General features: G+C 72.9%; 52 protein-coding genes. 40 read left to right on the top strand and 12 right to left on the bottom strand.

Annotation, left to right across the window (positions count from 1 at the left end; translation table 11 throughout):
• The first annotated feature begins 126 nt into the window (after window positions 1–126).
• Window positions 127–1,782, top strand: coding sequence for an ABC1 kinase family protein (locus ACI3ET_RS02290; RefSeq protein ID WP_405031336.1), 1,656 nt, complete (start codon window positions 127–129; stop codon window positions 1,780–1,782).
• On the opposite strand, the gene ACI3ET_RS02285 is transcribed toward ACI3ET_RS02290, so the two are convergent.
• The gene (locus tag ACI3ET_RS02285) at window positions 1,769–2,476 is read right to left on the bottom strand and encodes an HAD family hydrolase (RefSeq protein WP_405031335.1); all 708 of its coding nucleotides are present in this window, start codon (window positions 2,474–2,476) and stop codon (window positions 1,769–1,771) included. The two genes, ACI3ET_RS02290 and ACI3ET_RS02285, sit on opposite strands and share 14 nt — an antisense overlap.
• 81 nt (window positions 2,477–2,557) lie before the next feature.
• Between ACI3ET_RS02285 and ACI3ET_RS02280 the strand changes: the two genes are divergently transcribed.
• On the top strand, window positions 2,558–3,415 hold the full coding sequence (locus tag ACI3ET_RS02280) for a PAC2 family protein (protein ID WP_405031334.1): 858 nt from the start codon (window positions 2,558–2,560) through the stop codon (window positions 3,413–3,415).
• A 50-nt stretch (window positions 3,416–3,465) separates the two neighbouring features.
• Here the strand turns inward: ACI3ET_RS02280 and ACI3ET_RS02275 are convergent, their stop codons facing one another.
• Both ACI3ET_RS02275 and ACI3ET_RS02270 read right to left on the bottom strand, forming a co-directional pair.
• A complete protein-coding gene (locus ACI3ET_RS02275) occupies window positions 3,466–4,011 on the bottom strand; it encodes a DUF7010 family protein (RefSeq protein WP_405031333.1) in 546 nt (181 codons plus the stop codon).
• Between the two features lie 26 nt (window positions 4,012–4,037).
• Window positions 4,038–4,931, bottom strand: a complete 894-nt coding sequence (locus ACI3ET_RS02270) for a RecB family exonuclease (RefSeq protein WP_405031332.1) — start codon at window positions 4,929–4,931, stop codon at window positions 4,038–4,040.
• A gap of 96 nt (window positions 4,932–5,027) precedes the next feature.
• Here ACI3ET_RS02270 and ACI3ET_RS02265 point away from each other — a divergent pair, with 96 nt between their 5' ends.
• From ACI3ET_RS02265 to ACI3ET_RS02215, 11 genes are all read left to right on the top strand, one after another.
• Window positions 5,028–6,143 (top strand): site-2 protease family protein, encoded by a 1,116-nt coding sequence (locus tag ACI3ET_RS02265; RefSeq protein ID WP_405031331.1) that lies wholly within the window; start codon window positions 5,028–5,030, stop codon window positions 6,141–6,143.
• Between the two features lie 9 nt (window positions 6,144–6,152).
• Complete coding sequence (locus ACI3ET_RS02260) at window positions 6,153–7,187, top strand: tRNA (adenine-N1)-methyltransferase (protein ID WP_405031330.1); 1,035 nt, start codon at window positions 6,153–6,155, stop codon at window positions 7,185–7,187.
• Between the two features lie 3 nt (window positions 7,188–7,190).
• The gene (arc, locus tag ACI3ET_RS02255; RefSeq protein WP_405031329.1) at window positions 7,191–8,822 is read left to right on the top strand and encodes a proteasome ATPase; all 1,632 of its coding nucleotides are present in this window, start codon (window positions 7,191–7,193) and stop codon (window positions 8,820–8,822) included.
• 5 nt (window positions 8,823–8,827) lie between these two features.
• The gene (locus ACI3ET_RS02250; RefSeq protein WP_405031328.1) at window positions 8,828–9,202 is read left to right on the top strand and encodes a DUF3054 domain-containing protein; all 375 of its coding nucleotides are present in this window, start codon (window positions 8,828–8,830) and stop codon (window positions 9,200–9,202) included.
• Between the two features lie 64 nt (window positions 9,203–9,266).
• A complete protein-coding gene (locus ACI3ET_RS02245; protein ID WP_405031327.1) occupies window positions 9,267–11,303 on the top strand; it encodes an MFS transporter in 2,037 nt (678 codons plus the stop codon).
• Complete coding sequence (locus tag ACI3ET_RS02240) at window positions 11,300–11,851, top strand: helix-turn-helix domain-containing protein (protein ID WP_405031326.1); 552 nt, start codon at window positions 11,300–11,302, stop codon at window positions 11,849–11,851. Before ACI3ET_RS02245 ends, ACI3ET_RS02240 begins: the two co-directional genes overlap by 4 nt.
• 21 nt (window positions 11,852–11,872) lie before the next feature.
• Window positions 11,873–13,414, top strand: coding sequence for a depupylase/deamidase Dop (dop, locus tag ACI3ET_RS02235; protein ID WP_405031325.1), 1,542 nt, complete (start codon window positions 11,873–11,875; stop codon window positions 13,412–13,414).
• Window positions 13,415–13,426: 12 nt separating this feature from the next.
• Window positions 13,427–13,627, top strand: a complete 201-nt coding sequence (locus tag ACI3ET_RS02230) for a ubiquitin-like protein Pup (protein WP_405031324.1) — start codon at window positions 13,427–13,429, stop codon at window positions 13,625–13,627.
• Complete coding sequence (pafA, locus tag ACI3ET_RS02225) at window positions 13,624–15,018, top strand: Pup--protein ligase (RefSeq protein WP_405031323.1); 1,395 nt, start codon at window positions 13,624–13,626, stop codon at window positions 15,016–15,018. The genes ACI3ET_RS02230 and pafA overlap by 4 nt, the downstream gene beginning before the upstream one ends.
• 97 nt (window positions 15,019–15,115) lie before the next feature.
• The gene (locus ACI3ET_RS02220; protein ID WP_405031322.1) at window positions 15,116–16,117 is read left to right on the top strand and encodes an FKBP-type peptidyl-prolyl cis-trans isomerase; all 1,002 of its coding nucleotides are present in this window, start codon (window positions 15,116–15,118) and stop codon (window positions 16,115–16,117) included.
• A 51-nt stretch (window positions 16,118–16,168) separates the two neighbouring features.
• On the top strand, window positions 16,169–16,567 hold the full coding sequence (locus ACI3ET_RS02215) for an FKBP-type peptidyl-prolyl cis-trans isomerase (RefSeq protein ID WP_405031321.1): 399 nt from the start codon (window positions 16,169–16,171) through the stop codon (window positions 16,565–16,567).
• 49 nt (window positions 16,568–16,616) lie between these two features.
• Here the strand turns inward: ACI3ET_RS02215 and glsA are convergent, their stop codons facing one another.
• Window positions 16,617–17,552 carry a glutaminase A gene (gene glsA / locus ACI3ET_RS02210; protein WP_405031320.1) on the bottom strand — a complete coding sequence of 312 codons (936 nt, stop codon included), beginning with the start codon at window positions 17,550–17,552 and terminating at the stop codon, window positions 16,617–16,619.
• A gap of 9 nt (window positions 17,553–17,561) precedes the next feature.
• Window positions 17,562–18,710 (bottom strand): DUF3866 family protein, encoded by a 1,149-nt coding sequence (locus ACI3ET_RS02205; protein WP_405031319.1) that lies wholly within the window; start codon window positions 18,708–18,710, stop codon window positions 17,562–17,564.
• A 40-nt stretch (window positions 18,711–18,750) separates the two neighbouring features.
• On the opposite strand from ACI3ET_RS02205, the gene ACI3ET_RS02200 reads away from it, so the two are divergent.
• Genes ACI3ET_RS02200 through ACI3ET_RS02170 form a run of 7 tightly spaced genes read left to right on the top strand, consistent with a single transcriptional unit; the run spans window position 18,751 to window position 26,974 of the window.
• Window positions 18,751–19,746 carry a helix-turn-helix transcriptional regulator gene (locus ACI3ET_RS02200; RefSeq protein WP_405031318.1) on the top strand — a complete coding sequence of 332 codons (996 nt, stop codon included), beginning with the start codon at window positions 18,751–18,753 and terminating at the stop codon, window positions 19,744–19,746.
• On the top strand, window positions 19,746–20,726 hold the full coding sequence (locus tag ACI3ET_RS02195) for a helix-turn-helix transcriptional regulator (RefSeq protein ID WP_405031317.1): 981 nt from the start codon (window positions 19,746–19,748) through the stop codon (window positions 20,724–20,726). Before ACI3ET_RS02200 ends, ACI3ET_RS02195 begins: the two co-directional genes overlap by 1 nt.
• Window positions 20,727–20,777: 51 nt before the next feature.
• Window positions 20,778–21,077, top strand: a complete 300-nt coding sequence (tatA, locus tag ACI3ET_RS02190; protein ID WP_405031316.1) for a Sec-independent protein translocase subunit TatA — start codon at window positions 20,778–20,780, stop codon at window positions 21,075–21,077.
• Window positions 21,078–21,101: 24 nt separating this feature from the next.
• Complete coding sequence (tatC, locus tag ACI3ET_RS02185) at window positions 21,102–21,929, top strand: twin-arginine translocase subunit TatC (protein ID WP_405031315.1); 828 nt, start codon at window positions 21,102–21,104, stop codon at window positions 21,927–21,929.
• A complete protein-coding gene (locus ACI3ET_RS02180; protein WP_405031314.1) occupies window positions 21,926–22,819 on the top strand; it encodes a diacylglycerol/lipid kinase family protein in 894 nt (297 codons plus the stop codon). Before tatC ends, ACI3ET_RS02180 begins: the two co-directional genes overlap by 4 nt.
• 10 nt (window positions 22,820–22,829) lie before the next feature.
• The gene (locus ACI3ET_RS02175; RefSeq protein ID WP_405031313.1) at window positions 22,830–25,715 is read left to right on the top strand and encodes a DEAD/DEAH box helicase; all 2,886 of its coding nucleotides are present in this window, start codon (window positions 22,830–22,832) and stop codon (window positions 25,713–25,715) included.
• 50 nt (window positions 25,716–25,765) lie between these two features.
• Window positions 25,766–26,974, top strand: coding sequence for an acetyl-CoA C-acetyltransferase (locus ACI3ET_RS02170; protein ID WP_405031312.1), 1,209 nt, complete (start codon window positions 25,766–25,768; stop codon window positions 26,972–26,974).
• A gap of 213 nt (window positions 26,975–27,187) precedes the next feature.
• Here ACI3ET_RS02170 and ACI3ET_RS02165 read toward each other — a convergent pair whose 3' ends face one another.
• Entirely contained in the window at window positions 27,188–28,141 is a 954-nt protein-coding gene (locus ACI3ET_RS02165) for a 5'-3' exonuclease (protein WP_405031311.1), read from the bottom strand.
• 34 nt (window positions 28,142–28,175) lie between these two features.
• Here ACI3ET_RS02165 and ACI3ET_RS02160 point away from each other — a divergent pair, with 34 nt between their 5' ends.
• Together ACI3ET_RS02160 and ACI3ET_RS02155 are read left to right on the top strand one after the other, a co-directional pair.
• A complete protein-coding gene (locus tag ACI3ET_RS02160; RefSeq protein ID WP_405031310.1) occupies window positions 28,176–28,406 on the top strand; it encodes a hypothetical protein in 231 nt (76 codons plus the stop codon).
• 5 nt (window positions 28,407–28,411) lie between these two features.
• Entirely contained in the window at window positions 28,412–28,876 is a 465-nt protein-coding gene (locus tag ACI3ET_RS02155; protein WP_405031337.1) for an Lrp/AsnC family transcriptional regulator, read from the top strand.
• A 15-nt stretch (window positions 28,877–28,891) separates the two neighbouring features.
• Here the strand turns inward: ACI3ET_RS02155 and ybaK are convergent, their stop codons facing one another.
• On the bottom strand, window positions 28,892–29,389 hold the full coding sequence (gene ybaK / locus ACI3ET_RS02150) for a Cys-tRNA(Pro) deacylase (protein ID WP_405031309.1): 498 nt from the start codon (window positions 29,387–29,389) through the stop codon (window positions 28,892–28,894).
• Window positions 29,390–29,437: 48 nt separating this feature from the next.
• Window positions 29,438–30,898 carry a KamA family radical SAM protein gene (locus ACI3ET_RS02145; RefSeq protein WP_405031308.1) on the bottom strand — a complete coding sequence of 487 codons (1,461 nt, stop codon included), beginning with the start codon at window positions 30,896–30,898 and terminating at the stop codon, window positions 29,438–29,440.
• 82 nt (window positions 30,899–30,980) lie between these two features.
• Here ACI3ET_RS02145 and kdd point away from each other — a divergent pair, with 82 nt between their 5' ends.
• The 9 genes from kdd (at window position 30,981) to ACI3ET_RS02100 (ending at window position 40,337) form a co-directional block, all read left to right on the top strand.
• A complete protein-coding gene (kdd, locus tag ACI3ET_RS02140; protein WP_405031307.1) occupies window positions 30,981–32,072 on the top strand; it encodes an L-erythro-3,5-diaminohexanoate dehydrogenase in 1,092 nt (363 codons plus the stop codon).
• Window positions 32,069–33,670, top strand: a complete 1,602-nt coding sequence (locus ACI3ET_RS02135; protein ID WP_405031306.1) for an amidohydrolase — start codon at window positions 32,069–32,071, stop codon at window positions 33,668–33,670. Before kdd ends, ACI3ET_RS02135 begins: the two co-directional genes overlap by 4 nt.
• Entirely contained in the window at window positions 33,671–35,278 is a 1,608-nt protein-coding gene (kamD, locus tag ACI3ET_RS02130) for a lysine 5,6-aminomutase subunit alpha (protein ID WP_405031305.1), read from the top strand. It abuts the gene before it with no gap.
• Complete coding sequence (gene kamE, locus ACI3ET_RS02125) at window positions 35,275–36,105, top strand: lysine 5,6-aminomutase subunit beta (protein ID WP_405031304.1); 831 nt, start codon at window positions 35,275–35,277, stop codon at window positions 36,103–36,105. The genes kamD and kamE overlap by 4 nt, the downstream gene beginning before the upstream one ends.
• A complete protein-coding gene (kal, locus tag ACI3ET_RS02120) occupies window positions 36,102–36,614 on the top strand; it encodes a 3-aminobutyryl-CoA ammonia lyase (protein WP_405031303.1) in 513 nt (170 codons plus the stop codon). The genes kamE and kal overlap by 4 nt, the downstream gene beginning before the upstream one ends.
• Window positions 36,615–36,876: 262 nt before the next feature.
• Window positions 36,877–38,409: an apolipoprotein N-acyltransferase gene (gene lnt / locus ACI3ET_RS02115; RefSeq protein WP_405031302.1), complete on the top strand. Its 1,533-nt coding sequence runs from the start codon at window positions 36,877–36,879 to the stop codon at window positions 38,407–38,409.
• Window positions 38,410–38,418: 9 nt separating this feature from the next.
• Window positions 38,419–39,219: a polyprenol monophosphomannose synthase gene (locus tag ACI3ET_RS02110; RefSeq protein WP_405031301.1), complete on the top strand. Its 801-nt coding sequence runs from the start codon at window positions 38,419–38,421 to the stop codon at window positions 39,217–39,219.
• A complete protein-coding gene (locus ACI3ET_RS02105) occupies window positions 39,216–39,770 on the top strand; it encodes an FxsA family protein (protein ID WP_405031300.1) in 555 nt (184 codons plus the stop codon). The genes ACI3ET_RS02110 and ACI3ET_RS02105 overlap by 4 nt, the downstream gene beginning before the upstream one ends.
• A gap of 207 nt (window positions 39,771–39,977) precedes the next feature.
• Window positions 39,978–40,337, top strand: coding sequence for an RNA polymerase-binding protein RbpA (locus ACI3ET_RS02100; RefSeq protein ID WP_405031299.1), 360 nt, complete (start codon window positions 39,978–39,980; stop codon window positions 40,335–40,337).
• Between the two features lie 85 nt (window positions 40,338–40,422).
• On the opposite strand, the gene ACI3ET_RS02095 is transcribed toward ACI3ET_RS02100, so the two are convergent.
• Window positions 40,423–41,814 carry an MFS transporter gene (locus tag ACI3ET_RS02095; protein ID WP_405031298.1) on the bottom strand — a complete coding sequence of 464 codons (1,392 nt, stop codon included), beginning with the start codon at window positions 41,812–41,814 and terminating at the stop codon, window positions 40,423–40,425.
• 98 nt (window positions 41,815–41,912) lie between these two features.
• On the opposite strand from ACI3ET_RS02095, the gene ACI3ET_RS02090 reads away from it, so the two are divergent.
• On the top strand, window positions 41,913–42,098 hold the full coding sequence (locus ACI3ET_RS02090) for a CsbD family protein (protein ID WP_405031297.1): 186 nt from the start codon (window positions 41,913–41,915) through the stop codon (window positions 42,096–42,098).
• A gap of 106 nt (window positions 42,099–42,204) precedes the next feature.
• Here the strand turns inward: ACI3ET_RS02090 and ACI3ET_RS02085 are convergent, their stop codons facing one another.
• Both ACI3ET_RS02085 and ACI3ET_RS02080 read right to left on the bottom strand, forming a co-directional pair.
• Window positions 42,205–43,683, bottom strand: coding sequence for an AI-2E family transporter (locus tag ACI3ET_RS02085; protein WP_405031296.1), 1,479 nt, complete (start codon window positions 43,681–43,683; stop codon window positions 42,205–42,207).
• Window positions 43,684–43,757: 74 nt separating this feature from the next.
• A complete protein-coding gene (locus ACI3ET_RS02080) occupies window positions 43,758–44,609 on the bottom strand; it encodes a D-hexose-6-phosphate mutarotase (RefSeq protein WP_405031295.1) in 852 nt (283 codons plus the stop codon).
• 38 nt (window positions 44,610–44,647) lie between these two features.
• On the opposite strand from ACI3ET_RS02080, the gene ACI3ET_RS02075 reads away from it, so the two are divergent.
• The 5 genes from ACI3ET_RS02075 to ACI3ET_RS02055 all read left to right on the top strand — a co-directional run bounded on the left by ACI3ET_RS02075 (window position 44,648) and on the right by ACI3ET_RS02055 (window position 51,062).
• Complete coding sequence (locus ACI3ET_RS02075) at window positions 44,648–45,388, top strand: acyltransferase (RefSeq protein WP_405031294.1); 741 nt, start codon at window positions 44,648–44,650, stop codon at window positions 45,386–45,388.
• Window positions 45,389–45,726: 338 nt separating this feature from the next.
• Window positions 45,727–46,572, top strand: a complete 846-nt coding sequence (gene fdhD, locus ACI3ET_RS02070) for a formate dehydrogenase accessory sulfurtransferase FdhD (protein WP_405031293.1) — start codon at window positions 45,727–45,729, stop codon at window positions 46,570–46,572.
• A gap of 47 nt (window positions 46,573–46,619) precedes the next feature.
• Complete coding sequence (locus ACI3ET_RS02065) at window positions 46,620–48,227, top strand: molybdopterin-dependent oxidoreductase (RefSeq protein WP_405031292.1); 1,608 nt, start codon at window positions 46,620–46,622, stop codon at window positions 48,225–48,227.
• 119 nt (window positions 48,228–48,346) lie between these two features.
• On the top strand, window positions 48,347–48,778 hold the full coding sequence (locus ACI3ET_RS02060) for a DUF1801 domain-containing protein (RefSeq protein ID WP_405031291.1): 432 nt from the start codon (window positions 48,347–48,349) through the stop codon (window positions 48,776–48,778).
• Between the two features lie 76 nt (window positions 48,779–48,854).
• Window positions 48,855–51,062, top strand: coding sequence for an ATP-dependent DNA helicase (locus ACI3ET_RS02055; protein ID WP_405031290.1), 2,208 nt, complete (start codon window positions 48,855–48,857; stop codon window positions 51,060–51,062).
• Window positions 51,063–51,080: 18 nt separating this feature from the next.
• Here the strand turns inward: ACI3ET_RS02055 and ACI3ET_RS02050 are convergent, their stop codons facing one another.
• Complete coding sequence (locus ACI3ET_RS02050; protein WP_405031289.1) at window positions 51,081–51,443, bottom strand: hypothetical protein; 363 nt, start codon at window positions 51,441–51,443, stop codon at window positions 51,081–51,083.
• 135 nt (window positions 51,444–51,578) lie between these two features.
• Here ACI3ET_RS02050 and holA point away from each other — a divergent pair, with 135 nt between their 5' ends.
• The 3 genes from holA to rpsT all read left to right on the top strand — a co-directional run bounded on the left by holA (window position 51,579) and on the right by rpsT (window position 53,404).
• On the top strand, window positions 51,579–52,559 hold the full coding sequence (gene holA / locus ACI3ET_RS02045) for a DNA polymerase III subunit delta (protein ID WP_405031288.1): 981 nt from the start codon (window positions 51,579–51,581) through the stop codon (window positions 52,557–52,559).
• Window positions 52,556–52,984: a DUF952 domain-containing protein gene (locus ACI3ET_RS02040; RefSeq protein WP_405031287.1), complete on the top strand. Its 429-nt coding sequence runs from the start codon at window positions 52,556–52,558 to the stop codon at window positions 52,982–52,984. The genes holA and ACI3ET_RS02040 overlap by 4 nt, the downstream gene beginning before the upstream one ends.
• Before the next feature lie 153 nt (window positions 52,985–53,137).
• Window positions 53,138–53,404, top strand: coding sequence for a 30S ribosomal protein S20 (rpsT, locus tag ACI3ET_RS02035; protein WP_405031286.1), 267 nt, complete (start codon window positions 53,138–53,140; stop codon window positions 53,402–53,404).
• Window positions 53,405–53,448: the final 44 nt, after the last annotated feature.

Genomic DNA, 53,448 nt, shown 5'->3' with positions numbered 1-53,448 from the left:
GGGGCTGTAGCTGTTGGGACATCCGTGGTCCTGCCCGTGCCCCCTCCCTCGGCCCTGGTGCCCACCGCCGTGGACGCCCTGCTGGGGGTCGCGCTGGGCTGAACGCCTCGGGGGTAGCGTGGAGCCATGGCCGGGCACCTGCAGCGCTACCGGGAGATCGCCCACGTCCTGACCCGCAACGGCCTCTACGCCAGCGCGGTCCGAGCCGGGCTGGGGCGGTGGCTGCCGGCGCTCGGCGACGGCGTCGACCCCCACGTCGACGACGACGTGCGGCCCGAGCTGCTGGTACGGACCTTCGAGGAGCTCGGGACCACGTTCATCAAGCTCGGCCAGCTCATCTCCTCGCGGCCCGACGTCTTCCCGCAGGCCTACTGCGACGCCTTCGCCAAGCTCACCGACGCCGCGAGCCCGGTGCCCTTCCCCGAGCTGGGGACGGTGGTGCACGAGGACCTCGGACTGGGGGTGGAGGAGATCTACGCGTGGTTCGACCCCGCACCGCTCGCGACCGCCTCGATCGGGCAGGCCCACCGGGCGCGGCTGCACGACGGGCGCGCGGTGGTCGTCAAGATCCGCAAGCCAGGCGTCGTGGAGCAGGTCCGCGACGACCTGGACATCCTGCGCAACCTCGCCGGCCACCTGGCCCGCAACTCCCGGGTGCTGGCCGACCTCGACCTCGTCGGCCTGGTGGACGAGTTCGCCCGGTCGCTGCGGACCGAGCTCGACTACCTCACCGAGGCGAGGGCCATCGACGAGTTCGCCGGCAACCTGCGCGAGGAGGCGGGGGTGCACGTCCCGTGGGTCGACTGGGCCACGACGACCCCCCGGGTGCTCACGATGGAAGAGCTGTCCGGGACCCGGATCGACGACGTGGCCGAGCTCGACCGGGTCGGGATCGACCGGCCCGAGCTTGCGCACCGCGCGGTGTCGGTCCTGATGCGGATGGTCTTCGAGGACGGTGTCTTCCACGCCGACCCCCACGCCGGAAACCTCTTCGTCGAGGCCGACGGCACCATCGGGATCATCGACTTCGGGATGGTCGGCCGGGTGGGCCCGACCATGCGGCGCCAGTTCGCCCGGATGATCGTGGCGCTCTACCGCCAGGACACGGAGAGCCTGGTGTCGGCCCTTCTGCAGATCGCCCCGCCGCGCGGAACCCTGGACCGGCGCGCACTGCGGAGGGAGGTCGGCCGGATCACCGGTTGGCTCGACGGCCGCGCGCTCGCCGACATCCAGGTCGACGTCCTCGCGAACCAGATCTTCACCGTCGTCCGCCACCACCGGCTGGCGCTCCCGCCCGAGGTCGTCCAGCTCTTCCGGATGCTCGTCATCGTGGACGGGCTGGGCAGGCGGGTCGACCCCGGCTTCGACCTCACGGACGCGCTGTTCCCCTTCGCCCGCCGGCTCATCGAGGAGCGACTGGGGGCGAGGCAGGTCGCCGCCCGGGTGCGTGACGCGACGGTCGCGGCGGCCGAGCTCGGTCTGGACCTGCCTGCCTACGCCCGCTCGCTCATGGAGCGGGTGGAGGACGGTGGCGTCGACGTCACCATCCGAGCCGGGGAGCTCGACCCGCTGGTGGAGCGCCTGGAGCGGACGGGGGACAGGATGGTCGCCGCGATGGTGGTGGCGGCGATGATCACCGGCGGCACGAACGTGGTGGTGGCCTACAAGGACCGGATGGGTCCCCTCTTCGGCCCCCTTGTCGCGGGCGGCGGGGTCGCGCTCGCCGCCGGGAGCGCCTACCTGGCGTGGACCGGACGGCCCCGCGCGATCAGACCTCGCTGACGCCTCGGAGGGCCGGCAGGAGGTCGTGGGGGGCAAGCCCCTCGAGCGTCGCGAGCCGCACGGCCAGGGGCAGGTCCGCCACCGGCACGATGTGCGGGACCACCAGGGTGGGAATGCCGGCCGAGGTGGCCGAGGTGGCGCCTGTGGGGGAGTCCTCGACGGCCACGCACCGGGCCGGGTCGACACCGAGCCGTCGCGCGGCCTCGAGATAGGGCTCGGGGTGCGGCTTGCCGTGCGACACCTGGTCGCCGGTGACCACGGCGGCGAAGGTGTCCGCGGGGAGGTGCTCGACGAGCACGTCGGCCAGGGCCGTCCACGACATCGTGACCAGCGCGCTCGGGACGCCGAGGTCGCCGAGCGCGGCGAGCAGCTGCGCGGCCCCCGGACGCCAGGGCAGGTGCTCGCGCATCCTGCGGACCACTCCCCCGAGCAGGGCGTCCACGACCTCCTCCGGCGTGCCGTTGACGGGCGTGCGCGCCAGGATGATCCTGGCCGAGACGAGCAGGTCATTGCCCACGAGCTCGACCGCGTCCGCGTGGCTCCATACCCCGCCTGCGCCCTCCACGAGGGCCCTCTCCTCGGCCATCCAGTAGGGCTCGGTGTCCACGATCGTCCCGTCCATGTCCCACAGCACCGCGTCGGGAAGGACCTCGGGGAGGGGGTCGCTCACGGGGGTCGGGGAGGGGAAGGTCACGGCCCCCACCGTAGTCGGCGGGGACGTAGGGTGAGGGTCTGGCCACCTCCCGACCGAGGGGTGGCCGACAGGAAGGTGAGCATGATCGAGCTGCGTGAGACCGGCGAGCTGCGGGACCCCATCTTGATCGCCGCCTTCGAAGGGTGGAACGACGCGGGGGAGAGCGCCTCGGCGGTCATCGAGCACCTCGCCACCGTCTGGGAGGCGCAGGTCGTCGCAGCCGTCGACCCGGAGGACTACTACGACTTCCAGGTCAACCGTCCGCAGATCGTCACGGTCGACGGACGTCGCAGCATCCGCTGGCCCACGACCCGGATCCTGCTGGCCCGCAACACCCCCATGGGTCGAGACGTCATCCTGGTCATGGGGATCGAGCCGTCGGTGCGGTGGCGTTCGTTCGCCTCCGACATCCTGGGCTACGCCACCCACCAGGGCGTGCAGATGATCGTCGTGCTCGGCGCGCTGCTGGCGGACGTGCCGCACACCCGACCGATCCCGGTCAGCGTGTCGACGGACGACCCCGTGCTCCTGGACAGCAGTGAGGACATCGAGCAGAGCACCTACGAGGGACCGACGGGCATCGTCGGGGTGATCACCGACGAGGCACGCCAGCTGGACGTGCCGACGCTCTCCTGCTGGGCCGCCGTGCCGCACTACGCCGGCGGAGCACCGTCGCCGAAGGCCTCGCACGCACTTCTGGGGCAGGTCGAGGAGCTGCTCGACTGCGTCATCGACGACACGGTCCTGGCGGAGGCCGCCCGGGCATGGGAGCGCGGCGTGGACGAGCTCGCCTCGACCGACGAGGAGATCGCCGACTACGTCCGCCAGCTCGAGGAGGCCCAGGACACGGCCGAGCTGCCGGAGGCCTCCGGCGACGCGATCGCCCGCGAGTTCGAGCGCTACCTGCGGCGACGCGACGACGGCGGCTCCACCGGCTAGCTGTACCCGGCCATCACGTGGGTGACAGTCGGCTGGTCGGAGGGAGGTCGCTAGAGCGACCAGGCCGTGGCCGCACTCACCAGGAGCACCACACCGGCGGTCAGGCAGACACGACCGGCCCCGACCGCGGACCCGTCTGCGTCCGACCGGTGCGAGCTCGCTGTCGCGACGACTGCTCCGAGGGAGACGACCGCGCCCATGACGAGGTAGAGCGGGGTTCCGTACAGCCACGAGTACGACGCGAAGTGCACGACGAGGACGATGACCATCGCGAACGGTACGAGCGTGTACCGCCCACGGGCGACGAGATAGATCACCAGGGGAAGGGCGAGCAGCTGACCGCTGGACAGGAGGATCGCCAACGAGTCCATGCCCGGCAGGCTCGGCCGCTCCGGGCCAGGCGTCAGGGCGGTGAAGCCGAGCGCCAGCGGGAAGGCGACCATGCCCTGGAAGAGCGTCGCGTAGGCGGCCACCCGCGGGCTCGAGCGGAGCCAGAGGGCCGCGCAGACGAGCCACGTCAGGCCGTACGCGCCCAGGAATCCCCACCCGTGACCGGTCGCCTCGCCGAGGGCGTCGACGTAGTCCGAGATACTCATCGTCTCTCCTTGCTCACGTGCTGGGTCTACTCCGTGTCGGCGGCCCGCGGGTCGGTGTGTCCGGCGCGGCGAGGGTCGACCGCCCGGACGTAGGCGTCCGCGGGCAGGGGGGGAGGAGTGCCTCCCCAGGCCGGGCAGAGCGTCCGGTGCGCGCACCAGGTGCAGGCGTGCGAGCGGCGCGGACGCCAGTCGCCCTCGCGGGCGGCCAGGTCGATGGCGGACCACAGGGCGCGGATCTTGCGCTCGGTGGCCAGGAGGTCGCACTCGGTGGGGTCGATCCACAGCTTCTGACCGTCCCGCAGGTAGACGAGCTGGAGCCGCGAGGGCAGGACGCCGCGGCTGCGCCAGAGTGCCAGCGCGTAGAACCGGAGCTGGAAGAGGGCCCGACTCTCGAACGTCTCGGACGGGGCGCGCCCGGTCTTGTAGTCGACGATACGCAGCCGTCCGTCCGGGGCCTCGTCCAGCCGGTCGACGTAGCCGCGGATGGTGAGGTCTCCGACCTTGGCCTCGACATAGAGCTCGCGCTCCACCGGCTCCAGGAGGGTGGGGTCCTCGAGGGTGAACCAGCGCTCGACCAGCGCGGAGGCTGCGGCGAACCAGTCGTCGTGGGGCGTCGCGACCGGCGTCCGCGGCACGGCGGTGGCGGGCTCCGGGTCGAGCGTGACGGCGAGGACCTCGGCCAGGTGAGGCTCCTCCTCGACCATGCGCGCCCACTCCTGCGGGACGAGGCCCGTCGCGGCCAACAGGGTGCGCTCGGCCGCGGGCAGGTCGAAGAGCCGTTCGAGGACCGCGTGCACGAGCGACCCGCGTGCGGCGGCGGCGCTGGTGGGCTCGGGCAGCCGGTCCACGACCCGGAACCGGTAGAGCAACGGGCACTGCAGGAAGTCGGCCGCCCGGGAGGGGGAGAGGGCGGGTTGCATGGTCGCTCACTGTACGTGGGGGCACCGACAGCGCAGAGGCACCGGCGTGCCGCACGGCCGGTGGGGGTGGGGGGTCCCGTCGCATAGCCTTGCCCGATGACGAGCACCAGCAGGGGATGGCGCATCGGGACGCTGTCGGGCATCCCGATCTACCTCGGGCGCAGCTGGGTGCTGGTCGCGGTGCTGATGATGGTGCTCTTCGGGCCCACCGTGGAGGTGGCCGAGCCCCGGCTTGGCCCCTGGTCCTACCTCGTCGCGCTGGTCTTCGCGGTGCTGCTGCTCGTCTCGGTGCTCGCGCACGAGGCGGCCCATGCTCTCGTGGCTCAGCGGGTGGGCTACCAGGTGTCGCGGATGGTCGCGGACTTCTGGGGCGGGCACACCGCCCACGACGGCGCCGGTGGCACCCCGGGGCGCAGCGCCGCGGTCGCCGTCGTGGGACCGCTGGCCAACGGCGCGCTGGCCCTGCTGGGCTGGTGGCTGATGGGCGTCGTCCCGGACGGGGTGCCCTCCCTCCTGGCCTTCGCCTTCATGTGGGCCAACGCCTTCGTGGCGGTCTTCAACCTGGTGCCCGGCCTGCCGCTGGACGGTGGCTTCCTGCTCGAGGCGCTCGTCTGGCGGCTCTCCGGCAACCGGCACCTCGGCACGCTCGTGGCCGGGTGGATGGGCCGGCTGCTCGTCGTCCTGCTCGCGCTCTGGGCGGTCGCACCGACCGTCCTCGAGGGGGAGCAGGTCAGCATCAGCCGCGTCCTGTGGGTGGGGCTGATCGGGATGTTCCTGTGGCAGGGAGCCAGCCAGGCCGTGGTCGCCGGGCGGCACGGGCTGACCGTCTCGCGCCGTCGCCTCGGCGACGCCGTCACCGAGGTGGGCGTCGTCCCTGCTGCGGCCTTCGTGTCCTCGGTGGCCTGGGGGTCGCGCCCGCTGTGGGTGGTCCTGGACGAGAGCGGTCGCCTCGACGGCATCGTCGACCCGAAGAGCCTCCAGGGGGTGCCGGCGCCCGCCTGGATGACGACGCAGGTCTCGGCCGTGGCCGTCCGGCTGCCCAGCGGGTGGGTGCTGCAGGCGCAGGCCGACGACCCTCTCGAGGACGCCCTGGCCGTCATGCGCAGCACCGGGTCGGGCGTGGTCGGGCTCGTCGACGAGCAGGGACGGCCGTGGGGCGCGGTGCTGGTGGGGGACATGCTGGCGTCGGGTCCGCGGTCGGCGCGCTCGTAGACTGACCCGGTGACGACCCCCGCGACCGGCGCCGACCTGCGCCGCGGCCCCTTCCGGCCCGGTGACCGCGTGCAGCTGACCGGCCCCAAGGGCCGTCTGCACACGATCACCCTCGAGCCGGGCAAGGACTTCCACACCCACCGTGGCCACCTGCGCCACGACGACATCATCGGCGCCCCCGACGGCAGCGTGGTCCGCCACAGCTCCGGCGTCGACTATCTCGCGCTGCGGCCCCTGCTGTCGGACTACGTCCTGTCGATGCCGCGGGGAGCCCAGGTCGTCTACCCCAAGGACGCCGGCCAGATCGTCACCTGGGCCGACATCTACCCCGGGGCCACCGTCGTCGAGGCCGGCGTCGGCTCCGGCGCCCTGTCCCTGTCGCTGCTGCGCGCCGTCGGCGACACCGGCCACCTCTACAGCTTCGAGCGGCGCGAGGACTTCGCCGAAATCGCCAGGGCCAACGCCCGCGCCTTCTTCGGCCAGGACCACCCGGCCTGGACCGTCACCGTCGGTGACCTCGTGGAGGCGCTGCCGCGGACCCTCGATCCGGGGACCGTCGACCGCGTCGTCCTCGACATGCTCGCGCCCTGGGAGTGCCTGGGCGTCGTCGGGGACGCGCTCGCGCCCGGAGGCGTCCTCATCTGCTACGTCGCGACCGCCACCCAGCTCTCGCGGGTCGCCGAGGCCGCCCGGACCCACGGCGGCTGGACCGAGCCGCAGGCGTGGGAGACGCTCCTGCGCGGCTGGCACCTGGAGGGCCTGGCCGTGCGCCCCGAGCACCGCATGCACGGGCACACCGGCTTCCTGCTGACCGTCCGCCGGCTGGCCCCCGACACCACGGCGCCCCTGGTCAGGCGCCGACCGGCCAAGGGGTCCTACGGCGAGGACTACGTCGCCCACGACGAGGGCGAGTGGAGCGCCGAGGAGCTGGGCGAACGGTCCGTGTCCGACAAGCGCCTGAGGCGCACGGTGCGCGACGCACGCGCCACGGCATACCCGCGCGGGGTTCCCGACCAGACGATCTCTGCCGACGAGGAGGAGTAGCCGGTGACCGACCAGACCTTCCGCGAGCGCCACCTGCAGCAGCAGGTGCACACCCTGACCTCACGACTGAGCGAGGTCAAGGCCACGAGCGATCAGCTGGCCGAGACGCTAAAGCACGCCAGGACCCAGATCATGGGCCTTCGCGAGGACGTCGACGCCCTCGCGAGCCCGCCGCTCACCTTCGGCCAGGTGCTGCACATCGTCGGGGACGGCACGGTCGACGTGTCGGTCGCGGGGCGGCGGCTGCGCACGCACATCTCCTCCGAGATCGACACCGACGAGCTGCGCCCCGGGCGCGAGGTGCTGCTCAACGAGGCGCAGTCGGTCGTGGCGCTGGGGGGCTACGAGCGGTCGGGCGAGGTCGTGATCTGCAAGGACCTGCTCGGGGACGACCGCGTGGTCGTCATCGTGCGCGGGGAGGACGAGCGGGTGTGCCGACGCGCCGGGTCACTGCGCGACGCGCCGGTCAAGCTCGGGGACGGGCTGCTCATGGACTCGCGGAGCGGGTTCGTCACCGAGCGGATCCCGCGCCCCGAGGTGGCCGAGCTGGTGCTCGAGGAGGTGCCCGACATCTCCTACGACGACATCGGCGGGCTGGCCGGGCAGATCGAGCAGATCCGCGACGCGGTCGAGCTGCCGTTCCTGCACGCCGACCTCTACGAGGCGCACCAGCTGCGGGCACCCAAGGGCGTGCTGCTCTACGGTCCGCCCGGGTGCGGCAAGACGCTCATCGCGAAGGCGGTGGCGGCGTCGCTGGCCCGGCAGACGGCGCGGGTCCGCGGGCAGGAGTACGAGTCGAGCTACTTCCTCAACATCAAGGGCCCGGAGCTGCTCAACAAGTACGTCGGCGAGACCGAGCGCCACATCCGCTCGATCTTCCAGCGCGCGCGGGAGAAGTCCGCGGACGGCGTACCCGTGGTGGTCTTCTTCGACGAGATGGAGTCGCTGTTCCGCACCCGTGGGTCTGGCGTGTCCTCCGACGTGGAGACCACGATCGTGCCGCAGCTGCTCGCTGAGATCGACGGGGTGGAGCGGCTCGACAACGTGATCGTCATCGGGGCGTCGAACCGTGAGGACATGATCGACCCGGCGATCCTGCGGCCAGGGCGGCTGGACGTCAAGATCAAGATCGAGCGGCCGGACGCCCGGGGAGCCCGGGACATCTTCACGAAGTACCTGACGACGGAGGTGCCGCTCCACCCCGACGAGGTGGCGGCGCACGGCGGCGACCGGCAGGCCACGGTGGACGCGCTCATCGACGCGGTCGTGGGGCACATGTACGACGTGTCGCCCACCAACGCCTTCCTCGAGGTCACCTACGCGGGCGGCGATCGGGAGGTCCTCTACTTCAAGGACTTCGCGTCGGGGGCGATGGTGCACAACATCGTCGACCGCGCCAAGAAGCGGGCGATCAAGGACCTGCTGACCCGGGGCGAGGAGGGGCTGCGGATGGCCCACCTCGAGGGGGCCTACCTCGACGAGTTCCGCGAGAACGAGGACCTGCCGAACACGACCAACCCCGACGACTGGGCGCGGATCTCGGGCAAGAAGGGCGAGCGGATCACCTACATCCGCACGCTGGTGGGCGACGCCAGCGGCACCCACCCCGGCCGCTCCGTCGACCCGGACCGCTGACGGGAATGGCCAGGGGCGCGTTCTTCCTCGACCTGCTCGTCGTGCTGGTCTTCGCTGCCGCGGGCCGCCGCAGCCACGACCTCGACGGCTCGGTGCTCGGGGTCCTCCAGACCGCGTGGCCGTTCGTCGTCGGTCTCGTCGTCGGGTGGACGGCGGTCGGCCGCCAGCCCGCGGAGCGTCGGGTCTGGTGGCTGGACGGGGCCGTCATCACCGTGACGACCCTGGTGATGGGGATGCTGCTGAGGCTGATGAGCGGCGAGGGGGCGGCACTGCCGTTCGTGCTGGTCGCCACGACGGTCCTGGCTCTCGGGCTGGTCGGGTGGCGGGCGGTCCACGCGTTCGTCCGCGACCGCCGTTCCGGGACGACCGCCTCGACCTGAGTCGCGCCACGGGGCACGTCCGGAGCGACAGCACGGCGCGTCCGGTCGTGGGAAGATGGTGAACATGCGTTCACCCGAGTCGGCGGTCTCCCGCCCCGCCCCGTCGACCGGGCTGATCATCACAGTGCTGGCGCTGTGCGGGACGCTGGTGTCCCTGCAGCAGACGCTGGTCCTGCCGCTGCTGCCGGACTTCCCGGAGATCCTGGGCACCACGAGCGACAACGCCTCGTGGCTGGTGACCGTCACCCTGCTGACCGCCGCCGTCGGAACCCCGATCGTCTCGCGGCTCGCTGACATGTTCGGCAAGCGGCTGATGCTCATCCTGTGCATGTGGGCCGTCATCGTCGGGTCGATCGTCGCGGCGCTGAGCACCAGCCTGGAAGTGGTTCTCGTCGGCCGGGGCCTGACCGGGCTGGGCGCCTGCCTCGTGCCGGTCGGCATCAGCATCATGCGGGACCACCTCCCCGCCGACCGGGTCGGTTCCGGCGTGGCGCTGATGTCGGCGACCCTCGGCATCGGGGGAGCGATCGGGATGCCGCTCGCGGGCGTCATCTACCAGAGCTTCGACTGGCACACGCTCTTCTACGTCTCCGGCGGGTTCGCGGTCGTGATGCTCGTCGCCGTCCACCTCGTCGTCCCCGAGTCGACCGTCAAGACACGCGGACGGTTCGACTACGTCGGGGCGCTGCTGCTCTCGGTCGCGCTGACCTGCTTCCTGCTCGCGGTGAGCAAGGCCGGGTCCTGGGGCTGGCTCGACCCGCTCACCCTCAGCCTGCTCTCCGTCGCCCTGATCGTCCTGGCTGCCTGGGTGCCGTGGGAGCTGCGCACCGGTCAGCCCCTCGTCGACATCCGCACCTCCATGCGACGGACCGTGCTGCTGACCAACAGCGCGTCGGTCCTCGTCGGCTTCGCGATGTTCGCCAACTTCCTCACCTCGGTGCAGCAGGTGCAGATGCCCAGCGACACCGGCTACGGCTTCGGGCTCTCGGTCGTCTCGACCGGCCTGTTCATGCTGCCCAGCGGCATCCTCATGGTCGCCATGGCCCCGGTCGCGGCCACGCTGATCCGGCGGCACGGCCCGCGTGCCGTCCTCATCACCGGCTCCCTGGTGATGGCCGTCGGCTTCATCGGCCGCTCTCTGCTGCACGGCTCGGTGCTCGAGGTGATGGTGACCTCCGGCCTCGCCTCGCTCGGCACCGCCCTCGCCTTCGCCGCGATGCCGACGCTCATCATGCGCGCCGTGCCGATCACCGAGACCGCGTCCGCCAACGGCCTCAACACCCTGCTGCGCTCGATCGGGACCTCGTCGGCCTCGGCCATGGTCGCGGCCGTCTTCGCGGCGTCCATGGTCACGACGGCCTCCGGCGAGGACGCCCCGACGTTCACGGCCTACCAGGTGGTTTTCTGGGCCGGCGCCGGCGCGGCCCTCGGGGCGGCGCTCATCACCGCGTTCGTCCGCCGCCCGGCCCGCGTCGTCGAGCCGGTGGACGCCCACGTCGGCCGCGGGACGGCCGGCGAGCGCACCCAGGTCCAGCCCGAGGGCGAGCTGCCGGAGCTGCTCGTCCGCGGTCGCGTCCTCTCCCCGCAGGGGCGGCCGATGCGGCAGGCCGTCGCGACCGTGCTGCACCCTGACGGTCGCCACGTCGACTGGGGCCGCACCGACAACGACGGCCGCTTCGCCCTCGCCCTGCCCGAGGCGGGCCGCTACCTGCTGATCGTCTCGGCCGAGGGGTGGGCTCCGCAGTCCGGCCTGGTCGAGCTCGGCGCCGACGAGCCGCAGGCCATCACGATGACCCGCCGGCTGCTGCTCTCCGGTCACGTCACCGACGCGGGCCGACCCCTGGGCGACGTGCTGATCTCGCTCATCAAGCACTCGGGGGAGTACGTCGCCACGACGCAGGCCGACGCGACCGGCACGTACGAGATCGGCCTGCCGCCCAGCGGTCGCTACGTCATCACGGTCGTCGACCACGCGACCGGCCGCACGCGCTCCCGGGCGCTCACCGTGCTGTCGACCTCGACCACGCTCGACATCGACATCGAGACCGGCATCCCCCGGCTGCTCGAGCGGGCCGGTCCGACGCCGGCGGCGCTGCCGTGACCACCACGGCCCACGACAACCGCGAGGCGGTCCTACGCACCGCCCGCCGGCTCTTCGGCGAGCGGGGGTTTGCCGCGGTGACGATCCGCGAGGTCGCCGCCGGGGCCGGCGTGTCCCCGGCGCTCGTGATGAAGATCGCCGGCTCCAAGGACCAGCTCTACGCGCTCGCCACGCCTGCCGAGCCCCCACCCCTCCTGCCGGACACGCCGCTCGACGGCCTGGGCGAGCTCCTCGTGCGCCGCCTGCTGCGCCGCCGCGACGAGGACGTCGCCGAGCCCTGGCTGCGCGCGATCTACCTCCTCCATGACGCGCCGGACCCCGACGCCGCCCGCGCGGAGTTCCGCGAGCGCTTCCTGCACCGCTTCCCCGACGAGGGGGAGGGGCGCAGGTATGCCGACCAGCTCGCCTGCCTCCTGCTCGGGCTGGCCGCAGGGGTGCGCTCGTTCCGCCTCCTCGACCCGGGCACGACCGACACCGAGTCGGTCGTGCGGGAGTACGGCGGGCTGGTGCAGCAGGTGCTCGACCGGATGCCGCCGTCCGTAGGGTGAGGACATGAGGAGACGACTGCGGTGAGCGTCCGTCGGGTGATGGGCATCGAGACCGAGCTGGGCATCACCAGCACCCAGGTCACGGCGCAGGGCCAGCCGGTGTCGCCGATGGTGCTCTCCGGCCAGGTCGTGCGGGCCTACGCAGCGGGCGCCGGTCCCGAGGCGGCCATGTGGACCGGGGCCGGCTGGGACTACGCCGACGAGACGCCGCTGCGCGACGCGCGCGGCTACGAGATGGCACGGGCCCTGGCGCACGTCTCCCAGCTCACCGACCTCGAGGACCCCACGATCGCGACGTCGGTCCTGTCCAACGGAGCCCGCTTCTACGTCGACCACGCCCACCCGGAGTACTCCTCCCCGGAGGTCACCTCGCCGCGCGAGGCGGTCCGCTACGACCGGGCCGGCGAGCTCGTGGCCCGGCTGGCCGTCGAGACGCTCGGGGAGGACGGGCGCGAGGTGCGTCTCTACAAGAACAACGTCGACGGCAAGGGCGCCTCCTACGGCACCCACGAGAACTTCCTGGTGCCGCGGACCGTCCCCTTCGACCGGCTCGCCCAGCAGCTGATCCCCTTCCTCGTCGCCCGCCCGGTGATCGCCGGCGCCGGGCGCGTCGGCATCGGGCAGGCGAGCGAGCGGCCAGGCTTCCAGCTCAGCCAGCGGGCGGACTACCTCGAGGCCGAGGTCGGGCTGGAGACCACGCTGCGGCGCCCCATCGTCAACACCCGCGACGAGCCGCACGCGACCCCGCACGTGCACCGGCGGCTGCACGTCATCGTGGGCGACGCGACGATGGCGGACGTCACGACCCTGCTGGCGGTCGGGTCGCTCAGCGGGGTCCTCCGGGTCGTCGAGACCCACCCGGAGCTCGTCCCGGACGTGCGGCTTGCCGACCCGGTCGGGGCCGCCCACACGATCTCCCACGACCCCACCCTGAGGGCCACCGTCCCCACGGCCGACGGTCGCACGCTCAGCGGCATCGACCTGCTGGAGGCCTACCTCGAGGCGGTCGAGCAGGCCGCGGGCTCCGGCCACGAGGCGTGGCCCGGGGACGAGGACACGATGGAGGTGCTCACCCGGTGGCGCGGAGTGCTGGACGCGCTGCGCCGCGACCCGGCGCAGGCGGTCGAGCAGGTCGAGTGGGTCGCCAAGCTGTCGCTCCTCGAGCGCTTCCGGGAGCGTGCCAGCGTCGGCTGGGACGACCCGCGGCTGGCCGCGATGGACATCCAGTGGCACGACCTCGACCCGGCTCGCGGCCTCGCACAGAAGCTGCGCGCCGCCGGTCGGCTCGAGCGGCTCGTGCCGGACGACACGATCGCCACCGCGGTCACGCAGCCGCCGGAGGACACCCGCGCCTGGTTCCGCGGCGAGTGCGTGCGGCGCTTCGGCACCGACGTCCGGGCCGCGTCCTGGGACTCGGTCGTCATGGTCGACGACCGTGGCCGGCTGCGCCGCGTGCGTGTGCCCGAGCCGACCCACGCCACCCGCGAGCGGGTCGAGGCCCTCCTCGCACGCCATACCCGCACCGCCTCCCTGCTCACCGAGCTGGCGAGCGAGGACGTCTGAGAGGATCGACCCATGTCCGAGCAGCAGCAGTTCTCCCGCCGTCGCGACGACGCCCCGGAGCCCGAGGCGCCGGAACCTCCGCCCCCCGCGGCGCAGGCGCAGAACTCCGAGCGCGACGCCGCGCTCGACTCGATCCTCGACGAGATCGACGGCGTCCTGGAGCGCAACGCCACGGAGTTCGTGCACGGTTTCGTGCAGAAGGGCGGGCAGTGACCCCTCCCGTCCGCCGGATCATCGGGATCGAGACCGAGTTCGGGGTCAACGCGACCTTCCGCGACGGTCCCCGCCTGTCCCCGGAGGAGGTGGCGCGCTACCTGTTCCGCAAGGTCGTCGCGTGGGGCCGCTCGAGCAACGTCTTCCTGTCCAACGGCTCGCGGCTCTACCTCGACGTCGGCTCCCACCCGGAGTACGCCACCGCCGAGTGCACGGACCTGCTCGACGTGGTCGCCCACGACAAGGCGGGCGAGCTCATCGTCCAGGACCTCGCCGAGGACGCCGAGCGCCGGCTGGCCGAGGAGGGCATGGACGCGACCGTCTACATCCTCAAGAACAACGTCGACTCGCGCGGCAACTCCTACGGCTCGCACGAGAACTACCTCATCCAGCGCGACGGCCGCCTCGAACGGGTCACCGACACCCTCGTGCCGTTCCTGGTCACCCGGCAGCTGGTCAGCGGCGCGGGACGGCTGCACGTCGTGGGGGAGCGGGCCACCTACCTCGTCTCCCAGCGGGCCGACCACATGTGGGAGGGCCTGTCGTCGGCGACCACCCGCTCGCGCCCGATCATCAACACCCGCGACGAGCCGCACGCCGACCCGGAGCGCTACCGCCGGCTGCACGTCATCGTCGGCGACTCGACGATGAGCCAGACCACGACGCTCATGCGCATCGGCACGACCGACCTCGTCCTGCGGATGCTCGAGTCGGGCACCATCCTTCCCTCCTTCGCCCTCGCCAACCCGGTCCAGGCCATCCGTGACATCAGCCGCGACCCGACCGGTCGCCGGCCCGTGCCGCTCGCCGCCGGTGGGACGATCACGGCGCTGGACATGCAGAGCGAGCTCCTCTCCCTGGCCCAGCGCCACGCGGAGGCGGTCGGGATCGCGGACGTCTCGCCGTACCGCGAGGTGCTGGAGCTGTGGGAGCGGGCGCTGCACGCGATCGAGACCGACAACCTCGGGCTCGTCGACACCGAGATCGAGTGGGTGATGAAGAGGAAGCTCCTGGACGGGTATGCCGCGCGCCACGGGCTGGAACCGCACGACGAGCGCCTGCAGCAGCTCGACCTCGCCTGGCACGACGTCCACCCCACGCGTGGGCTCGTCCACATCCTGCAGCGATCCGGCGCCGCCCGGATCCTCGTCGACGACGCCCGGGTGGCGCGCGCCATGGTCGAGCCTCCGCAGACGCGGGCCCGGCTGCGCGGTGACTTCGTCCGTGCGGCCCAGGAGCACGGACGCGACTTCACCTGCGACTGGGTCCACCTCAAGCTCAACGACTCGGCGCAGCGCACGGTCGTGCTCAAGGACCCGTTCGCCAGCGTCGACGAGCGGGTCGAGGAGCTGGTCGCGATGATCCACCGGGACGGTGGGCCCGGTCGCTGAGCCACTCGGCACGACCGTCCTCCCACCGAACACCCAGGTTGGTGCGGTTAGGCTGTCCCGGTTCTTCCCCCACCCTCGACGATCAAGGAAACTGCGCGTGCGCTCTCCCCGACTGCGGCTGGCTGCCCTCGCTGTGGCCCCGATCCTCTTCCTCGGTGCCTGCAGCACCGAGGGCGGCGCCGACGGCGCCGCCACCTCGGACGACGCGGCTGCCACGTCGATGGCACCGACCGGCGACGTCTCCGAGCTCTCCGTCGACACCGACGGCGACGCACCGGCCATCACCTGGAACGACGAGCCGTTCGCCGACGGCGAGCTGCCGTTCGCGGTCGCGAGCACCCAGGCCGAGACGGTCGAGGAGGGCGACGGCGACGAGGTGGCCGAGGGCCAGGAGGTCCAGGCACGCTACATCGCCTTCAACGGCGCCACCGGCGAGCAGGTCCTGTCGACCTTCGAGGCCGACGAGTCCGTGACGCTAGACCTGAGCAACGAGAACCTCTTCCCCGCCTTCCTCGACAACCTGCCGGGCCGCAGGGTCGGCGAGTCGGTGCTCATGGCCATCCCGGCGGCCGAGGCGTTCGGGACCGCCGGCAACCAGCAGCTGGGCATCGGCGCGGAGGACACCCTGGTCTTCTACCTCGAGCTCGTCGAGGCCCGCGACCCGCTGACCAAGGCCACGGGCGCCGAGGTGGAGCCCGAGGAGGGCCTGCCCCAGGTCGAGGCCGACGGCGAGTCGGTGGCGCAGATCACGATCCCCGAGGACGCCGAGGAGCCCACCGAGCTCGTCGTCCAGCCGCTCGTCGAGGGCGAGGGCGCCGAGGTCAAGGCCGGTCAGACCATCAAGGTCCACTACACCGGCGTGACCTTCGCCGACGGCGAGGGCTTCGACAACTCCTACGACCGGGGCACCCCGGCCGAGTTCCCCATCGGTGTCGGTCAGGTCATCCCCGGCTGGGACGAGGGCCTCGTCGGGCAGACCGTCGGCTCGCGCGTGCTGCTGGTGATCCCGGCCGAGCTGGCCTACGGCACCGACGCGGAGGCGCACGAGCTGGGCGGCCAGACGCTCGTCTTCGTCGTCGACATCCTCGGCGCCTACTGATCCTCCGCGCGCACACCACACCCCGTCACCCTCTCGACGAAGGAGAACCCCATGACCGACTCGCCCTTCGGCCAGGTCAAGAAGGCCAAGCCCGAGATCGACTTCCCCGGCGACACCCCGCCCTCCGAGCTCGTGCTCGATGACCTCGAGGTCGGCACCGGCACCGAGGCGACGGCCGGCAGGACCGTGTCCGCGCACTACGTCGGCGTCGCATGGTCCACCGGCGAGGAGTTCGACGCGTCCTGGAACCGCGGCGAGCCGCTCGACTTCACCGTCGGCGTCGGCCAGGTCATCCAGGGCTGGGACCAGGGTCTGCTGGGCATGAAGGTCGGCGGCCGCCGCAAGATCACCATCCCGCCGCACCTGGGCTACGGCGACCGCGGCGCAGGCGGCGCGATCAAGGGCGGCGAGACCCTGATCTTCGTCGTCGACCTCGTCGACGTGCGCTGACCCCCACCCGCTCCTGCGTGCGGGGGTCGCCAGGGTCGGCGACCCCCGGTCAGATCTTCGCCAGCCCGGGGCGCAGCAGGTGCAGCGAGAGCTCCCCGGAGAGCTTCTCGAGCGCGAGGATCCCGCGCACCGAGCTGCCGTGGGTGTCGAGGCGGGGGGAGTAGGCAGCGATCCCGCACCGGCCGGGCACGGCCGCGATGATGCCGCCGGCGATGCCGCTCTTGCCGGGCAGGCCCACCGACGTGACCCACTCGCCGGCGTCGTCGTACATCCCGCAGGTCATCATCACCGACAGCACCTGCCGGGCCGCCAGCGGGCTGAGCACCTGCTCGTCGGTGCCCGGCACCACCCCGTCATGGGCCAGGGTCGCGGCCATCCGCGCGAACTCGACGGTGGTCGCCTCGATCGCGCACTGCCGCGTGTAGCCCTGCACGACGTCGTGCGGGTCGCCGGGGAGCACACCCAGGGCCTTGAGCAGGTGGGCGATCCCCAGGTTGCGGTGCGCGTCCGCCAGCTCCTGCTCGACGAGGTCCTCGTTGACGGCCAGGTGGCGGCCCGCCATCCGCGACAGCAGGTCGTGCACAGCACGGAAGCGCTCCTCCCCGGTGCGCCCCGGCAGCAGCGCGTGCACCGTCAACGCCCCGGCGTTGATCATCGGGTTGTCGGGCCGGTCGCCGGCCTCGAGCGAGATGCGGTTGAAGGCGTCTCCGGACGGCTCGACGTCCACGTGCTCGAAGACCGTGTCGAGGCCGACGGTGTCGATCGCCAGTCCGTAGGCGAAGGCCTTGGACATCGACTGCACGGGGAAGGCGACGTCTGAGTCCCCGGACGCCATCCGGTCGTCCTCGCTGTCGACGAGCGCCAGCGCGGTCAGGTCGCGGTCCGCCTCCCGGTGGACCGGCAGCTCGTGCGGCTCACCGTCGTCGACCTCGCGGACGCTCTCGACGATCCGGTCCATCAGCGCCTGCAGGTCCGCGGTGTCCACGCCTGCAGCCTAGGGGGACGCGGGGGTGGACCCGGGTGCGCCTGGTCCCGCGCCGAGCATCCTGGCGGCCGCCCGTCCGGCCGCGGCCGCCGCGACGAAGGAGGCGGCGTCCTCCTCCAGGTCGCGGCCCATCGTGGACAGGCGGACGGGGGAGTCCGCGAGCGCGTCGAGCAGTCCGTCGACCGGGACGTCCACAGGGCGCAGGTGCGGGGCGACGAGGACGAGCTCGGCGACCGCGGAGCGCACGGCCGCCAGGCACTCGTCCGTGGCCGGGAGACCCGTCTGCCCGAGGGGCAGCGGGACGTCGGCGGGATGGGCCAGGACCCGGGCGTATGCCGTGGCGCTGTGGTGGGAGAGGCCACGGTGGCGGGGGCGGGGGTCGGCCTGCGAGACGCGCAGCGAGGCGACCGGCGAGCCGCCGAGCACCGCCGCGGCGTTGAGGGTTTCGCCGGCGGACACCCCGGAGAACCCCCACCGGGTGCCGGTGCCCAGGTTGCCGGGTCCTTGCGCGACCACGACGACGTCGGCGCCGGCGACGAGGTGGGCGGCGAGCAGGGCGCTGTGGACGGTGACGGCCTCGAGGTCGCCGCCGTAGGCCTGCCCGGCCGTCACCACGCACTGCAGCCACCCGGCGGCGCGCAGCTCCGCGCAGGTCCGGGAGAACGCCGACGGCAGCGCCCCACCGTCGGTCATCACGTAGGCGACCCGGGCGTCCGCGCGCTCCTGCCGCACCCCCGCCAGCACTGCGGGGAGGGAGGAGTGCAGGTCGGCCGCGACCACCGGCATGCCCCCCAGGTCGTCCGCCCCGGCCAGCACCCGGTGGTGCTCGCCCTCGGGGTCGTCCACCCCCAGGACCATCGTCTGCAGGGGGGTGTAGCGGGCCTTGACCAGATGGCCGGGGTGGTCGTGGTCCCGGCGGGGCCAGGCCGCCGGTCGGTCGGGGACCGCGACGACCACGGCATACCCGCCGGTGCCCAGCCCGCGCTCCTGGGCGGTGACGTTGAGCAGCACCCGGTCGCCCGGCTCGGGCGTGCCGACGAGGTCGGGGTAGGCGAGGGCTCGCACGACGCCGAGGTCCTCGACCTCGACCGTCATCAGCAGCACCCCGTCCCACGCCGGCAGCAGCTCGCGCACCGTGCCCTGCCGCCACTGGATCACCGGGGCAGCCTATGCCGGGCGCCGGGGTAGCGTGTGCCCCATGGCCCGACCCACCCCCGCCGCTGCCAAGACGGAGCGGCTGCTCAACCTGGTGATCGCGCTGCTGTCCACCCGTCAGCCGCTGACCAAGGCGCGGATCCGTGAGGCGGTGCCGGACTACCAGGAGGGCAACGACGAGGCCTTCGAGAGGATGTTCGAGCGCGACAAGGACGAGCTGCGGGCGCTGGGGATCCCGCTGCGCACCGAGGCCGTGGACCCGTTCTTCGACGACGAGCAGGGCTACCGCATCGACCAGCGGGAGTACGCCCTGCCCCAGATCGAGCTCGAGCCCGACGAGGTCGCCGTCATCACCCTGGCCAGCCGGGCGTGGTCGCAGGCGAGCCTCGCGGGGCCGGCGGCGCAGGCGCTGCGCAAGCTGGACGCGGCCGGCCTGCTGCGCGACGACGCGTCGGTCGCCGGGATCGAGCCGCTGCTGCACACCACGGAGGCGGCCTTCGAGCCGGTCCGGAACGCCGTGCTCTCCCGGACCGTGCTCGCCTTCGACTACCGCAAGGCCGGCGAGGGCGGGTCGACGCCGCGGCGGGTGCAGCCCTGGGGGCTGACCAGCTGGCACGGCCGCTGGTACCTCACCGGTCACGACCTCGACCGCGGGGCTCCGAGGGTGTTCCGGCTCGACCGCATGGTCGGGCGGCCCCGGGCCAGCGGCCGGCCGGGCGCCTTCCAGGTGCCGGCCGCCCACGACGCGACCTCGATGATCCGCACCTCCCACGGGGACGACGCCGGGGCCACGACGACGGTCCGGCTGCTGGTCCGGGACGGCGCGGCGTCCTCGCTGCGCCGCCGCGGCACGGTCGTCGGCGGCCGGGACGGCTGGGACGAGCTGCAGCTGGAGGTGACCGGCGTGTCCTCGACGGTGCAGGAGGTCTGCGCCGCCGGGCCGGAGGTCCGGGTCCTCGAGCCGGAGCACGTCCGCGAGGCCGTCGTCGCCGCGCTCACCGCTGTCGTCGAGGTGCACGAGGGCGGGGGAGAGGGCTGATGGCCACCTACGAGAGCGCGACCTCCCGGCTGGGCCGGCTGCTGACGATGGTGCCCTGGCTGCTGAACCGCCAGGGGATCGACCTCGCGCGCGCCGCCCAGGAGCTCGGCGTCAGCGAGGAGCAGGTGGTGGACGACCTGCAGCTGCTCTTCGTCTGCGGGCTGCCGGGCCACTACCCCGACGACCTCATCGACGCCTCGTGGGAGGACGGCCGCGTCTTCGTCTCCAACGCCGACACCATCGCCCGGCCGCTGCGGCTCGGTCGCGACGAGGCGCTGGCCCTCATCGTCGCGCTCCGCGCGCTGGCCGGCACGCCCGGTCTCGGCGACCACGACGCCATCGACCGGGCGCTGGCCAAGCTCGAGGCGGCCGCCGGGGACGCGGCGGCCACCGCCGACCAGGTCAGGGTCGACCTCGAGCCCCCGCTGGACGACGAGCTCGCGGTGCGGCTGCGACGCGGGCTGTCGCAGAACCGGCGTCTGCACCTGCGCTACACCGTCGCCAGCCGCGACGAGACGACCGAGCGCGACGTCGACCCGATCCGCGTCGCGAGCGTGGACGGCCGCTGGTACCTCGAGGCCTGGTGCCACCGGGCGCAGGGCGTGCGGCTGTTCCGCCTCGACCGCATCGAGGACGTGACCGTGCTGGACGAGGACGGGACCCCGCCCGCGGACCTGCCTGCCCGCGACCTCGGGGCCGGGGTCTACCGCGCGGCGCGCACCGACGAGCGGGTGACGCTCGAGCTCGCCCCCAGCTCGGCCTGGATCGCCGAGAGCTTCCCGGTGGAGCGGACGGAGCGACGCGACGACGGGAGCCTGGAGGTCGTGCTCCGGGTCGCCGACCCCCGGTGGCTCCACCGTCTGGTCTGGCGCGCGGGCGGTGCCGTGCGCGTCCTCGCCCCGGCCGGGACGGCTCGGTCGGTGGTCGAGCAGGCCCGTGCTGCGCTCGAAGGGCACCTGCAGCCGGCGGGGATAGACTGACGACCTCCAGCACGGCCCCCGTGCGCCCGACAGCCGAAGAGGATCGTCCCCATGCGCCTGCAGGCCTGGCACGTCATCGTCCTGATCATCGCGTTCATCCTGCTGTTCGGCTGGAAGAACCTGCCCAACGCCGCGCGCAGCCTCGGTGAGTCGATGCGGGTGTTCAAGTCCGAGGTCGACCAGATGAAGGACGAGAACGCCGCGCGCAAGGACAAGGACGTCCCTGAGCTGCCCGAGTCGGGCGAGGCGACGGGCGGGGACCCCCGCACCGACCCGCGCGAGCCCCGCGACGTCCGGGACGTGCGTGACGTCCGCGACCCCGGTACCGACCCCCGCGACCCGCGCGCGTAGGGCAGCGGCACGGCATACCCGCTCGTGGCCCGCGCCCCACGCACCAAGGACCCCGAGGGACGGATGTCCCTGGGGGACCACTTCCGTGAGCTCCGCAACCGCGTCCTGGTCGCCTCGCTCGCGGTCGCCGCGCTGTCCGTCGTCGGCTGGGTGTTCTACGACCAGATCATCGCCTTCTTCGTCGCCCCCATCGAGGCCGTCTCGGCCGAGCGTGGCGACGACGAGCTCGTCACGCTGCGCTTCCAGAACATCACCGAGGCCTTCGCGATGCAGCTCAAGGTCGCGATCTTCTCCGGCATCCTGCTGGCCAGCCCGGTCTGGCTCTGGCAGCTGTGGGGCTTCCTGCTGCCCGGGCTGCGCCGGCAGGAGAAGAAGCTGGCGCTGACCTACTTCTTCGTCAGCGTGCCCCTGTTCCTGGCCGGGGCAGCGCTGGCCGCCTTCACCTTCCCGCGACTGGTCGCGGTCCTGCTGAGCTTCACGCCGGAGGGGATCGCGAACTTCCCGGGCGCCACCGAGTTCCTGTCGCTGTGGCTCTACTTCATGCTCGCCTTCGGCCTGGCCTTCCTGCTCCCGGTCGTGCTCGTCGGGCTCAACCAGGTCGGGATCCTGTCGGCCCGCGCCATGCTCAAGAGCTGGCGGGTGGTCCTCTTCGGCATCCTCGTGTTCTCCGCGTTCATGACGCCCGACCCCTCCGCCTGGACCATGCTCGCGATGGCAGCCCCGGTCTTCTTCCTCTACTGGTGCGCGGTCGGCGTCGCCTTCGCTCTCGAGCGCCGTCGCAAGCGCCGCGGCGACGACCCGCGCGACCGCTACGCCGGGCTCTCGCCCGACGAGGCGACCCCCCTGCCATGAGGTATGCCGTCGCGCACGGACGGCGGTCCGGGCGCGGCGGGGCCGCGGCGCTGGGGGCCGCGGCGGTCCGGCGGCTGCGCGCCGCGGGCCACGGGGTCGTCGAGATCGAGGCCTCGTCGCTGGAGGAGGCCCGGGCGGCCTGCGAGTCCGTCGTGGCCGACGGCGTCGACGTGCTCGCGGTGGCCGGCGGCGACGGGGTCGTGAGCATGGCGACCGATCTGTGCGCAGGGACGGACACCGCCGTCGGGATCCTGCCCGCCGGCACGGGCAACGACAACGCCCGCTCGCTCGGCATCCCCCTGGACGCGGACGGTGCGCTCGGGGTCCTGCTCAGCGGGCACGCCCGCCGCGTCGACGCCCTCCACCTGCCCGACCTCGACCGTCACGTGCTGGGATCGGTGAACGCCGCCCTGGACGCCCGGATCGCGCACCGGGCCACCCGCCTCCCGCGGGTGCTCGGCGCCGCGTCCTACACGGTCGCCGCGCTGGCGGAGATCGCGCTGCTGCCCTGGCGCGACGCGCCGACCTACCGGATCACCGCGGACGGGTCGACGGAGGAGGTGGAGGCGCTGGTCGTCACGGTCACCAACATGGCCTACCTCGGCGGCGGGCTGCGTCTCTCGCCGCGCTCCGATCCCGCCGACGGGCTGCTCGACCTCGTCGTGATCGGTCAGGTCGGCCCGGTCGAGGCACTGGGGCTGCTGCGGGACGTGCGCGCGGGGCGCGCCAGCGCCCACCCGGCCGTCACCGTGACACCGGTGCGCTCGGTGCGGGTCGAGGGGCCGGTCGACGTGCTCGTCCACGGCGACGGCGAGGCGATCGCACCGCTGCCGCTGTCGGTCCGCGTGGCCCCGTCGGCCCTGCGGGTGGTGGCACCCCCGCTGGCATAGCCTGAGGGGCATGGCCAGTCCCGCAGAGCGCTACGCCCGGTCCCGCGAGCAGGCCACCTGGGCCGCCAGCCCGGCCGGCCGCTTCGCCGCCTCGCTCGACTTCGACCTCGACCCCTTCCAGCTCGAGGCCATCGCCGCCGTGCAGGAGGGCTCGGGGGTCCTCGTGGCCGCGCCGACAGGGTCGGGCAAGACGGTCGTGGGGGAGTTCGCCGTCGCCCAGGCGCTGGAGACCGGGCGCAAGGCGTTCTACACGACCCCGATCAAGGCGCTGTCGAACCAGAAGTACCACGACCTCGTGGCCCGGCACGGTGCCGCCACGGTCGGCCTGCTCACCGGCGACGCCTCCATCAACGGCGACGCACCCGTGGTCGTGATGACCACCGAGGTGCTCCGCAACATGATGTACGCCTCCTCCTCCACCCTGACCGGGCTCGGGTACGTGGTGATGGACGAGGTGCACTACCTGGCCGACCGGTGGCGCGGAGCCGTCTGGGAGGAGGTCATCATCCACCTGCCCCCCTCGGTGCAGGTGGTGTCGCTGTCCGCGACGGTGAGCAACGCGGAGGAGTTCGGCGACTGGCTGCGGACCGTGCGCGGTGGCACGCCGGAGAGCATGCGGGTCATCGTCGCCGAGCACCGGCCGGTGCCGCTGTGGCAGCACATGATGGTCGGCACCACGTTGTTCGACCTGTTCGTCAACGAGGGCGGGGGAGAGGGCAGCACCAGGGTCAACCCCGAGCTGCTGCAGCGCATCTCGCAGGCCGAGCGCAGTACCGGCTGGGCCCGCGAGGACGCCGGTGCGCCGCGCGGCCGCAGGGGCGCGGTCCAGGGCCGCTACGTCTCGCACCGTGGGCGGGACGACCGGAGGCGGGACGACCGGGGTCGTCGACCGCGGGACGTGACGCCGGTGCCCGAGCGGGGGGCGCTGCCCGGCGGCGCCGCCAGCCGGGCCCAGGTCATCGACCGGCTCGAGCGGCAGGGGCTGCTGCCGGCCATCACCTTCATCTTCAGCAGGGCGGGCTGCGACGGGGCCGTCCAGCAGCTGCTCGGACGCGGCACCCGGCTGATCCCGGAGGGGGACGGGCGCGAGATCCGCAACCTCGTCGAGCGGCGGGTGGCCGAGGTGGACCCTTCCGACCTCGGCGTGCTCGGCTACCACGACTTCGTCGAGGGGCTCTCGCGCGGCTTCGCGGCGCACCACGCGGGCATGCTCCCCCTCTTCCGGGAGGTGGTCGAGGAGCTGTTCACCGTCGGTCGCGTCCGAGCGGTCTTCGCCACCGAGACGCTCGCCCTGGGCATCAACATGCCGGCCCGCACCGTGGTGCTGGAGAAGCTCATGAAGTTCAACGGGGAGAGCCACGTGCCGGTCACCCCGGCGGAGTACACGCAGCTCACCGGCCGTGCCGGGCGGCGCGGGATCGACGTCGAGGGCCACGCCGTCGTGCTGTGGCGCCGGGGCGTCGACCCGGTGGAGATCGCCGGCCTCGCCTCCACCCGGACCTACCCCCTGCGCTCCTCCTTCCGGCCCAGCTCCAACATGGCGGTCAACCTCGTCGCTCAGTACGGCCGCGCCCGTGCCCACGAGCTGCTCCAGAGCAGCTTCGCCCAGTTCCAGGCCGACCGCTCCGTGGTCGGGCTGACCACGAGGGTGCGCGAGAACCAGACGGCGCTGGAGGGGTATGCCGAGGCGATGGAGTGCGACCGCGGCGACTTCGGCGAGTACGGCCGCATGCGGCACCAGCTGGGCGAGCCGGAGAAGAAGATGGCCCGGGTGCGCCAGGTGGAGCGGCGGGCCGACATCGCCCAGGGCCTGGAGGACCTCGAGCCCGGCCAGGTCATCCAGCTCGACGGCGGTCGCAAGGGCACGATGGCCGTCGTGCTGCGCAGCCCGCGGACCCCGACCGCCTCGCCCGAGCCGTCGGTCCTGACGTCCAACGGCAGCCTGCAGCGGCTCACCGTCGCCGGCTTCAAGGACGTGCCGGAGGTGATCGGCACGCTGCGGATCCCGCAGCACTTCAACCCACGCAGTCCCAGGTCGCGCAAGGACCTCGCGTCGGCGCTGCGCGACACCGTGCGCGAGCCACCACCCTCCAGGAAGGGGCGGCAGCGGGGGGCCCAGCCCGACGACGGGGCGACGGAGACCGCATACTCCTCGGTGCGGGGCGGGGAGGACCGGGTCGACGAGCTGCGGAGCCGGCTCAAGGCCCACCCGTGCCACGCCTGTCCTGAGCGTGAGGAGCACGCCCGGTGGGCGGCCCGCTGGTGGAAGCTGCGGCGCGAGACCGACGACCTGCAGCGGCGGGTGTCGAACCGCACGAACACGGTCGCCACCACCTTCGAACGGATCTGCGACCTGCTGTCCGGGCTCGGCTACCTCACGCCGGACGGCCAGGCGGTCACGCCGGAGGGGGGGCGGCTGCGGCGGATCTACACCGAGCTCGACCTCGTCGTCGCCGAGGCCCTGCGGCGCGGGACCTGGGCCCGGCTGACGGCGCCCGACCTCGCAGCCGTCGTGTCCGCGCTGGTGCACGAGGCGCGCGGAGACGCCGTCGGCGTCCCGCGGATCCCGACCGTCGAGGTCGAGGAGGCGCTCGGGGAGATGGCCGTCATCTGGCGCGAGGTCGCCACGCTGAAGAGCGAGCACCACCTCGACGGCGACCGAGAGCTGGACGCGGGCGTGGCGTGGATGATGCACCGGTGGACCGCCGGGCGCAGCCTCGACGAGGTGCTGCGCGACGGTGACCTGTCGGCGGGTGACTTCGTGCGCCGCTGCAAGCAGGTCGTGGACCTGCTGGGCCAGATCGCGCAGGCCGCCGACCCGCACGTCGCCCGCACCGCTCGGCAGGCCAACGACACGATCCTGCGCGGGGTCGTGGCCGCCGACCGGCTCGACTGAGGCGGAGCGAGCGTTAGGCTCGCCGGAACCCGTCATCGAAGAGGAGAACCATGTCCGAGATCGTCGTCTGCTCCCCCCTGCGCACGCCGGTCGGCGGCTTCCTGGGCAGCCTGTCGTCGCTGTCGGCGGCGGACCTGGGCACGCAGCTGCTGACGGCCCTGCTGGAGCGGACCGGCCTGCAGGACGGTGACGTCGACGACGTGATCGTCGGCAACGCCAACCCCAGCGGCGAGATCCCGGCGCTCGGGCGCGTCCTGGCGCTCAACGTCGGTCTCGACTCCGCCCCGGGCATGCAGCTGGACCGGCGGTGCGGGTCCGGGCTGCAGGCGGTGCTCACCGCGGCGTCGCACGTCGCGGGGGGCGGCGCCGACCTGATCGTGGCCGGGGGAGCGGAGTCGATGAGCCAGGTGGAGCACTACGCGCTGCTGCGGCAGGGGGTCAAGGGTGCGGGCGTCGAGCTGGCCGACCGGCTGGCGCGTGCGCGGTCGACGGCCGGTGGGGAACGGCACCCGATCGCCGGTGGGATGATCGAGACCGCGGAGAACCTGCGGCGTCAGTACTCCATCTCGCGCGAGGCCCAGGACGCCCTGGCGCTGCGCTCCCACCAGGCGGCGGCCGCGGCTGCGGCGGCGGGCCGGTTCGCCGATGAGCTGGTGCCGGTAGAGGTGGCCGGGCGCGGGGGAACGGCGGTGGTGGACGCCGACGAGCACATCCGGCCGGACACGTCGATGGAGGTGCTCGCCGGGCTGCGGCCGATCCTGGGACGGCAGGACGCGGAGGCGACGGTGACCGCCGGCAACGCGAGCGGTCAGAACGACGCGGCCGCGCTGTGCGTGGTGACCACGCGGGAGACCGCCGAGGCCAGGGGGCTGACGCCGCTGCTGGCGCTGCGGTCGTGGGCGGTGGCCGGCGTGGCACCCGAGACGATGGGCATCGGCCCGGTCCCGGCCTCGGCGAAGGCGCTGGAGCGTGCCGGCCTGACGATGGAGGACCTGGACCTCATCGAGCTCAACGAGGCCTTCGCCGCGCAGGCGCTGGCCGTGCTCACCGAGTGGGGGATGAGCGACCCCTCGACGTGGGACCGGTTGAACCCCAACGGTTCCGGCATCTCGCTGGGTCACCCGGTCGGGGCGACGGGGGCCCGGATCCTCGCCACGTTGGCCCACGAGCTGCACCGCCGCGAGGGTCGCTACGCCCTGGAGACGATGTGCATCGGCGGCGGCCAGGGGTTGGCCGCCGTGTTCGAGCGCGTGGTCTGAGGCGGGGCCACGCTGACGGTTCCCCCGGGGCCACGCCCCGCCGACTACCCGGCACATGTCGTTCTTCCCGGCGGATGCATCCGACGGGAAGCACGATTTCCGCCGGGTAGTGGGGCGGGGCAAGGAGTGGGCGGTGCAGGAGTGGGTGGTGCAGGAGTGGGCGGTGCGGCGGCGAGGGGAGGGGGCCAACGTGAGGGGAGTGCGGGGCGGGCGCTACTCGGGGCGCAACTTCAGGGCCCGCATGAGCCGGCCCACCGGGCTGCCGAGGTCGTAGGCCTCGACCAGCTGCTGCAGCGTCGCCGGGTCGGCGAGCTCCCGCGGGACGGTGAGCGGCACGTCGGGCAGGGGGGCGTCGTGGGCCACGTGGACGACGAGCGGCGCGACGTCGAGGTAGTCCGCGGCCGCCTCGAGGTTGGTCCGCCTCGCGCCCTTGATCGCCGGGTCGCCGTCGGCCACCGCCTGGCGCAGGCCGGCCAGCGACCCGTAGGTGGTGATGAGGTGCGCGGCCGTCTTGTCCCCGATGCCCTTGACCCCCGGCAGGCCGTCGCTGGTGTCCCCCCGGAGCATCGCCATGTCCGCGTAGGCGGCCCCGGTCGCCACGCCATACCTCGCCTGCAGGTCCGCCTGGCGGAGGACCTCGGCGTCGCGGACCCCGCCGCGCGCGGTGTAGACGACCGTCACGTCGGCCTCGTCGTCGACGAGCTGGAAGAGGTCGCGGTCCCCGGTGACGACGGCGACCGGTCCTCGGCCGCGGTGCCGGACGGTGAGCGTGCCGATGACGTCGTCCGCCTCGTAGCCGTCCGAGCCCAGGACGGGGATGCCGAACGACTCGAGCGCACGCCGGATGATCGGCACCTGCGCCTCGAGCTCGGCCGGCGCCTCCTCCTTGTCCTGCGTGCCCGGGACGAGCCGGTGCGCCTTGTAGGTCGGGATCGCCCGGACCCGGAAGTCGGGTCGCCAGTCGTTGTCCCAGCACGCGACGAGGTGGGTGGGGGAGAAGCGGGTGACCAGCGTGCTGGTCATGTCGAGCATCCCGCGCACGGCGTTGGTCGGGGTGCCGTCCGGAGCCTGGCGCAAATCCTTGACGCCGAAGTAGGCGCGGAAGTAGAGCGAAGCGGTGTCCAGAAGGAGCAGGCGCGCGGCGGGCGCGGCGGAGTGCGTGCTCATGGGGCCCCAGGGTAGGCCCTGCTAGCGTGGCGTGGTGCTCCGAGACCGCCTGCCGTGGATCGTCGTGCTGCTGACGCTCGCGACCTCCGTCGTGCTGCTGCTGGGGCCGCTGTGGACGACTGCCGAGGGCGAGAACCCGCTGGAGCGTCCGCCCGGCGTGGACTACGACGCGGTGCTGCGCCTGGGGCTGCCGACGATCGCCGTGGCCCTGGCCGTCGTGGTCGCGTTCGCCGTCGGGCGACGGCCCGCGGGAGGACGACCGTGACCGGTATCGAGCCGCTCGACCGGCACATCGTCGAGGTCCTGTCGCAGGACGGACGCGTCTCGTTCGCGGACCTCGGCCGCCAGGTCGGGCTGTCCACGTCGGCCACCCACCAGCGGGTCAAGCGGCTGGAGGAGAAGGGCATCATCCAGGGCTACCGGGCCGTCGTCGACTACGCCGCGGTCGGGCTGCCGCTGACCGCGCTCATGTCCGTCACCCCCTTCGACCCCGCCGCGGACGACGACATCCCCGAGCGCCTTGCGAACATCGAGGAGATCGTCGCCTGCTGGTCGGTGGCGGGCGACGAGAACTACATCCTGCTCATCCGCGTCGGTCGGCCGCAGGACCTGGAGGAGCTGCTCGGCCGGATCCGCCAGCAGGGCTCGTGCTCCACCAACACCACGATCGTGCTGTCCACCCCGTGGGAGGACCGGCTGGGCCGGCTGCCCGAGGAGCGGCCCGAGCCGACCTGACCGAGCCAGGCGCCCTCAGCCGCGGCGGGCGATCGCCGCGCAGCGGCCCTCGACGAGCTGCAGGAGCGCGCCGGGCGCGAGCTCGAGGTCCAGACCCCGCTTGCCACCGCTGACGAGGATCGTGGCGTGCCCGGTGGCGGAGGAGTCGAGCACCGTCGGCAGCCGCTTCTTCTGCCCCAGCGGGCTGATGCCGCCGACGACGTAGCCGGTCGTCCGCTCCGCCACCGCAGGGTCGGCCATCGTGGCCCGTTTGGCACCGAGCGCTGCGGCCGCGGCCTTGAGGTCGACCGTCGTGTCGACCGGGACGATCGTCACGCCGAGACCGTGGTCGGTGTCCACGAGCAGCGTCTTGAAGACGCGCCCGGGCTCCACGCCCAGGGCCTCGGCCGCCTCGAGCCCGTAGCTCGCCGCCCGCGGGTCGTGCGCGTAGGCCCGCACCGCGTAGGTGACCCCGGCCCGGTCGAGGGCGACGGTCGCGGGCGTGCCGCCGCCCTGGTGCTTCTTCTTGGCCACCGGGTCAGGGTATGCCGTTCGGGCGGGGTGGGGGCAGACGCGTCTGGCTCAGGCGAGCTGGTCCACCGAGGCCTGGCGGGAGGCGGCGGCCTGCTCCTGGGCGTGGGCGAGCACGAGCTCGGCCGCGTCGTCGGTGTGCTGACGCCACCAGTCCTGGCCCGAGGGCGGGAGGGTGTCGATCGGGTCGTAGTAGACATACTCGGCGCTGGTGACGTCGAGGTCCTCGCCCTCGATCGAGGTGCGGTAGTTCTTGCGCCAGTAGGACACGCCGCGCTCGGTGTCGTAGGTGTCGACCTGGTGCACCCAGCGCTTGCCGACGAACGGCACGTCGCAGACGATCCGCGGGGTGGCGAAGCCCGGCAGGTAGCCCAGGAGCGAGTGCTGCAGGTGCTGGGCGTGGGCCAGCGGGACCCGCCAGTGCTCGCTGAACGGGATCATGTCGCACATGTAGAAGTAGTAGGGCGTGATCATCGCCTCGTCGGCGAGCGCGAAGCACAGGTCGAGCAGCTGCACCGAGGTGTCGTTGACGCCCCGCATGAGGACGCCCTGGTTGCGGACGTCGCGGACGCCGGCGTCCAGCATCGTGCGCGAGGCCTTGGCCACCAGCGGCGTCACCGACTGGGCGGCGTTGACGTGGGTGTGGATGGCCAGCCCGACGCCGCGCTCGCGGGCCTTGGCCGCCACCCGCGACACGCCCTCGACGGTCTCGGGTGCCAACCAGTGCTGCGGCATACCCATCAGGGCCTTGGTCGCCAGGCGGACGTCGCGGATGTTCTCGATGTCGAGGAGCTCGTCGAGCCAGGCCTCGAGGTTCTTCCACGGCATGTTGGCGACATCGCCGCCGGAGACGACGACGTCGCGCACGCTCGGCGTGGCGCGCAGGTAGTCGAGGATCGCCGTGTGCCGGTCGACCGGCTTCCCGGCCAGCTTCAGCTTGGTGACCGTGGGGGTGGAGTTCCCGACCAGGTCCATGCGGGTGCAGTGGCCGCAGTACTGCGGGCACGTGGGCAGCATCTCCGCCAGCACCTTGGTGGGGTAGCGGTGCGTGAGGCCCTCGGCGACCCACATGTCGTGCTCGTGCAGGGAGTCGCGGGTGGCGTAGGGGTGCGAGCTCCAGTCGGTGCGGCGGTCGGAGAAGACCGGCAGCATGTAGCGGCGCACGGAGTCGGCGTACCAGGCCGCGGTGAACTCCTCACCCGCGTCCGGCGCGTGCCCGTCGACCCAGGTCGGCTCGCTGACCATCGTGCTGAGCATCTGCGGGGTGACGAGCATCGACATCGTGGCGCGCTCGGCCTGGTCGCGCTCCAGGTCGGCGTAGAAGTCGTCGGTCAGCAGGTCGCCCATCACCCTCTTGAGCTGGCGGGTGTTCTTGACGCAGTTGACCCGCTGCCACTGGACGTCCTCCCACTGATCGGTCGTGACCTCGCGCCAGCCCGGGAACCGGGTCCAGTCGGGTTCGACGAGGTGACGGCGCCGGTAGGCGTAGGGCTGCTCGGTCTGTGCGCTCATGCGTGCCATGATAAGGACATCTTCCTGGGAAACGCAGCATTGTCGGGAAGATTCATCGTTACGACGGCATGTAGGAGGAAATATGACGGCGGTGCCTCACTCACCGTTCGGGGTCCACCGGGTGCTGGACCCGGCCGGCGACGCCGTCACCCTCCCGCAGTCGGCGCGTCGTCTGGACGCGTCGCCCCAGCTCGGCCCCGACGAGGTGCGGGTCGACGTCGAGGTCCTCAACCTCGACGCGGCGTCCTACCGCCAGCTGCGGGAGAAGCACACCGGGCCCACCGGCCACGTCCACGGCCACTCGATCCGCTCCGAGGTGCTCGAGATCGTCGAGGACCGCGGCAAGATGCAGAACCCGGTCACGGGGTCGGGCGGCATGCTCATCGGCACGGTCGCCGAGGTCGGGCCGCAGAGCCCGCTCGGCCTGCGGGTGGGGGACCGGGTCGCCACCCTCGTCTCCCTGTCCCTGACACCGTTGGCCATCACCGACCGCCTCGCGTCGTGGGACGGCCTGTCCGAGCGTGTCCCGACGCGCGGTCACGCGATCCTCTTCGGCCGCTCGATCGCCGCGGTGCTGCCCGAGGACCTCGAGCCCGACCTGGCGCTCATGGTGATGGACGTGTGCGGCGCACCGGCGCTGGTGCGCCGGGTCGTGCAGGGGTATGTCGTACGCGGGCACGTCCCGTCCGTCGCCGTCCTCGGGGGCGCGGGCAAGTCCGGGTCGCTGTCGCTGGCCGCCGCCCGGGACGCCGGGGCCGTCCACCGCGTCGCCGTGGTGCCCTTCGAGCGCGAGGCCGACCTGCTGCGCGGCACGGGACTGGCCGAGGAGGTCGTGGTCGCCGACGCACGCGCCCCGCTGGCGCTGGAGCGGGCCGTGCGCGCCGCCGGGGGCCCGGTCGACGTGACGGTCGTGTGCGTCGACGTGCCGGGCTGCGAGCAGCCGGCCCTGATGATCACCGCGCAGGGCGGCACCGTCGTCTACTTCTCGATGGCCACCAGCTTCGCGGCGGCAGCCCTCGGCGCCGAGGGCCTGGCCGCCGACGTGACGATGCTCGTCGGCAACGGCTACACCCCCGGGCACGCCGACTACGCGCTGTCCCTGCTGCGCGGGGACGCCGCCGTGCGCGGCCTGTTCGAGTCCCGGCTCGCGGCAGAGCAGACTGGGCACGCATGAGGACCCTTCTGCGTCGCGGTGTCGTGGTCGTGACGCCCCGCCCCCCGGCCACGGCCATGCTGGTGGACGGCGACGTCGTGGCCTGGATCGGCGACGAGGCAGGGGCGGACGCCCTGGCCGAGCGGCTGGCGGCGGGCCTGGGTGAGGGTGCGGACGGTGTCGACGAGGTGGTGGACCTGCGCGGGGCGCTCGTCACGCCGGGCTTCAGCGACTCCCACGTCCACCTCACGATGACCGGCCAGGCGCTGGACGGCGTGGACCTGTCCGGCACGACGTCGGTGGCCCAGGCGCTGCGCCTCGTCGAGGACGCGGCGCGCCGGGGGCGTGGCCGGCCGGTCTACGCCCACTCCTGGGACGAGACGCGCTGGGCCGAGCAGCGTCCCGTCACCTCCGCCGAGCTGGACCGCGCGTCCTACGGCGGTGTGGTCTACATGCCCCGCGTCGACGCGCACTCGGCGAGCGTGTCCACCGCGATGGCCACGATCGCCCGCGTGCGCGACCTCGACGGCTGGGACGGTGTCGGCGTGGCGCGGCGCGACGCCTTCGCCGCGGTGACGAACGCCTTCACCTCCACGATGACCCCGCCCGACCGCGAGCTGCACCTGGAGCTGGCGCTCGCCACCGCCGCGCGGCAGGGCCTGACGCTCATCCACGAGACCGGGGCCTCGCACCTCACGAGCCACGACGACATCCGCGCGGTCCTCGAGGCCGGTCAGCGGCCCGGCGTGCCGGACGTCGTCACCTACTGGGGGGAGCTCGCCACGGACGCCGGCGCGGCGGACGAGCTCGCGGAGTTCCTCGGTGTCCTCGGCCTGGCCGGCGACCTGTGCGCCGACGGGTCCTTCGGGTCGTCCACCGCGCACCTGCAGCAGGCGTACAGCGACGGCGGCACGTGCGGCTACGGCTACCTCAGCGTCGAGGAGGTGCGCGACCACGCCGTGGCCTGCACGCGCGCCGGTCTGCAGGCGGGCGGCCACGTGATCGGCGATGCCGCCCTGCGCACGATGGCCGACGGCTTCCGGGCCGCCGCCGACGTGCTCGGAGCCGACGCCGTCCGTGCCGCCCGGCACCGCTGGGAGCACGTCGAGCTGCCGGACGAGCACGTGCTGGCGACGATGGCGGACCTCGGGATCTGGGCCAGCGTCCAGCCGATGTTCGACGGCCTCTGGGGTGGGGCGGACGGGATGTATGCCGCGCGGCTGGGTGCCGTGCGTGCGCTCTCCGTGGTGCCCCTGCGCTCGATGCTCGACGCGGGCGTCCGGGTCGCGTTCGGGTCGGACAGCCCGGTCACGCGGCTGGGCCCGTGGTCGGCGGTCCGCGCGGCGGTCTGGCACCACAACCCCGACCAGCGCCTCACCGTCGAGGAGGCGGTCACCGCCCACACCCGTGCGGGCTACGAGCTGGCGGGCCTGGACGGCGGCGAGCTGCGGGTCGGGGCACCCGCCACCTACGTCGTGTGGGACGACGGTGCCGGTCGACCGGTCGGCACCGACCCCGGCACGGGCCTGCCCGCCCTCGACGCGCCCGACCACCCCCTGCCCGTGGCGCGCCTGACCGTCGTCGCCGGGCGTACGGCATACCAGCGAGAAGGAGCCTGAGTGAGCCCCACCACCGTCGCCCCACCCCCGCGGCTGGATCTGGACCCTCGAGTGGTGCGCCGCGCGCGGCGGCTGGCCGAGCGTCTCGGCCAGCCTGTCGTCGATATCGCGCGGAGCCACACGACCGTGTCGGTCGAGCGTGCCACGCTGCGCCTGGCGGGGCTGTCCGGCGCGGACCACGAGCGCGTGCCGTGGGTCAACCACCTCGTCGACGCGGTCCGCGACCAGGTCGGGATCGAGCACGGTGTCACGACGCCGGTGTGGGACGCGCTGCGCCGCGAGGAGGCGCCCGACCTGCTGACGCTGGCGCAGAAGGCCTCGGCGGGCGCCGTGACCTTCCGCCTGCCCGAGAGGCGGGGCGAGGTCAGCGGTGCGCGGCGCGCGGCGCGGGCCGCGGTGCGCCCGGGCCTGCAGCGCATCGACCGGCAGCGGGCGGCGCGCGACCGGCTGGTCGCCCGGCTCGGAGACCCGGAGCGCCGACCGTGGATCTACCTCATCGTGGCGACCGGGGACATCTACGAGGACATCCCGCAGGCGCAGGCGGCGGCGCGCGAGGGCGCGGACGTGATCGCGGTGATCCGCTCCACCGGGCAGTCGCTTCTCGACTACGTCCCCGAGGGGGCGACGCGGGAGGGCTTCGCGGGCACCTACGCCACGCAGGAGAACTTCCGGCTCATGCGGGCGGCGCTCGACGAGGTGGGCAAGGAGCTCGGGCGCTACATCCGGCTGACCAACTACGCCTCCGGGCTGTGCATGCCCGAGATCGCGACGCTGGCCGGCCTCGAGCGCCTGGACATGATGCTCAACGACTCGATGTACGGCATCCTCTTCCGCGACATCAACCCGATCCGGACCTTCGTCGACCAGCGGTTCTCGCGCCAGATCCACGCCCGCGCGGGGATCATCATCAACACCGGCGAGGACAACTACCTCACGACCGCGGACGCGATCGAGGCGGCCCACACGGTGACGGTGAGCCAGCTGATGAACGAGTTCTTCGGCCGGGAGGCGGGGCTGGAGGACTGGCAGCTCGGGCTGGGTCACGCGTTCGAGATCAACCCCGAGGTCGAGGACTCGTTCCGGCTGGAGCTGGCGCACGCGCTGCTGGCCCGCCAGCTCTTCCCGGACGCACCGCTGAAGTGGATGCCCCCGACCAAGCACATGACGGGCGACATCTTCCGGGGCTATCTGCTCGACGGGTTCTTCAACCTCGTCGGTGCCATGACCGGCCAGTCGATCCTGCTCGTCGGGATGATGACCGAGGCCGTCGTGACGCCGTTCCTGTCCGACCGCGACCTGGCCCTGCAGAACGTGCGCTACGTCCAGCGGGCGGCCGGGGGCCTCACCGAGGACTTCCACCCGCCGCGCGACGGCTTCATCCAGAACCGGGCCCGGCAGGTGCTCTCCGAGGCCGTGGACCTGCTCGAGGAGATCACCCGGGAGAAGGCGCCGGAGGGCTCCACACCCCTGCTCGAGGCGATCGGCGACGGCACCTTCGGGCTGATGAAGCGTCCGGTGGACCGTGGCAAGGGCCGCGAGGGTGTCGCCCGGCGTGCCGACGACTACGACAACCCGGCCACCACGATGCTGGAAGAGGGCGCACGATGAACGAGGCGGACCCGAGGGAGCCCGAGACGGGGCGAGCGGCGACGGGTGGGCCGAGCGTGGTCCGGCCCTACGGCGACATGACCGGCGACGGGATGGTGCAGATCTCCTTCACCCTCCCCGTCGGCCACGACAAGCGGGCCGAGGGCGCCGCCCTGCAGCTGGCAGCCAAGATGGGCCTGGCCCCGGCGCTGCTGGTGCACGCCAGGGCGATGGGTCCGGACCACACCTTCTTCGTCGTCTACGGCAGTGTCACCCACCTCGTCGAGCTCGACAAGGTGCAGGTGGTCGAGCGCGACTTCCCGCTGCTGTCGGCCAAGGAGGTCAACACGGCCATCAGGAAGGCGCTGCGCCGCCCGCTCGTGGTCGTCGGCGCCTGCATCGGCACGGACGCCCACACGGTCGGCATCGACGCGATCCTCAACATCAAGGGGTTCGCGGGGGAGAAGGGCCTGGAATACTACTCCGAGATCAAGGTGGTCAACCTCGGCGCCCAGGTGCTCGTCCCGGAGCTCGTCGAACGGGCGCAGGAGGAGAAGGCCGACGCCGTGCTCGTCTCCCAGGTCGTCACCCAGCGCGACGCCCACATCCACAACACCACCCAGATGTCTGCGGCCTTCCGCGAGGCCTACCCGGCGGGTCAGGTGCCGCTGCTCATCGCCGGCGGCCCGCGGTTCGAGGAGGGCACGGCGGCGGCGCTGGGGGTGGACAAGATCTTCGGCAAGGGCACCACCCCCGGTGAGGTGGCGTCCTACCTCGTGCACGTCCTGGGCGACCCGGGGCGCGGACGCCGTCAGCAGGGCAGCACCGGGGAGAGGATGAGCGCATGAGCACCGACCAGGGACCCGGCCAGCAGACGAGCCGCACGGCGCAGCCGGCGACCGCCCCCGCCGCCGTCGGGATGGGGGTGACCCACTCCCGCTACGTCCCCTACTCGCACGCCCACTACGCCGGCAACCTCGTCGACGGTGCCTACAGCCTGGCGCTCTTCGGGGACGTCGCCACCGAGCTGTGCGTCCGCACGGACGGCGACGAGGGACTGTTCGCCTCCTACAGCGACGTGCAGTTCCGTGCGCCGGTCCGCGCAGGTGACTGCCTGGAGGTGACTGCCCTCCTCGTGCGGGTCGGCACCCGCAGCCGTGAGATGGACTTCGCGGTACGGGTGGTCGCTCGCGGCACCCCGGAGGCAGGGGTGTCGGGCGCTGCCGTGCTCGACCCTCCGGTCCTGGCCACGACCGCCCGTGGGACGGTGATCGTGCCACCGCAGGCCGTCCGGTCGGGCAGCTCCGAGGGGCCTCGGCGTGTCGAGAGCGACACGCCGGGGGCACGGGAAATGTGACTGTGGACTCCGTCCGGAGAGGCTGCCGCTGACCTGCGGTGTTGTGCGTCGGTGCAGGTCAGGACGCTGTTGACAGGCCTGCTGGTCGCGCCTACGTTCGTCAGGTCCCCACATCCCGGCACCACGCCGCACGGGGGAGCCACGGCCCCGAGCACCGAGTAGACAACGGTCGCGGGATGGCGTCCAGCCACCCCGGGATCGGCCCCAAAGGTGCGTCGGGGCCTGGCCGTGCCCGGGGGAGGGTTGACCTAGTCTGGTCCGCGTGCCGCCTCTTCGCCTGATCCTCGCCACGCTCGGCGGGGTGGCGTTGTGGCTCGCCTTCCCCGGGCACGACGTCTGGCCGCTGGCCCTCGTCGGCGTCGCCGCGCTCGCCGTCGCCACCGCTGGTGCGCGGCCGTGGGTCGGCGCGGTCGCTGGTCTCCTGCTGGGGTTCACCTGGTTCACCCCCATGTTCGTCTGGGCCAGCACCTACGCCGGGTCGCCGCCGTGGATCGCGATGAGCGTCGCGTCGGCGCTCTACCCCGCTGCCCTCGGACTGGTGCTCGCCTGGGTCCAGCGCGGCGGGACGGTCCGGCCGGTCGTCGGCGCAGCCGCGTGGGTCCTGATGGAGTGGGGCCGCGCGGTCACGCCGTTCGGCGGGTTCCCCTGGGCCCGGCTCGGCTTCAGCCAGGCCGACTCCCCGCTCCTCGGCGTCGCGACCCTACTCGGCGTGCCCGGCCTCGGCTTCGCCGTGGCCCTGGTCGGCGGTCTGCTCGCGCTCGCGGCCCAACGGCTGCTCGACCCGGCCCGGCGCGACGCGCGCAGGGCGGGCCTCGCGGTCCTCGCCGCCGGCCTCGTCGCCCTGACACCGCTGCTCGTCCCGCGCCCCACGGACGGCCAGGAGGTCACCGTGGCCGCGGTGCAGGGGGACATCCCGCCCGGGTTCAGCCGCACCCTCACCGCCGAGCGGGGCGCGATGCTGCAGCGCTACGTCGACCGCACGCTCACCCTCGCCGAGCAGGTCGAGTCCGGCAGCACGCCATACCCGGACCTCGTGGTGTGGCCCGAGGGCGCCTCCGACCTGGACCCCCTGGGCCCCCGCACCGGGGAGGACACGACGGCAGAGATCATGCGGGCCGTCGACGCCGTCGACGCGCCGGTGCTGGTCGGCGCCACCTCCCGGCGGGGCGGCGAGGACCCCTACAACATGATGTTCAGCTACCTGCCGGGCGAGGGCCTCGACGCCTCCTACGCGAAGGTCTACCTCGCACCGTTCGGCGAGTTCATGCCGCTACGCCCGCTGATGCGCCAGCTCAGCCCGTGGGTGGACCGGGTGTCCGACCTGTCCGCGGGGCAGGACCCCGGTGTGATGACGGTGCCGCTGGCCGACGGCCGTGAGGTCCGGCTCGGCCTGGGCATCTGCTTCGAGGTGGTCGTCGACCCCGCCGTGCACGACGTGGTGGCCGGCGGGGCCGAGCTCCTCGTGGTGCCCACATCCAACGCCTGGTTCGGCGACGGTGACCAGGCCGCCCAGCACATCGCGGCCTCCCGCGTGCGTGCGGTCGAGCTCGGTCGCTCGGTCGTGCACATCAGCAACGTCGGCATCTCCGGCCTCATCACGCCGGACGGGGTCGTGCACCAGCGGACGGCACTGTTCACCGAGGCGACCATCGTGGGCGACCTCCCGCTGCGCAGCGAGCTGACCCCCGCGGTGCGGACGAGCCCGTGGGTGGCCCCCGCCGCCGCCCTGGTGGTCGCGCTGGCTGCGCTGGGAGTCGTCGGGTCGCTGCGCAGACCGCCCCGCGCAGGCGGTTAGGCTGCCCCGGTGACCCAGACCGACCTTCCCCCGCTGCGTCGGGTCTGCGTCTGCGTCCCCACCTATGACGAGGCGCAGAACGTCGAGATGATCGTCGGCCGGATCCGGTCGGCGGTGCCGACCGCAGACGTCCTCGTGCTCGACGACGACAGCCCCGACGGCACCGGTGCCATCGCGGACCGGCTCGCCGAGCACGACCCCGCCGTCCACGTCCTCCACCGACCCGGCAAGCAGGGTCTCGGACCGGCCTACCTGGCCGGCTTCCGGTGGGCCCGGGAGCGCGGCTACGACGCCGTCGTCCAGATCGACGCGGACGGCTCGCACCAGCCAGAACAGCTGCCGACCCTGCTCGACGCCGCGGCCCGGGCCGACGTCGTCATCGGATCGCGGTGGGTTCCCGGCGGGTCGGTCCACAACTGGCCGGCCCACCGTCGTGCGCTGTCGGTCGGCGCCAACACCTACGCCCGCCTGGCCCTGGACATCCCGGTGCACGACGCGACCGCGGGCTTCCGGGTCTACCGGATGGCTGCGCTCGCGCAGATCGACACCGCCGCGGTCGCCTCGCAGGGCTACTGCTTCCAGGTGGACCTCACCCTGCGCGCCCTGGACCGCGGGCTCACCGTCGTCGAGGTGCCGATCGCCTTCGTCGAGCGGGAGGTGGGCACCTCCAAGATGAGCGACGCGATCGTGCGCGAGGCGGCCCTCCGGGTCGGGGTATGGGGTGTGCAGCGGCGCGTGGCGCAGGTGCGGGAACGTCTGCGTCGGGGGAGGCGTTGGTCCGGGTGGCACCACCTGGAGGAGAACCTGTGACCACGCCCACGCCCACGCCCACGCCGCAGCGCCGGGGCACCGCAGTGCGCTGGACGCTCGCGCTGCTGCTCGCCCTGCCCCTCGTCGAGATCGTCGTGCTCGTCGCCGTCGGCCGCGCCATCGGGCTGTGGTGGACCGTCGGCCTGGTCGTGGCGATGGCCGTCCTCGGAGCCTGGCTCTCGCGCAGGGAGAGCGGGCGCACCTGGAGGGCCCTGCAGCAGTCGCTCGCCTCGGGTCGGATGCCCACCGCGGAGATGACCGATGCGATCCTGGTCACCGTCGGGGCGGTCCTGCTCCTGCTCCCCGGCTTCGTCAGCGACGTCGTCGGGCTGCTGCTCATCGCGCCGTTCACCCGGCCGGCCGCCCGCCGTCTGCTCCGCCTGCTGGTGGCGCGCCAGGCCCTCAAGGTCGGTGTCGACGTCCGGGGGGGCGGGGTGCCGGGGTCGGCCCCCGGACCACGCGGGCAGGTCATCGAGGGCGAGGTCGTCTCGGAGACGCCACCGCCCGGCCGGGGGGCAGGCGGCACCTCGCCCCGCACGCTCGAACCGTGACGAGGCGACTCGACTGGCCCCGGGTGGTCATCGTCGCTACCATGAAATGTCACCCACTGTTCCTCTGCCGTTCCTGACGGCTGCCCTGCTGCGTGCGGGGCGGGAACAGAAGTGACCGTGACAGACGTTGTCACCAACAAGTCAACCGTCCTCCGGACGATCACGTCTACCGAATTCATCGTGTCCTGGACACGAGGGGAGTTGCACATGGCTGAAAGGTCCCTGCGCGGTACCAACCTGAGCTGGCTGTCGTTCGAGAGCGACGAGGGTGTGACGTTCAGCGAGCGTCAGATCACCCGCTACGTCTGCTCGGACGGGCACATCAGCGAGCTCCCGTTCTCCGTCGAGGCCGAGATCCCGTCGCTGTGGGAGTGCCGCTGCGGTCTGGACGCCAAGCTGGTCGACGGCCCCGAGCCCGAGACCAAGGCGACCAAGCCCCAGCGCACCCACTGGGACATGCTGCTCGAGCGCCGCTCCATCCCCGAGCTCGAGGAGCTGCTCGAGGAGCGCCTGGAGCTGCTGCGCACCAACCGGGGCGAGAAGCCCTCGCGCAAGCGCACCGCCTGACGGCTCCACCGACCAGGGCCCCGCACCGCGTACACCGCGGTCCGGGGCCTTCGTCGTACCTGGGCCTGCCGCCCGGTCTGGGCTCCTACACGATGCGCGGCTGCTCGTTGCCGGCCGCCGCGATCCCCTCCCGGACCCGGACCCGGGTGAGCAGGAGGCCCCCGACGACGAAGAACGCGATGGTGACCAGGATCGCCGGGCGGTAGGACCCGGTGAGCTGGTACGTCAGGCCGAACGCCAAGGTGCCGAACCAGCTCGTGCCGCGCTCCATGGCCTGGTAGAAGCTGAAGAACTCCGACTCGCGACCGTGCGGCACGAGCTGGGAGTAGAGGGACCTCGACAGGGCCTGGGTGCCGCCCATGACGGTGCCGATGAAGACGGCGCAGACCATCCAGACGACGAAGGCCCCGCGCGGCACGAAGTAGGCGAACGTCACGACGAGGGTCCACATCACGATGCCGCCCAGCACCGTCCGCTTGGCGCCGACGCGACCGGCCACCACGCCGAAGACGAGGGCACCTGCGAAGGCGACGAACTGGACCACGAGGATGGTGATGATCATCTGGCTGGTGTCGAAGCCGAGCGCCTCCGTGCCGTAGAGGCTCGCGGAGGAGATGACCGTCTGGATGCCGTCGTTGAAGAAGAGGTAGGCCAGCAGGAAGGTCAGCGTCTGCGGGTAGCGGCGCACCTCCGCAAAGGTGTCGCGCAGCTGCACCACGGCTCCGCCGAGCACGCCGCGGCTGCGGTCGACCGGGGGAGCGGTCGTGCCACGGACCTTGCGCAGGCCGATGACCGGGATGAGGGTGAACACCGCCCACCACAGCCCGGCCGAGAGCAGCGAGAGGCGGATGGCCATCTCGTAGCTCACGCCCAGCGTCTCGTACATCTGCATCACGACCAGGTTGATCGCGAGCAGCAGACCTCCACCGAGATAGCCCAGCGCCCAGGCCCGTGAGGACACCTTGTCGCGGTCGTCGGGGTGGGCGACGCGGTTGAGCAGTGCGTCGTAGACCACGGTCGAGGCCCCGAGGCACAGGTTGGCGACGACGATCAGCAGGATCCCGAGCTGCCAGTTGGAGCCCTGGAGGAAGAACATCAGCGAGGCGGCGAGCGCACCGGTCCAGGCCAGACCGCCCATCAGCCAGGTCGGTCGCGGGTGCCGGTCGGCGATGGCGCCGACGAAGAGGAGCACCAGCGCGGAGACGATGGTGGCCACGGTGATCGTGTAGGGGGCGATGGAGCCGACCGCGATCGGCAGGCCGAGGATGGACAGGCGCTCGTCGCAGGACTGGCCCGGCTCCAGGTCGGGACAGACGTCCGCGCGTGCCAGGGACGTCAGGTAGGGGCTGATCAGCACGGTGCCGATGGTGGTGACGTAGGCCGAGTTGGCCCAGTCGTACCACCCCCACGCACGCTGGTGGGCCCGGGTCCGCTCGACCTGCGGGTCGGCGCGCAACGCCTCGGTCGCTGTGCTCATGGGCAGACTGTGCCACACGGGCCCGGTGTTGGAGTTGCGCCACGGGCCGGGTCGGGTGAAGGTTGTGTGGACAACCGCCTCAACCGAAGGAGCACGACATGGGTCTGGGTGACAAGATCTCGAACGCCGCCGAGGACGCGAAGGGCAAGGCCAAGGAGGGCTTCGGCGACGCCACCGACAACGAGCGCATGGAGGCCGAGGGGCGCGCCGAGCAGGCCGAGGCCGAGGCCAAGAAGGCCGGCGAGAACGTCAAGGACGCCTTCAAGGACGCCACCGGCAACTGAGGACGCACGTCCGGCACGACCGGACGGAGAGCGTGCCCGAGGACCCGTCACCCCCGTGGGGTGACGGGTCCTCGGGGGTCCGGGTCGTCCCGGTGGGCCGGCGCGCCTAGGACGGACCGGTGCCCTTCTCGGGCCGGTCGTCGTCCTGCCGTGCACCGGGCCGGCTGGCGCCGGAGCCCCGCCCGCGGAGGCGTCCGGGGAGCCGCAGCCGCCGCCGTGACTCGGTGGCCACCTCCTCCTGGATGGTGCGCTCCTCACGCTCGTGCTCGCGCGCGGCACGGGCACGGAAGAGGGGGGCGGAGTGCTGGGCCTGGGCCGCGGCCACCGCGCCCTCGGGCGTGGTGACGGCGAGGTCGTCGGCGCTGAGGTCGCCGGTGCGCAGATCGACCTGCTCGCTGACGTAGCGCAGCAGCACCACGACGGAGGCGGCGACCGGGACCGCGAGGAAGGCCCCGATGATGCCGAAGATGGTGCCTCCGGCGGCGACGGACAGCAGGATGACCCCCGGGTGCATCTGCATGCTCTTGCCCTGCAGGGCCGGCTGCAGCACGTTGCCCTCGATCTGCTGGACGAGGAGCACGATCACGAGCACCCAGGCCGCCGTCGAGACGCCCTGGGTGACGAGGGCGACGAGCACGGCCAGGGCTCCGGCGACGACCGCCCCGATGATCGGGATGAAGCTGAGGAAGAAGGTCAGCACGGCCAGCGCAAGGGCCAGCGGGACCTGCAGCACCAGCAGCCCGATCCCGATGAGCACGGCGTCGACCGCGCTGACGATGGCCTGGGTGCGGATGAACCCGCCCAGGGTCCTCCACACGCGGGTGAGGGCCTCGGTGAGGTGGCGCCCCGCGGTGCGACCGGCGGTCCGCCGCAGCCACGGCAGGAATGCGGGGCCGTCCTTGAGGAAGAAGAACGTCAGGACGAGGACCATCGCCATGGTGACGAGGAAGGACCCCACCGCGCCGACGCCGGTGGCCAGGTAGCTGGCGGCCTGCGCGCTCTGGTCCTGGAGCCAGGTGACGGCCTCGTCGACGTACTGGTCGATCTGCGTGGTCTCGAAGTTGAAGGGGGGACCGTTCAGCCAGCCGCGGACCTGCCCCATCCCCTCGGAGGCCTGGGAGAAGATCTCCTCCGACTGGGTCGCGACCGAGGGGGCCAGTCCGGTGATGACCCCGCCGATCACGCCGAAGGTCAGCAGCATCGTCAGCAGCGTGGCCACTGTGCGCGGCACACCCTTGCGCAGGAGCAGGGCGACGACCGGCCACATCACCGTGGAGACGATGAGTGCGAGCATGACCGGCAGCACGCCGACCCAGACCTTGCCGAGCACCCACCACACGACCCACAGCGCGGCGGCGATGATCAGGAAGCGCAGGCTCCAGTCGGCGACCGCGCGCAGGCCGATGCCGATGACCTGCCCGCGGTCGACGCCGACGTTGGTCGCCTCGTCGGGGGTGCCGACGGGCGGCTGCTGGCTGCCCGGGACGGTGGGCGGGCGGTGGCCGGCCTCGTCGGCGGGCTCCTCGACGGGCACGGTCGGTGACGAGATCTCACGCTTCTCGCTGTGCAGGTCCGAGTCGGACATCCCACTCCTTGGTTCGACGGGCGAGGCCCAAGTGTCCCACCCCCGGTGGGCGGTCGCCGGTCAGGCGGGCCGGGTCACCTGCCGGGCCTGTGGGCCACGGTGATGCGTGCACCGATCTCTGACGTGCCGCCCGGAGGCATCCTCATGGCGCGGTCGCCGCACGCCACGGTCTCGACGCACACGAAGCGCAGCCACTCCTCGTCGCCGAGGTCGGTGAGCCTGGCGGCCTTGTCGGCCCAGGGGTTCCACACCACCGTCTGCGCCGCGCCGCGCGGGTCGACCTCCAGGTGCCGCAGCGCCGCGCGGTCCTCGACCACGACGCGGCCGCTCCGTGCGTAGACGCGGTCCGTCTCGCCCGTGATCCGCACCGGCCCCGCCTGGGTCTCCTGCCGGCCGGTCACCTTGTCCAGGTAGGTCGCGTCCTCCAGCCCCAGCAGCTCGACCTGTCGCACGTCCTCGACGTGCAGGTAGGTGTGCAGCGCGACCTCCGCGCGCAGCTCCTCGGTGCCGGGGTTGGTGACCTTCAGGGACAGGTCGAGCGTGTCCGTGTCGCCGGGCGGCGCCGAGACGGCGTACCGGAGCTGGAAGTCGCCGGGGACGTGCTCGGCACCCTCGGTGTCGGTGACCTCGTCGCGCGTCAGCTCCCAGGCCCACACCTCCGCTCCGGTCGCTGCCACCGGGCGCCAGGTGGCCGTCCGGACGACGCCGTGGCTGGGGGAGAGGTCCCCCTCCGGCCCCGCGGCGAACCAGGGGAAGCAGAGGGGGACGCCACCGCGGATCGGAGCGCTGCCGTCCACCACGGCGTGCTCGCTGCACCACACGACGGGCACCCCGTCGACGGACCACTCGGCCAGGTGGGCGCCGAAGTCGTAGGCGGTGAGTCGGGACGGGCCGGCGACGTGGAGGCGGGGCAGCAGTGCGGACATGGCCCCAGGGTAGGCGGCGGGCGTGGCAGGGTGACGGCATGGAGCACCCCCGCCGCACCGTCGCGTGGGTGACGTGGCTGCGCGTCGTGGCGGTCTACGGCGTCGTGATGATCCACACGGTGGGCGCCACGGCCTCCGGTCCGGGCTCGACGACCACGGTCGACGGGTGGGTGGCGCGGGCTCTGGACCTGCCGTTCCTGTGGGCAGTCCCGGTCTTCGTCATGCTGTCCGGGACGCTGGGGCTCGACCCCGCACGTCACCCCGGCGCGGCGGACTACCTCCGCAGACGGATGCGCCGGCTCGCCCCGCCGGTCCTGCTGTGGAACGCGGTCTACCTCGCCTACCTCTCGCTCACGCGTCCGGGGTGGTGGCCGGGCTGGCAGGACGCGCTGAGCCGGGTCCTGCTCGGCCAGGTCGCGCCGCACCTCTACTTCTTCTGGATCGTCCTCGGTCTCTCGCTGCTGACGCCGGTCCTCCTGCCCTGGCTGGCGCGCGCCGGGCGGCGGGAGGTCGTGGTCGCCGCCGTCGTCGCATATGCCGTGCCGGTCCTCTCGACCTGGCCCCTCGGGCCGGGCGGCGAGCGTGTCGGGCTGACGCACGCCGCGTGGACCTGGTGGCTGCCCTACCTGGGTGCCTACCTGCTGGGGTGGGGGCTGCGGGGCGTGCTCCTGCCGCCTCGCCTCGTGCTGCCGTCCGCTGTGGTGGTGCTCGGTCTGATGGGGCTGCTGGCGTGGCAGTGGGAGAACCCGGCGGCTCCCGGGTGGCTGGGGGCGTCGTAGAGGTCGCGCGCCATCCGCTCCTCCTCGAGGTTGAAGGTGAGGACGTCGAGCACGTCGGTCGTGGTGCCGTCCTCGGTCGTCGTGGTGCCGTCCTCGCTCTGGGCGATCGCGACACCGCCGCCCAGCACGAGGGTCGCACCGACACCCGCAGCGAGGAGGGTCCTCGAGATGCTGGTCTTCGTTGTCATGGCGTTTCCTTTCTCTTCGTTCTTGCTTCTCAGTCAACGCCTGCCCGATGAAGGAGGGACCCTGCCGTCCGTGAAGATTCGATGAAGCCCGGGACAGCACAGGACTCCTCGGTCGCGGCTCTCCCCGTGCCCACGGCATACCCTGGTCCGATGGCCCGGGTCACGCAGCGCCGCCGCGTCGTGCGGCTGTCGGCCGACGGGTCGGTGCGGGAGCGCGCCGATGTCCTCGCGGGGGAGGAGCCCCTGGAGGTCCGGGTGGGAGGGCGTCCCCTGTCGGTGACGATGCGCACCCCCGGGCACGACTTCGACCTCGCCGTGGGGTTCCTGCACGGCGAGGGGGTGGTCGCCTCCTGGGACGAGGTGGCTCAGATCGACTACCGGTCGGGCATCGGGGCGGACGGCACGCGCGACTACAACGTCGTCGACGTCACCCTCGCCCAGGGCGTGGCCCCGCCCGACCCGTCGCTGGAGCGCCACGTCTACACCTCGAGCTCCTGCGGCGTCTGCGGCACGTCGTCGATCGAGGCGGTGCGCCGCACCGGGGCGCACGACCTCAGGACCGACGGGGTCGTGCACGGGCTGGGCGAGCTGCTCGCCCTGCCGGACCGGCTCCGCGCCGACCAGGCCGTCTTCGACCGCACCGGCGGCGTGCACGCTGCCGGGCTGTTCGTCCCGGGGGTGCAGGGGCTGGAGGCGGTCTGCGTGCGCGAGGACGTCGGTCGGCACAACGCCGTGGACAAGGTGGTGGGCTGGGCCCTGCGGGAGCTCGGTCTGCCGGTGCGCGGGGGCGTCCTGCAGGTCTCCGGCCGGGCCTCCTTCGAGCTGGTCCAGAAAGCGGCGCTGGCCGGGATCGCGACCCTGTCGGCCGTCTCCGCCCCGTCGTCGCTGGCCGCCGAGCTCGCCGAGGAGCTCGGGATGACGCTCGTGGGGTTCAACCGGGGGAGCACGCTCAACGTCTACACCGGGCGCGAGCGGGTGTCCGGGCCGGCCGGCTGAGCGCTCGCTTTCGGCGTTCTCGCAGGTTTCGGGTCCACCATGGTCCGATGAGCGTCCTCACCGCGGAGCAGCGGCCGGTGCAGGCCGGCGTCCCGACCCGCGAGGGAGCCCTCGTGGGGGTGGCCTCGGGGGCCGTGACCCTGGGCGTGGCCGAGCTGCTGGCCGGGGCACTGGTGCGTTTCCTCGAGCGTGGCGGCACGCCCTCGCCGCTGCTCGCGGTCGGGGGCGCCTTCGTGGACCGCACCCCCGCGTGGCTCAAGGACTGGGCGGTCGCCACCTTCGGCACGGCCGACAAGACGGCGCTCGCGGTCGGGATGTCGCTCACCCTGCTGGTCGTCTGCGCCGGCATCGGCTGGCTCGGCACCCGCTCGCGCCGCCTCGCGGTGGGCCTGTTCTCCCTCGTCGGTCTCGTCGGTCTCGCCGCGGTCCTGTCCCGGCCGGGGTCGAGCCCCGGGGACCTGCTGCCCACCGGCGTCGGCCTGGTCGTGGGGGCGAGCCTGCTGTCCCGCTGGCTCACGGGGCTCGCCGGAGGGGACGAGCCGGTGACCCCGTCGGGAACCTCGACCGAGGCGCGGGGTATGCCGTCGCGCCGTCGGCTGCTCAGGGGCGCTGCCGGCCTGGGTGTGGCGGGAACCCTGGGAGTCGTGGCGGGACAAGCGCTCTCCCGGACCGGCCGAGCTGCGGCGGGTGCCCTGGAGGCCCTGGGTCTGCCCGTCCCGCGCCGACGCGTCGACGTTCCGGCCTCCGCGTCCAGCGACGTTCCCGGGCACTCGGCCTACCTGACCCCCAACGCCGACTTCTACCGGATCGACACGGCGCTGTTCGTGCCGCGGGTGGACCCGACGACGTGGACCCTGCGGGTGCACGGGCTGGTAGAGCGGGAGGTGGAGCTGAGCTATGCCGACCTGCTGGCCGAGGAGCACGTCGAGGCGCTGGTGACGCTGACCTGCGTCTCGAACCAGGTCGGGGGGGACCTGGTGGGCAACGCCACCTGGACCGGCTGGCCGGTGCGTGAGCTGCTCGCCCGGGCAGGGGTGCTCCCCGAGGCCGACATGGTGCTCTCGCGCAGCGCCGACGGCTGGACCGCAGGCACGCCCCTGGAGGTGCTCACCGACGACCGCGCCGCCCTGGTGGCGGTCGCGATGAACGGCGAGCCGCTGCCCGCCGAGCACGGCTACCCGGTGCGGCTGGTGGTCCCGGGTCTCTACGGCTACGTGTCGGCGACGAAGTGGGTCACCGAGCTCAAGGTCACGCGGTTCGACGCGGACGAGGGCTACTGGACGCCGCGCGGGTGGTCCGAGCGAGGACCGATCAAGACGGCCTCGCGCATCGACGTCCCGAGGGCGGGCGACGCGCTGCCGGCCGCGGGGGCCACGGTCGCCGGCGTCGCGTGGGCCCAGCACCGCGGGGTCGGCGCGGTCGAGGTGCGGGTCGACGACGGGGCCTGGGAGCAGGCCGAGCTGCTCGCCGAGCCGAGCGTCGACGCCTGGCGGCTCTGGACCTGGCGGTGGTCCGACCCGGAGCCGGGGGAGCACACCCTGTCCGTCCGGGCGACAGACGCCACCGGTGAGGTGCAGACCGACGTCCTGGCAGCACCCGCCCCGGACGGCGCCAGCGGGTGGCACACCGTCACCGTGGAGGTCGGCCCGACGTAACCCGCCTTGACACTGGTCTTGGTGGGGACGGGGGGTGCAGGCGCCGCCGCTACTGGTGAGCCGGGGGCCCTGAGCGCTGCGTCGCCAGGTCTGTCGGTGGACCGCGGCAGGATGGGGACATGGCAGGCAAGGCACCCACGACCGCACCCACCGACCTCGACCCCAGCACGTTTCTGGAGACGCTGGACCCCCGACGGCGCGAGGAGGGACTCGTGCTGCTCGACCTCATGGGCGCGGCGACGGGTGCTGAACCCGTGATGTGGGGGCCCTCGATGGTGGGCTTTGGATCCATGCACTACCGCTCACCCAGCGGAGGCGCCGAGGGCGACTGGTTCCGCGTCGGCTTCTCGCCGCGCAAGGCCAAGGTCACGCTCTACGGGCTGCAGGGCCATCCCCGCAGCGCCGAGCTGCTCGGTCGGCTCGGTCGGCACACCCTCGGCGCCGGCTGCGTCTACGCCACCCGGCTCGAGCACCTCGACCTCGACGTCCTGCGCGAGCTGGTCGAGCACGCGTTCGGCGACGTCACGGAGGTGGAGGTGACCGAGCCCTGACCCGGGCAGCGACCGGCGGCCGGAGGGTGTGGATGAGCGAGGAGGACCGTCGGCGCGACGGCATACCCTGATCCCCATGCCCGCCATCCCCGATCTCGACGAGCTCGTCCACGCCGCGGTGGGCGGCGTGGGCGGCACCGAACGCCCCGGGCAGGTGCGGATGGCGCGAGCCGTGGAGAGGGCCGTGGAGCGGGAGGAGCACCTGCTCGTGCAGGCGGGGACCGGCACCGGCAAGTCGCTCGCCTACCTGGTCCCGGCGATCGCGCACGCGATGCGCACCGGCAGACCGGCCGTCGTCGCCACGGCGACGCTGGCGCTCCAGGCGCAGATCGTCGACCGCGACCTGCCACGCATCGCCGACGCCCTCGCGCCGCTCGTCGGTCGGCGTCCGACGTTCGCGCTGGTCAAGGGGCGGTCCAACTACCTGTGCCAGCACAAGCTCGTGGGCGGGTTCCCCGACGAGGACGCGGACTCGCTGCTGTCGATGGGCTCGGTCGACCGGGAGCGCTCGCGCACGGGGGATGAGGTCGTGCGGCTGCGGGAGTGGGCCGAGATCACCGAGTCCGGCGACCGGGACGAGCTCGTCCCCGGGGTGGGCCACCGCGCCTGGCGGCAGGTCTCCGTCACCGCCCAGGAGTGCCTGGGCAGCCGCTGCCCGATGGTGGGCGAGTGCTACGTCGAGCTCTCGCGCGAGGCCGCCAAGGAGGTCGACGTCATCGTCACGAACCACTCGTTCATGGCGATCGACGCGTTCGAGGGCCGCTTCATGCTGCCCGAGCACGACCTGCTCGTCGTCGACGAGGCGCACGAGCTCACCGACCGCGTCACCTCCACGATCACCGACGAGCTGACGGCCGGCTCGGTGTCGGTCGCGGCCCGCCGCGCGGGACGCTCCGACGCCGCAGCGCACCTGGCCGAGACCACCGACCTGCTCTCCGACGCGCTCGCCGACCTCTCTGAGGGCAAGCTCGCACGCCTGCCGGAGCGCCTGGTCACCACCCTCCAGCTCGTCCGCGACGCCGCGCGCACCACCCTGTCGGAGATCAAGCCGGACAAGGGGGCCGAGGTCGACGGCGCGACTCAGCTCGCCCTCGCGGCGGTCCAGGAGGTCCACGACACCGCCGAGCGGGTGCTCGAGGAGCGCGAGCTCGACGTCGTGTGGATCAGCCAGGACCAGCGCCGCGGCTCGGTGCTGCGGGTCGCCCCGATGAGCGTGGCGATGCTCGTGCGCGACAAGATCTTCAGCGAGCGCACGGTGGTGCTCACCTCGGCCACCCTGGAGCTCGGCGGCACCTTCGACGCGGTCGCGGGCACCATCGGGCTGCGGGGCGCCGGAGCGCCGGCGTGGGAGGGCCTCGACGTCGGCTCGCCGTTCGACTACCCCCAGCAGGCCATCGCGTATGTCGCCGCGCACCTGCCCCCGCCCGGTCGGGACGGTGCGGCGCCCGCCGTGTTCGACGAGATCGAGGAGCTCGTGCGGGCGGCGGGAGGACGGACGCTGGGTCTCTTCAGCTCCCGCCGGGCCGCAGAGGCCGCGGCCGAGGAGATGCGCGTCCGGCTCGCCGACGACGACATCACGGTGCTCTGCCAGGGCGACGACCAGCTGCCGACCCTCGTCCGCAGGTTCGCCTCCGACGCGCGCACGTGCCTGTTCGGGACGCTGTCGCTGTGGCAGGGCGTGGACGTGCCGGGGGCGGCGTGCCAGCTGGTCCTCATCGACCGCATCCCCTTCCCCCGCCCCGACGACCCGCTGTCCTCGGCGCGGACAGAGGCGATCTCGCGGATGGGCGGCAACGGCTTCATGGCCGTGTCCGCGACCCACGCCGCTCTCCGGCTCGCGCAGGGCGCCGGACGGCTGGTGCGTCGGGCCGACGACCGCGGGGTGGTCGCCTTCCTCGACTCCAGGATGATGACCGCGCGATACGCGCCGTTCCTGCAGAAGTCCCTGCCGCCGTTCTGGCCGACCTCCGACCGCGCGCTCGTGCTCAAGGCGCTGCAGCGGCTCGACGAGCTCGCGCCCGACGTGGTGCCGGTCGCGACCCCGGGGGCACGGGGGATCGGGGGCGCGCCCCTCGTCTCGCCCGTGGCCGGCGAGGTGCCCGTCGCCAGGTCACCGCGCACCGCCGTGACCGGTGGGCACGCGTGGTCCCCGGAGCAGGACGACGAGCTGCGCGACGGGCTCGGGGCCGGCATCAGCATCGAGGAGCTGGCCGAGCACCTCGAGCTCGCGCCCGACCTCGTGACCAGCCGGATCAACCAGCTGGGGCTGGCGCCCGCCGGCTGACGTCGGCCGGAGCGTCGCCTAGCCCGCGACGTAGGCGGCGACGTTGATCCCGACGAAGGCGACCGCGACGGCGGTGAGGATGCCGGCAGGCAGCCAGCCCCGGCGGTCACCCCGGGCTGCCGCACGCCGGGCGAACCAGGCGGAGACGGCGGCGGGGACGAAGAACACCAGCAGGGCGGGGACGCTGGCGACGAGGATCGACCAGAGGGGTGCCCTCTCCGCGCCGCCGACGGGATGGCCCAGAAGGCTGGCCAGGCCCTCCCCGACGACGAACGCTCCGACGAAGGCGACCGGCAGCAGGAGCATGCTCAACCAGGCGTTGCGCACGTCGTGGTGGTCGCTGTCCTCGCGGACGGGACGGCGGGTGGTCGTGGTCGACATCACGCACCTCCTTGTGCGGTGGGTCCCGGGCGAGCCTCGGGTCCCACCTTCATCGTCCTCCTCCGCACCGTCGTCGACAAGCCACCTGTGGGTGATGCGGACCACCCTGTGGGCGCCGCGTGGCAGGCTGGCCCCGTGACCGCACCCGTGCAGCTGGCCCTCGTCTCCGGTCCCGAGGACATCCTCGCCGAGCGCGCCGTCGACTCGGTCGTCGAGGCCGTCCGGACGGTCGAGGCCGAGGCCGAGGTCGTCAAGCTCTATGCCGCGGGCTACCAGCCGGGGCAGCTGCTGGTCCACGCCAGCCCCAGCCTGTTCGGCGGATGGACGGTCATCGTCGTCCACGACATGGACGAGGCCGACGACGCGCTGGTGGAGGACCTGCTGACCTACCTCGCCCGGCCGGCCGACGGGGTGACGCTCGTGGTCCGGCACAAGACCGGCAACCGGGGAAAGAAGGTGCTCGACACTCTCAAGAAGGACGGCGCGCGCGTCATCGAGGCCAAGGCCGTCAAGACGGAGAGCGACAAGCACGCGTTCGTCAAGCACGAGTTCCGCACCGCCCGGCGCAGGATCACCGAGGAGGCCGTGGGCGCCCTGGTGCTCGCGATCGGCAAGGACCTGCGCGAGCTGGCCGGGGCGTGCGCCCAGCTGGCCCGCGACGTCCAGGGGGCGATCGAGGTCGAGGACGTGCAGACCTACTACGGCGAGAAGGTGGAGACGACCGGCTTCAAGGTCGCGGAGGCTGCCCTCGCCGGCGACGAGACCTCCGCGGTGCGGCTCCTGCGCCACGCCATGATCGGCGGGCTGGACCCCGTGCCCATCGTCGCCGTCCTCGCCATGCAGCTGCGCCAGGTCGGCAAGGTCGCCGCCGCCGGGCGGGGGAGCTCGGCGCAGGTCGCCCGCGACCTCAGCATGGCGCCGTGGCAGGTGGACCAGGCGCGGCGGGCGGCCCAGGGCTGGGACGGCGAGCGCCTCGGCCGCGCGATCCAGGCGGTCGCCCGCGCGGACGTCGACGTCAAGGGCGGTCTGCGGACCGAGGCCACCGTGCGCTCGCCGGAGTATGCCGTGGAGCGCGCGGTCCTCGAGGTGTGCCGGGCGCGCAACGGTGACCGGTGAGCGTCGGGCGGCCGTTCTGGCACCTCGCGGAGCGTGCCCACTGGGAGGCCGCGCTGCGCACCGGCCGCTACGACAGGTCGACCCGTGGCGCCACCCTGGCCGAGGTCGGTTTCGTGCACTGCTCCTACCCAGAGCAGCTCCCCGGGGTGGTCAAGGCGTTCCACGCCAGGGCCACCGAGGAGCTGGTCGTGCTCGAGCTCGACCCGCAGCGGCTCGTCGACCTGGGTGTCGAGGTGCGCGACGAGCCCGGCGACCCGCAGGACCCCGGTTCACCGCTCTTCCCGCACGTCTTCGGGCCCCTGCCGGTCACGGCCGTGGTGCGCACCCGCCCGGCAGCCGTGGACAGAGGCTGGCTCGATCTCGGGCCCTGGCAGGATCTTGACTGCACCGGACTTGGGTCCAGCGGCCCCGCGCTGGTAGATTGATCTGTCGCGTGCGCGCTCGGTCGTGTGCGCACCGCACTGCACCACAGCACCACCACCGCACGGCTCTCCGCCAGGGCATCCCCACGCCTCGTTCCGGGCCGTGCGACTGTCGCCCTCACGACATCCGACCAACACTGAGCAGGAAGACACTTCGTGGCAAACATCAAGTCCCAGATCAAGCGAGTCAAGACCAACGCCGTGCGCACCGAGCGCAACCGGGCGCACAAGTCCGAGCTGCGCACCTGGTTGCGCAAGTTCCGCGTGGCCGCGGAGTCCGGCGACACCGCCACGGCGCAGGACGCGCTGACGAAGGCGTCCAAGAAGCTGGACAAGGCTGTCAGCAAGGGCGTCATCCACGCCAACCAGGCCGCCAACAAGAAGTCGGCCATGGCCAAGAAGCTGAACTCCCTCGGGGCCTGAGCACCGAGCGGGTCGTCAGCGGGGGGGAACCACCGGCAAGGGGG

Origin of the sequence: Ornithinimicrobium jinqii (assembly GCF_045032595.1) — a bacterium.
In the GTDB taxonomy this organism is placed as follows: domain Bacteria; phylum Actinomycetota; class Actinomycetes; order Actinomycetales; family Dermatophilaceae; genus Ornithinicoccus.
The sequence above is the reverse complement of the archived record's forward strand: the minus strand, read 5'-3'. Positions and strand labels throughout refer to the sequence as shown.

Bases quoted from the DNA above. Each gene is read 5' to 3' on its own strand.
- ACI3ET_RS02290 (WP_405031336.1), top strand. From the start codon at position 127: ATGGCCGGGCACCTGCAGCGCTACCGGGAGATCGCCCACGTCCTGACC.
- ACI3ET_RS02280 (WP_405031334.1), top strand. From the start codon at position 2,558: ATGATCGAGCTGCGTGAGACCGGCGAGCTGCGGGACCCCATCTTGATC.
- ACI3ET_RS02275 (WP_405031333.1), bottom strand. From the start codon at position 4,011: ATGAGTATCTCGGACTACGTCGACGCCCTCGGCGAGGCGACCGGTCAC.
- ACI3ET_RS02270 (WP_405031332.1), bottom strand. From the start codon at position 4,931: ATGCAACCCGCCCTCTCCCCCTCCCGGGCGGCCGACTTCCTGCAGTGC.
- ACI3ET_RS02265 (WP_405031331.1), top strand. From the start codon at position 5,028: ATGACGAGCACCAGCAGGGGATGGCGCATCGGGACGCTGTCGGGCATC.
- ACI3ET_RS02250 (WP_405031328.1), top strand. From the start codon at position 8,828: ATGGCCAGGGGCGCGTTCTTCCTCGACCTGCTCGTCGTGCTGGTCTTC.
- ACI3ET_RS02245 (WP_405031327.1), top strand. From the start codon at position 9,267: ATGCGTTCACCCGAGTCGGCGGTCTCCCGCCCCGCCCCGTCGACCGGG.
- ACI3ET_RS02230 (WP_405031324.1), top strand. From the start codon at position 13,427: ATGTCCGAGCAGCAGCAGTTCTCCCGCCGTCGCGACGACGCCCCGGAG.
- ACI3ET_RS02215 (WP_405031321.1), top strand. From the start codon at position 16,169: ATGACCGACTCGCCCTTCGGCCAGGTCAAGAAGGCCAAGCCCGAGATC.
- ACI3ET_RS02200 (WP_405031318.1), top strand. From the start codon at position 18,751: ATGGCCCGACCCACCCCCGCCGCTGCCAAGACGGAGCGGCTGCTCAAC.
- ACI3ET_RS02195 (WP_405031317.1), top strand. From the start codon at position 19,746: ATGGCCACCTACGAGAGCGCGACCTCCCGGCTGGGCCGGCTGCTGACG.
- tatA (WP_405031316.1), top strand. From the start codon at position 20,778: ATGCGCCTGCAGGCCTGGCACGTCATCGTCCTGATCATCGCGTTCATC.
- ACI3ET_RS02180 (WP_405031314.1), top strand. From the start codon at position 21,926: ATGAGGTATGCCGTCGCGCACGGACGGCGGTCCGGGCGCGGCGGGGCC.
- ACI3ET_RS02175 (WP_405031313.1), top strand. From the start codon at position 22,830: ATGGCCAGTCCCGCAGAGCGCTACGCCCGGTCCCGCGAGCAGGCCACC.
- ACI3ET_RS02170 (WP_405031312.1), top strand. From the start codon at position 25,766: ATGTCCGAGATCGTCGTCTGCTCCCCCCTGCGCACGCCGGTCGGCGGC.
- ACI3ET_RS02165 (WP_405031311.1), bottom strand. From the start codon at position 28,141: ATGAGCACGCACTCCGCCGCGCCCGCCGCGCGCCTGCTCCTTCTGGAC.
- ACI3ET_RS02145 (WP_405031308.1), bottom strand. From the start codon at position 30,898: ATGAGCGCACAGACCGAGCAGCCCTACGCCTACCGGCGCCGTCACCTC.
- kdd (WP_405031307.1), top strand. From the start codon at position 30,981: ATGACGGCGGTGCCTCACTCACCGTTCGGGGTCCACCGGGTGCTGGAC.
- ACI3ET_RS02135 (WP_405031306.1), top strand. From the start codon at position 32,069: ATGAGGACCCTTCTGCGTCGCGGTGTCGTGGTCGTGACGCCCCGCCCC.
- kamE (WP_405031304.1), top strand. From the start codon at position 35,275: ATGAACGAGGCGGACCCGAGGGAGCCCGAGACGGGGCGAGCGGCGACG.
- kal (WP_405031303.1), top strand. From the start codon at position 36,102: ATGAGCACCGACCAGGGACCCGGCCAGCAGACGAGCCGCACGGCGCAG.
- ACI3ET_RS02100 (WP_405031299.1), top strand. From the start codon at position 39,978: ATGGCTGAAAGGTCCCTGCGCGGTACCAACCTGAGCTGGCTGTCGTTC.
- ACI3ET_RS02095 (WP_405031298.1), bottom strand. From the start codon at position 41,814: ATGAGCACAGCGACCGAGGCGTTGCGCGCCGACCCGCAGGTCGAGCGG.
- ACI3ET_RS02090 (WP_405031297.1), top strand. From the start codon at position 41,913: ATGGGTCTGGGTGACAAGATCTCGAACGCCGCCGAGGACGCGAAGGGC.
- ACI3ET_RS02085 (WP_405031296.1), bottom strand. From the start codon at position 43,683: ATGTCCGACTCGGACCTGCACAGCGAGAAGCGTGAGATCTCGTCACCG.
- ACI3ET_RS02080 (WP_405031295.1), bottom strand. From the start codon at position 44,609: ATGTCCGCACTGCTGCCCCGCCTCCACGTCGCCGGCCCGTCCCGACTC.
- ACI3ET_RS02075 (WP_405031294.1), top strand. From the start codon at position 44,648: ATGGAGCACCCCCGCCGCACCGTCGCGTGGGTGACGTGGCTGCGCGTC.
- fdhD (WP_405031293.1), top strand. From the start codon at position 45,727: ATGGCCCGGGTCACGCAGCGCCGCCGCGTCGTGCGGCTGTCGGCCGAC.
- ACI3ET_RS02065 (WP_405031292.1), top strand. From the start codon at position 46,620: ATGAGCGTCCTCACCGCGGAGCAGCGGCCGGTGCAGGCCGGCGTCCCG.
- ACI3ET_RS02060 (WP_405031291.1), top strand. From the start codon at position 48,347: ATGGCAGGCAAGGCACCCACGACCGCACCCACCGACCTCGACCCCAGC.
- ACI3ET_RS02055 (WP_405031290.1), top strand. From the start codon at position 48,855: ATGCCCGCCATCCCCGATCTCGACGAGCTCGTCCACGCCGCGGTGGGC.
- ACI3ET_RS02050 (WP_405031289.1), bottom strand. From the start codon at position 51,443: ATGTCGACCACGACCACCCGCCGTCCCGTCCGCGAGGACAGCGACCAC.